The 56,604-nt window shown below is 36.2% G+C and carries 62 protein-coding genes and 1 riboswitch (2 of these 63 only partly in view); of the genes, 53 read left to right on the plus strand and 9 right to left on the minus strand.

The features are described 5' to 3' along the window. On the plus strand, positions 1-140 hold the end of the coding sequence (locus tag K7I92_RS02915) for a type II toxin-antitoxin system RelE/ParE family toxin (RefSeq protein ID WP_203244422.1). Its footprint begins 199 nt before the window's first position; only the last 140 of its 339 coding nucleotides appear in the window; its start codon lies off the left edge, out of view; its stop codon occupies positions 138-140. Positions 141-426: 286 nt separating this feature from the next. On the opposite strand, the gene K7I92_RS02920 is transcribed toward K7I92_RS02915, so the two are convergent. Then, positions 427-1,844 (minus strand): IS3 family transposase gene (locus K7I92_RS02920; RefSeq protein ID WP_220281973.1). Its coding sequence is split into 2 segments (ribosomal slippage): positions 427-1,280 and positions 1,280-1,844, totalling 1,419 coding nucleotides; the frame shifts between segments, so codons are not numbered across the junction. Between the two features lie 105 nt (positions 1,845-1,949). On the opposite strand from K7I92_RS02920, the gene K7I92_RS02925 reads away from it, so the two are divergent. Together K7I92_RS02925 and K7I92_RS02930 are read left to right on the plus strand one after the other, a co-directional pair. Continuing rightward, a complete protein-coding gene (locus K7I92_RS02925) occupies positions 1,950-2,570 on the plus strand; it encodes a recombinase zinc beta ribbon domain-containing protein (protein WP_220281974.1) in 621 nt (206 codons plus the stop codon). Positions 2,571-2,576: 6 nt separating this feature from the next. Next, positions 2,577-4,073, plus strand: a complete 1,497-nt coding sequence (locus K7I92_RS02930) for a recombinase family protein (RefSeq protein ID WP_220281975.1) — start codon at positions 2,577-2,579, stop codon at positions 4,071-4,073. A 277-nt stretch (positions 4,074-4,350) separates the two neighbouring features. On the opposite strand, the gene K7I92_RS02940 is transcribed toward K7I92_RS02930, so the two are convergent. Then, on the minus strand, positions 4,351-4,788 hold the full coding sequence (locus K7I92_RS02940; RefSeq protein WP_163562220.1) for a MerR family transcriptional regulator: 438 nt from the start codon (positions 4,786-4,788) through the stop codon (positions 4,351-4,353). 125 nt (positions 4,789-4,913) lie between these two features. On the opposite strand from K7I92_RS02940, the gene K7I92_RS02945 reads away from it, so the two are divergent. Further along, positions 4,914-5,906 (plus strand): alpha/beta hydrolase, encoded by a 993-nt coding sequence (locus K7I92_RS02945; RefSeq protein WP_220281976.1) that lies wholly within the window; start codon positions 4,914-4,916, stop codon positions 5,904-5,906. Positions 5,907-5,990: 84 nt separating this feature from the next. Next, entirely contained in the window at positions 5,991-6,470 is a 480-nt protein-coding gene (locus K7I92_RS02950; protein WP_220281977.1) for a cyclophilin-like fold protein, read from the plus strand. A 607-nt stretch (positions 6,471-7,077) separates the two neighbouring features. Here the strand turns inward: K7I92_RS02950 and K7I92_RS02955 are convergent. Genes K7I92_RS02955 through K7I92_RS02965 form a run of 3 tightly spaced genes read right to left on the minus strand, consistent with a single transcriptional unit; the run spans position 7,078 to position 9,336 of the window. After that, entirely contained in the window at positions 7,078-7,482 is a 405-nt protein-coding gene (locus tag K7I92_RS02955; RefSeq protein ID WP_203244417.1) for an HIT family protein, read from the minus strand. A gap of 1 nt (position 7,483) precedes the next feature. After that, entirely contained in the window at positions 7,484-8,356 is an 873-nt protein-coding gene (locus K7I92_RS02960) for a hypothetical protein (RefSeq protein WP_203244416.1), read from the minus strand. After that, entirely contained in the window at positions 8,356-9,336 is a 981-nt protein-coding gene (locus K7I92_RS02965; protein ID WP_203244415.1) for a peptidylprolyl isomerase, read from the minus strand. Before K7I92_RS02965 ends, K7I92_RS02960 begins: the two co-directional genes overlap by 1 nt. A gap of 117 nt (positions 9,337-9,453) precedes the next feature. On the opposite strand from K7I92_RS02965, the gene sufC reads away from it, so the two are divergent. The 14 genes from sufC (at position 9,454) to K7I92_RS03035 (ending at position 23,739) form a co-directional block, all read left to right on the plus strand. Next, entirely contained in the window at positions 9,454-10,296 is an 843-nt protein-coding gene (gene sufC, locus K7I92_RS02970) for a Fe-S cluster assembly ATPase SufC (RefSeq protein WP_220281978.1), read from the plus strand. Further along, on the plus strand, positions 10,293-11,093 hold the full coding sequence (locus tag K7I92_RS02975) for a SufD family Fe-S cluster assembly protein (RefSeq protein ID WP_220281979.1): 801 nt from the start codon (positions 10,293-10,295) through the stop codon (positions 11,091-11,093). The genes sufC and K7I92_RS02975 overlap by 4 nt, the downstream gene beginning before the upstream one ends. 32 nt (positions 11,094-11,125) lie before the next feature. Further along, positions 11,126-12,304, plus strand: coding sequence for an aminotransferase class V-fold PLP-dependent enzyme (locus tag K7I92_RS02980; protein WP_220281980.1), 1,179 nt, complete (start codon positions 11,126-11,128; stop codon positions 12,302-12,304). 9 nt (positions 12,305-12,313) lie between these two features. Continuing rightward, the gene (gene sufU, locus K7I92_RS02985) at positions 12,314-12,772 is read left to right on the plus strand and encodes a Fe-S cluster assembly sulfur transfer protein SufU (protein WP_203244411.1); all 459 of its coding nucleotides are present in this window, start codon (positions 12,314-12,316) and stop codon (positions 12,770-12,772) included. After that, positions 12,759-14,168, plus strand: coding sequence for a Fe-S cluster assembly protein SufB (gene sufB / locus K7I92_RS02990; RefSeq protein ID WP_220281981.1), 1,410 nt, complete (start codon positions 12,759-12,761; stop codon positions 14,166-14,168). The genes sufU and sufB overlap by 14 nt, the downstream gene beginning before the upstream one ends. Beyond that, a complete protein-coding gene (locus tag K7I92_RS02995) occupies positions 14,161-14,676 on the plus strand; it encodes a 5-formyltetrahydrofolate cyclo-ligase (protein WP_220281982.1) in 516 nt (171 codons plus the stop codon). Before sufB ends, K7I92_RS02995 begins: the two co-directional genes overlap by 8 nt. 170 nt (positions 14,677-14,846) lie before the next feature. After that, complete coding sequence (gene priA / locus K7I92_RS03000; protein WP_220281983.1) at positions 14,847-17,009, plus strand: primosomal protein N'; 2,163 nt, start codon at positions 14,847-14,849, stop codon at positions 17,007-17,009. Between the two features lie 2 nt (positions 17,010-17,011). Beyond that, entirely contained in the window at positions 17,012-18,253 is a 1,242-nt protein-coding gene (gene rsmB / locus K7I92_RS03005) for a 16S rRNA (cytosine(967)-C(5))-methyltransferase RsmB (RefSeq protein WP_220281984.1), read from the plus strand. Then, positions 18,232-19,278, plus strand: coding sequence for a 23S rRNA (adenine(2503)-C(2))-methyltransferase RlmN (rlmN, locus tag K7I92_RS03010; protein WP_220281986.1), 1,047 nt, complete (start codon positions 18,232-18,234; stop codon positions 19,276-19,278). Before rsmB ends, rlmN begins: the two co-directional genes overlap by 22 nt. Further along, positions 19,275-20,021 carry a Stp1/IreP family PP2C-type Ser/Thr phosphatase gene (locus K7I92_RS03015; protein ID WP_203244405.1) on the plus strand — a complete coding sequence of 249 codons (747 nt, stop codon included), beginning with the start codon at positions 19,275-19,277 and terminating at the stop codon, positions 20,019-20,021. Before rlmN ends, K7I92_RS03015 begins: the two co-directional genes overlap by 4 nt. Continuing rightward, positions 20,018-21,631, plus strand: coding sequence for a protein kinase (locus K7I92_RS03020; protein ID WP_220281988.1), 1,614 nt, complete (start codon positions 20,018-20,020; stop codon positions 21,629-21,631). The genes K7I92_RS03015 and K7I92_RS03020 overlap by 4 nt, the downstream gene beginning before the upstream one ends. Before the next feature lie 7 nt (positions 21,632-21,638). After that, positions 21,639-22,508: a ribosome small subunit-dependent GTPase A gene (rsgA, locus tag K7I92_RS03025; protein ID WP_203244403.1), complete on the plus strand. Its 870-nt coding sequence runs from the start codon at positions 21,639-21,641 to the stop codon at positions 22,506-22,508. Beyond that, positions 22,505-23,134 carry a ribulose-phosphate 3-epimerase gene (rpe, locus tag K7I92_RS03030; protein ID WP_203244402.1) on the plus strand — a complete coding sequence of 210 codons (630 nt, stop codon included), beginning with the start codon at positions 22,505-22,507 and terminating at the stop codon, positions 23,132-23,134. Before rsgA ends, rpe begins: the two co-directional genes overlap by 4 nt. Then, positions 23,131-23,739 (plus strand): thiamine diphosphokinase, encoded by a 609-nt coding sequence (locus K7I92_RS03035; RefSeq protein WP_203244401.1) that lies wholly within the window; start codon positions 23,131-23,133, stop codon positions 23,737-23,739. Before rpe ends, K7I92_RS03035 begins: the two co-directional genes overlap by 4 nt. Positions 23,740-23,779: 40 nt before the next feature. Here the strand turns inward: K7I92_RS03035 and rpmB are convergent, their stop codons facing one another. After that, positions 23,780-23,983, minus strand: a complete 204-nt coding sequence (gene rpmB / locus K7I92_RS03040; protein ID WP_220281990.1) for a 50S ribosomal protein L28 — start codon at positions 23,981-23,983, stop codon at positions 23,780-23,782. Positions 23,984-24,138: 155 nt separating this feature from the next. Between rpmB and K7I92_RS03045 the strand changes: the two genes are divergently transcribed. From K7I92_RS03045 to rpsU, 8 genes are all read left to right on the plus strand, one after another. Continuing rightward, positions 24,139-25,506 (plus strand): MATE family efflux transporter, encoded by a 1,368-nt coding sequence (locus K7I92_RS03045; protein WP_203244399.1) that lies wholly within the window; start codon positions 24,139-24,141, stop codon positions 25,504-25,506. Positions 25,507-25,557: 51 nt separating this feature from the next. Continuing rightward, the gene (locus K7I92_RS03050) at positions 25,558-26,817 is read left to right on the plus strand and encodes a cell division protein FtsA (RefSeq protein ID WP_203244398.1); all 1,260 of its coding nucleotides are present in this window, start codon (positions 25,558-25,560) and stop codon (positions 26,815-26,817) included. A gap of 18 nt (positions 26,818-26,835) precedes the next feature. Further along, a complete protein-coding gene (ftsZ, locus tag K7I92_RS03055) occupies positions 26,836-27,888 on the plus strand; it encodes a cell division protein FtsZ (RefSeq protein WP_203244397.1) in 1,053 nt (350 codons plus the stop codon). 139 nt (positions 27,889-28,027) lie between these two features. After that, a complete protein-coding gene (locus K7I92_RS03060) occupies positions 28,028-29,293 on the plus strand; it encodes an HlyC/CorC family transporter (RefSeq protein ID WP_220281991.1) in 1,266 nt (421 codons plus the stop codon). A 13-nt stretch (positions 29,294-29,306) separates the two neighbouring features. Next, positions 29,307-30,014, plus strand: a complete 708-nt coding sequence (locus K7I92_RS03065) for a 16S rRNA (uracil(1498)-N(3))-methyltransferase (protein ID WP_220281992.1) — start codon at positions 29,307-29,309, stop codon at positions 30,012-30,014. A 2-nt stretch (positions 30,015-30,016) separates the two neighbouring features. Then, positions 30,017-31,495 carry a UDP-N-acetylmuramoyl-L-alanyl-D-glutamate--2,6-diaminopimelate ligase gene (locus K7I92_RS03070; protein ID WP_203244394.1) on the plus strand — a complete coding sequence of 493 codons (1,479 nt, stop codon included), beginning with the start codon at positions 30,017-30,019 and terminating at the stop codon, positions 31,493-31,495. Then, positions 31,473-32,114 (plus strand): deoxyribose-phosphate aldolase, encoded by a 642-nt coding sequence (gene deoC, locus K7I92_RS03075; RefSeq protein ID WP_203244393.1) that lies wholly within the window; start codon positions 31,473-31,475, stop codon positions 32,112-32,114. Before K7I92_RS03070 ends, deoC begins: the two co-directional genes overlap by 23 nt. A 96-nt stretch (positions 32,115-32,210) precedes the next feature. Continuing rightward, positions 32,211-32,393 carry a 30S ribosomal protein S21 gene (rpsU, locus tag K7I92_RS03080; RefSeq protein WP_006627631.1) on the plus strand — a complete coding sequence of 61 codons (183 nt, stop codon included), beginning with the start codon at positions 32,211-32,213 and terminating at the stop codon, positions 32,391-32,393. Between the two features lie 53 nt (positions 32,394-32,446). Here the strand turns inward: rpsU and K7I92_RS03085 are convergent, their stop codons facing one another. Further along, positions 32,447-33,199 (minus strand): MmcQ/YjbR family DNA-binding protein, encoded by a 753-nt coding sequence (locus tag K7I92_RS03085; RefSeq protein WP_203244350.1) that lies wholly within the window; start codon positions 33,197-33,199, stop codon positions 32,447-32,449. Between the two features lie 36 nt (positions 33,200-33,235). Between K7I92_RS03085 and K7I92_RS03090 the strand changes: the two genes are divergently transcribed. The 12 genes from K7I92_RS03090 (at position 33,236) to K7I92_RS03145 (ending at position 45,066) form a co-directional block, all read left to right on the plus strand. Continuing rightward, positions 33,236-34,159, plus strand: a complete 924-nt coding sequence (locus K7I92_RS03090; protein ID WP_220281993.1) for a PhoH family protein — start codon at positions 33,236-33,238, stop codon at positions 34,157-34,159. Positions 34,160-34,386: 227 nt separating this feature from the next. Further along, positions 34,387-34,830, plus strand: a complete 444-nt coding sequence (ybeY, locus tag K7I92_RS03095) for an rRNA maturation RNase YbeY (protein WP_220281994.1) — start codon at positions 34,387-34,389, stop codon at positions 34,828-34,830. Next, a complete protein-coding gene (gene cdd / locus K7I92_RS03100; protein WP_203244346.1) occupies positions 34,827-35,231 on the plus strand; it encodes a cytidine deaminase in 405 nt (134 codons plus the stop codon). Before ybeY ends, cdd begins: the two co-directional genes overlap by 4 nt. Beyond that, a complete protein-coding gene (gene era, locus K7I92_RS03105) occupies positions 35,228-36,121 on the plus strand; it encodes a GTPase Era (RefSeq protein WP_203244345.1) in 894 nt (297 codons plus the stop codon). The genes cdd and era overlap by 4 nt, the downstream gene beginning before the upstream one ends. Next, on the plus strand, positions 36,114-36,848 hold the full coding sequence (gene recO / locus K7I92_RS03110; RefSeq protein ID WP_220281995.1) for a DNA repair protein RecO: 735 nt from the start codon (positions 36,114-36,116) through the stop codon (positions 36,846-36,848). The genes era and recO overlap by 8 nt, the downstream gene beginning before the upstream one ends. A gap of 47 nt (positions 36,849-36,895) precedes the next feature. After that, positions 36,896-38,278: a glycine--tRNA ligase gene (locus K7I92_RS03115; RefSeq protein ID WP_203244343.1), complete on the plus strand. Its 1,383-nt coding sequence runs from the start codon at positions 36,896-36,898 to the stop codon at positions 38,276-38,278. Positions 38,279-38,286: 8 nt separating this feature from the next. Continuing rightward, positions 38,287-40,023: a DNA primase gene (dnaG, locus tag K7I92_RS03120; RefSeq protein WP_220281996.1), complete on the plus strand. Its 1,737-nt coding sequence runs from the start codon at positions 38,287-38,289 to the stop codon at positions 40,021-40,023. Positions 40,024-40,158: 135 nt separating this feature from the next. Beyond that, complete coding sequence (gene rpoD / locus K7I92_RS03125) at positions 40,159-41,391, plus strand: RNA polymerase sigma factor RpoD (protein ID WP_306790248.1); 1,233 nt, start codon at positions 40,159-40,161, stop codon at positions 41,389-41,391. After that, positions 41,388-42,053 (plus strand): class I SAM-dependent methyltransferase, encoded by a 666-nt coding sequence (locus tag K7I92_RS03130; RefSeq protein WP_220281997.1) that lies wholly within the window; start codon positions 41,388-41,390, stop codon positions 42,051-42,053. Before rpoD ends, K7I92_RS03130 begins: the two co-directional genes overlap by 4 nt. 165 nt (positions 42,054-42,218) lie before the next feature. Continuing rightward, positions 42,219-42,713: a hypothetical protein gene (locus K7I92_RS03135; protein ID WP_220281998.1), complete on the plus strand. Its 495-nt coding sequence runs from the start codon at positions 42,219-42,221 to the stop codon at positions 42,711-42,713. Positions 42,714-42,724: 11 nt separating this feature from the next. Continuing rightward, positions 42,725-44,371, plus strand: a complete 1,647-nt coding sequence (locus K7I92_RS03140; RefSeq protein WP_220281999.1) for a polysaccharide biosynthesis C-terminal domain-containing protein — start codon at positions 42,725-42,727, stop codon at positions 44,369-44,371. After that, positions 44,371-45,066: a pseudouridine synthase gene (locus tag K7I92_RS03145; protein ID WP_220282001.1), complete on the plus strand. Its 696-nt coding sequence runs from the start codon at positions 44,371-44,373 to the stop codon at positions 45,064-45,066. Before K7I92_RS03140 ends, K7I92_RS03145 begins: the two co-directional genes overlap by 1 nt. Here the strand turns inward: K7I92_RS03145 and ispH are convergent. Continuing rightward, positions 45,046-45,948 carry a 4-hydroxy-3-methylbut-2-enyl diphosphate reductase gene (gene ispH, locus K7I92_RS03150; protein ID WP_203244337.1) on the minus strand — a complete coding sequence of 301 codons (903 nt, stop codon included), beginning with the start codon at positions 45,946-45,948 and terminating at the stop codon, positions 45,046-45,048. The two genes, K7I92_RS03145 and ispH, sit on opposite strands and share 21 nt — an antisense overlap. A gap of 55 nt (positions 45,949-46,003) precedes the next feature. Between ispH and K7I92_RS03155 the strand changes: the two genes are divergently transcribed. After that, on the plus strand, positions 46,004-47,374 hold the full coding sequence (locus K7I92_RS03155; protein ID WP_220282003.1) for a DEAD/DEAH box helicase: 1,371 nt from the start codon (positions 46,004-46,006) through the stop codon (positions 47,372-47,374). Here K7I92_RS03155 and ispG read toward each other — a convergent pair. Beyond that, entirely contained in the window at positions 47,371-48,447 is a 1,077-nt protein-coding gene (gene ispG, locus K7I92_RS03160) for a flavodoxin-dependent (E)-4-hydroxy-3-methylbut-2-enyl-diphosphate synthase (protein WP_220282005.1), read from the minus strand. The two genes, K7I92_RS03155 and ispG, sit on opposite strands and share 4 nt — an antisense overlap. Positions 48,448-48,545: 98 nt before the next feature. Between ispG and rpmG the strand changes: the two genes are divergently transcribed. From rpmG to der, 13 genes are all read left to right on the plus strand, one after another. Beyond that, on the plus strand, positions 48,546-48,698 hold the full coding sequence (rpmG, locus tag K7I92_RS03165; protein ID WP_203244334.1) for a 50S ribosomal protein L33: 153 nt from the start codon (positions 48,546-48,548) through the stop codon (positions 48,696-48,698). A gap of 26 nt (positions 48,699-48,724) precedes the next feature. Continuing rightward, positions 48,725-49,315 (plus strand): MBL fold metallo-hydrolase, encoded by a 591-nt coding sequence (locus K7I92_RS03170; RefSeq protein WP_220282006.1) that lies wholly within the window; start codon positions 48,725-48,727, stop codon positions 49,313-49,315. A 60-nt stretch (positions 49,316-49,375) separates the two neighbouring features. Next, positions 49,376-50,311 (plus strand): ATPase, T2SS/T4P/T4SS family, encoded by a 936-nt coding sequence (locus tag K7I92_RS03175; RefSeq protein ID WP_207120142.1) that lies wholly within the window; start codon positions 49,376-49,378, stop codon positions 50,309-50,311. 13 nt (positions 50,312-50,324) lie between these two features. Continuing rightward, entirely contained in the window at positions 50,325-51,272 is a 948-nt protein-coding gene (locus K7I92_RS03180) for a hypothetical protein (protein ID WP_220282007.1), read from the plus strand. 13 nt (positions 51,273-51,285) lie between these two features. Further along, entirely contained in the window at positions 51,286-51,588 is a 303-nt protein-coding gene (comGC, locus tag K7I92_RS03185) for a competence type IV pilus major pilin ComGC (protein ID WP_203244330.1), read from the plus strand. Beyond that, on the plus strand, positions 51,566-51,871 hold the full coding sequence (locus K7I92_RS03190) for a prepilin-type N-terminal cleavage/methylation domain-containing protein (RefSeq protein WP_220282008.1): 306 nt from the start codon (positions 51,566-51,568) through the stop codon (positions 51,869-51,871). Before comGC ends, K7I92_RS03190 begins: the two co-directional genes overlap by 23 nt. Before the next feature lie 159 nt (positions 51,872-52,030). Beyond that, complete coding sequence (locus tag K7I92_RS03195; protein WP_220282009.1) at positions 52,031-52,420, plus strand: competence type IV pilus minor pilin ComGF; 390 nt, start codon at positions 52,031-52,033, stop codon at positions 52,418-52,420. After that, positions 52,410-52,730, plus strand: a complete 321-nt coding sequence (locus tag K7I92_RS03200; RefSeq protein WP_203244327.1) for a hypothetical protein — start codon at positions 52,410-52,412, stop codon at positions 52,728-52,730. The genes K7I92_RS03195 and K7I92_RS03200 overlap by 11 nt, the downstream gene beginning before the upstream one ends. Before the next feature lie 36 nt (positions 52,731-52,766). Next, complete coding sequence (gene efp / locus K7I92_RS03205; RefSeq protein WP_220282010.1) at positions 52,767-53,324, plus strand: elongation factor P; 558 nt, start codon at positions 52,767-52,769, stop codon at positions 53,322-53,324. Between the two features lie 58 nt (positions 53,325-53,382). Then, a riboswitch (FMN riboswitch) is annotated at positions 53,383-53,496 on the plus strand. 56 nt (positions 53,497-53,552) lie between these two features. Further along, entirely contained in the window at positions 53,553-54,173 is a 621-nt protein-coding gene (locus tag K7I92_RS03210; RefSeq protein ID WP_220282011.1) for an ECF transporter S component, read from the plus strand. A 57-nt stretch (positions 54,174-54,230) separates the two neighbouring features. After that, positions 54,231-55,067, plus strand: a complete 837-nt coding sequence (locus K7I92_RS03215; RefSeq protein ID WP_220282012.1) for a hypothetical protein — start codon at positions 54,231-54,233, stop codon at positions 55,065-55,067. Beyond that, on the plus strand, positions 55,067-55,711 hold the full coding sequence (gene cmk / locus K7I92_RS03220; protein ID WP_220282014.1) for a (d)CMP kinase: 645 nt from the start codon (positions 55,067-55,069) through the stop codon (positions 55,709-55,711). The genes K7I92_RS03215 and cmk overlap by 1 nt, the downstream gene beginning before the upstream one ends. A 13-nt stretch (positions 55,712-55,724) precedes the next feature. After that, positions 55,725-56,604, plus strand: partial view of a ribosome biogenesis GTPase Der gene (gene der, locus K7I92_RS03225; RefSeq protein WP_220282015.1) — the 5' portion only. It continues 434 nt past the right edge of the window; only the first 880 of its 1,314 coding nucleotides appear in the window; the start codon lies at positions 55,725-55,727; its stop codon lies beyond the right edge, outside the window.

The raw sequence follows: 56,604 nt of genomic DNA on the forward strand, positions 1-56,604 counted from the left end.
ATATTGTACCATGTGATAATTTCTTGATTTTTTATTTAGTTAAAGAAGAAAAAGCGGAAGTTATTATTTCAAGGATTCTATACGGAAAAAGGAATCTGGAAGAAGAACTAAACTCAGATAGTAATCATGATAAAGAATAGACTTGAATTTTTTATAGAAAAATTATTAATTAGGATGAACTAGGCAAGTCTACCGCTGACCAATATGCGGTATAGAAGTGGTTGGGTTGAAAGTTTAGACTTTACTTATAGAGGGTAGAGGAAAGTAGAAAATGTGAAAAATGAAGAGCAGGTAAAAGATAAGTCGAAGTAAAAGTATAGCCTGTATAACTGAATATTAAATTGTTTTAAGACACTTGCTAAATGATGTGACCCCCAAAAGTTAGACTTTTTTAGCGTAGCAGTTTATATGGCCGCTCCGCTATTTTTATGCAGCCAAGAGTCTAAGCCTGTATTGCACCGGACTTAGCCATCCCAGTTTTTCTTTAATTCTTTGTTCATTGTAATACTTTATGTATCGTTCGATTTCTGACTTTAGCTCATCATAGCTATAGTAAATAACACCATAATAGATTTCTTGTTTAAGTAATCCAAAGAAGTTCTCCATAACAGAGTTGTCATGACAGTTTCCTTTTCTGGACATGCTTTGGAAGATTCTTTCTTCCTTGAGACGATGAGAGTATGCTTTCATTTGGTAAGCCCGGCCTTGATCCGAATGGAAAGTTCTTCTATATTTGCAATCGGATGTTATTGCAATAGCCTGTTCCAATGCCTCCATAACATTTTTTGTTGAAGGATGCTTGTCAATTCCATAGCTTATAATTTCACCATTACACATATCCATAAATGGATCCAGGTAAAGCTTATGCATTGTCATACGTCCCTTAGAATCTATTTCATAGTACTTAAACTCCGTAGTATCTGTTGTAATCTTCTGATGAGGGATATGCGTGTTAAATCGTCTCCTTATGCGATTAGGAGCAACCGTTCCAACTTTACCTTTGTACGAACTGTATTTACGACTTTTTCGAGTGAAAGAAGTAACCTGTAAACCAAGCTTCTGCATTATACGTTGTACTTTCTTTTTATTAATGCTATAGCCTTGATTTCTTAATTCTCCAACCACTCGACGATAACCATAATCCTTGTGAGTCTCTCTGATTTCAAGAATCTTCTCTTCGATTTCTTTGTCAGGATTTTCTCTATTAATTCTTTTTTGCCAATACATATATGTTGCCTTAGGCATACCTGTATAAGAGAGAAGGTCTTTTAGTTTGAATTCTCCTCGGAGGCTGCTGATGACGAGTGCCATTCTCTCATTTTTGCCTCGTCCTCTAAACGCAGCCTCCTCAGTTCTTTTAAAAAGGCATTCTCAATTCTTAACTTAAGCAGTTCATCTTCTAATTCTTTGACATGTTCTGCACTTGTATCAACTATTCTTTCTTCCGCTTCCTGAGCTTTAATATCTATCTTAGATTTATCCAATGTTTTCTTTCGACCTTTCTTGCGAGATTTCAAAGCATCAGGACCGGCAGTGCGAAAGCGATTAACCCGGTTAGTAATCATACTTGGATTGCTTATACCTTCTCGAATCGCTAATTCTTGATATGAAATCTCACTTGATAGATATAACTCTACAACAGAAATCTTCTTTTCGAAAGAGTATTTTGTTTGTTTACGAGAACGCCTTAGTCCTTCATTTCCAAATGCAGTATAGTTACGAACCCATTTACGTATATCTTTAGTAGTCGGACCATAGATAGATGAAAGATATTTATATCCTCCTTCACCATTTAAGTATGCATCGACAATTTTTTTCTTAAACTCATAGCTATATTTAGCCATAAAAACACCGACCTCCAATCATTAGATTTTTGGTCTAACTTTTGGGGGTCGGTACAAAATAGTAGGTGTCTTTTTCATGCCCATTTTTAGGAAGGAGGGATACAAGTGGCAAATAGAATAAAGGGAATTACTGTTGAAATTGGTGGAGATACTACCGGTCTTGATAAAGCCTTAAAAGGTGTAAACTCCACAATTAAATCAACGCAGAGTACCTTGAAAGTTAAAAAACCATATAGAAAGATAGATAGAAAGAAATATTTTACTGAAGAGGTTAGAGCAAAAATTTCGGAGCAAAGAAAAAACAAGCATAATTATCATAGAAAAAATCCAGCTACACCTTTTACAGGACTCATTGAATGTGATAGATGTGGTAATTCATTTAATGCCCTAAAATCAACACTAAAGACTGGAGAGAAAATAACATACCTTTCATGCAGATCCAAGAGAAGTGAATGTCCTCATAATTCCATACAAGATGTGACACTCAAAAAACTAGTCTGTGAGGTGCTAAATCTTGAAGAATTTGACGAGGAGGTAATGGATAAAGAAATAGAGCGAATTTACATCGCAGATAATAAGGTCAGATTTAAATTCAAAGATGGACATGAGGAAATCAAGGAATATTTAGAGAAAAAGCGTGGAGTTCCTTGGACTAAGGAAAGACGAGAAAAGCAGATACCACAGATACGTGAATACTGGAAAAATAAGAAACAAGATAAGGAGTGATAAAAAATGGTCGTAAGAAAGGTAACCACAATCCCTGCAACCATTAGTAAATTTAATCAATATCTAATAAGCGAAGTAAAAAGAAGAAAAGTTGCAGGATATGCCAGAGTATCAACCGATAGCGAAGAACAACAAACTTCATACGAAGCACAGCTTGATTATTATACAAACTACATCAAAAGCAGAGATGATTGGGAGTTTGTAGAAGTTTATACAGACGAAGGTATCACTGCAACCAACACGAAAAAGCGTGATGGATTTAAGCGAATGGTACAAGATGCTCTTGATGGAAAGATAGACCTCATTGTCACAAAGTCAGTGAGCCGTTTTGCCAGAAATACGGTCGATAGCTTATCTACTATCAGAAAGCTAAAGGAACATGGGACAGAAGTATTCTTTGAAAAAGAAAATATATGGACTTTTGATAGTAAGGGAGAACTGCTGATTACAATAATGTCCAGCCTTGCCCAAGAAGAATCAAGATCCATTTCAGAAAACTGCACATGGGGACAAAGAAAGAGGTTTGCAGATGGAAAGGTAACCGTACCTTTTGAAAGATTTCTAGGTTATGACAGGGGAGAAAATGGAAACCTAGTTGTTAATCATGAACAAGCCAAAGTTGTAAAAAAGATTTATAGACTTTTCCTTCAAGGTTATTCACCTTTTGGAATTGCAAAAGCACTAACTTCAGAGGGGATATTAACACCCGGCGGAAAGAAGAAATGGTCGGCAAGAACAGTTGCAGCAATACTTAGTAATGAGAAATATAAAGGTGATGCTCTCCTTCAAAAGTCATTTACAGTTGATTTCTTAACCAAGGAAAAGAAAAAGAATGAAGGTGAAATACCTCAATATTATGTAACAGGAAACCATGAGGCTATTATTCCACCAAGTACATTTGATAGAGTACAAAGGCTACTAGAACAAAGAAAAGCCGGTAAAAACAGAATCTCAAGCGTCAGCGTTTACTCGAGCAGGATTAAATGTGGAGACTGCGGATCATGGTATGGTTCAAAGACATGGCATTCAACTGGCAAATACCGTCAGAAGATTTGGCAATGCAATCATAAGTTTGAAGAAAAATGTAGCACTCCTCATTTGACGGAAGAAGAGATTCAAAAGTTATTCTTACAGGCGGTCAACAAGCTGGTTAAGAATAAGAAAGAGATTATTAGCACCCATAAAGAAATGGCAAAGATAATCTTTGATACATCATCACTTGAGAAAGAAAAGATTGAACTTGAAGAAGAATTAAATATAGTTGCTGAGCAGGTGAATGACTGTATTAATGAGAATGCCAATGAAATCAAGCAAACTATCATAGAAAAACAATCCAAGCGTGATGAGGTAGAGGACTTTATAAAGGAACTGGAAAAGCAAGATTTCATGAGAGAGTTTGATAAAAATGTATGGCTTAGTATTGTAGACTATCTTACAGTACATCATGATGGAAAGATTGAATTCACATTCCTTGATGGCAGTCGGATAGAATTAAATAGATAGAAATAGAAACAGGAATTCTATTGATGACCAATCAGGAAATTTTACATCATGGTATGAAAACAAAGTGATGGAAGACCGATTTGAAATCAGTCAAAATGAGAAATTAAAAAAAGATATTAAACGATTAAAAGAAGCTACAAGATAGAGTAAAATTTAGTTCGATAAAATTGAAAACTGAAAATGGCGCAAAATATCTGGTGTAAAACTGGAAAAAGAACATATTGGACACCAATCCGCACCCCAGATTTACCTATCTCGGGTTATCAACCCGGCTGTATTATTTATGTGCCTTGTTATATAGTTTTTGAATATCTTTGGGAAGTTTATCTGGAAGCAGGGCATTAATGCCATCCTCAGTACCATCTTGCAATGCTTTATCATAATACCAACATTTAAACTCGAGCATGGCAAGAGTTTTTTCAAGCTGTTTTATTTCAGAAAGTACAGCTTTTTTACGAGATTCAAATAATTGTTTTCTATCGAAGTAGCTTGATGGGCCTTCCATAACCCACTGAAAGAATCGCTTAATATCTTTTATTTCAAGACCGGATAATTTTAAACATTCAATAACCCGTAAAGCTTCAATTTCAGTATCTCTGAAATATCTGATATTGCCTTTTCGCTCCAGATGAGGGAAGAATCCTTCTTTATCATAGTATCTTAATGTTGAGATTGGGAGATTAAACATCTCTGAAACTTGTCCAATTGTATACATATATTTACCTTCTTTCGATTATAAAAACAATACTTGACCTAAAGTTAACTTTAGGTCTTATAATCATAATATAATACATGAAGATTTTATTTTCAATATGAACTTATATGGAGGTATTTGATAATATGAAAACAGATGAACTTAAGCTAGTTGCGGAATGGGACAAGACATTTCCTAAAAGTGAGAAGGTGGATCACAAGAAGGTCACATTTATAAATCGATATGGCATCACACTTGCTGCAGATATGTATATTCCAAAAGAGCCTAAGAATAAATTTCCTGCGATTGCAGTAAGTGGACCTTTTGGAGCAGTAAAAGAGCAGTGTTCCGGACTGTATGCCCAGACAATGGCAGAGAGGGGGTATCTGACTATTGCATTTGATCCGTCTTTTACAGGTGAAAGTGGTGGAAAACCAAGATATATGGCATCTCCGGATATTAATACAGAGGATTTTATGGCTGCAGTAGATTTTCTTTCAGTTCAGGATAATGTGGATGCAGATAAAATCGGTATTATTGGAATTTGCGGATGGGGTGGTATGGCCATTAACACAGCAGCTCTTGATACCAGAATCAAGGCAACAATTGTTTCGACAATGTATGATATGACAAGAGTGAATGCCAACGGATATTTTGATTCTGAAAACAATGAGGAAGCTCGTTATAATTTAAAGAAAAGGCTAAATTCAATTAGAACAGAAGAATACAAAAAAGGTGGGTACTCAAGGGCTGGTGGATGTATCCCTCTTCCGGTTCCAGAGGATGTGCCATTCTTTGTGAAAGATTATAGCGAATACTATAAAGGCAGAGCCTATCATGCCAGAAGCCTTAATTCAAATGACGGATGGAATGTGATTGGCTGTCAGTCATTTATGAATCAACCGATTCTTAAATACAGTAATGAAATCAGAAGTGCAGTTCTTATTATGCATGGAGATAAGGCACATAGTTATTATTTTGGGAAAGATGCATATGAAGCTATGATTAAGGACAGTAATTACACTGATAATAAAGAGTTTCTTACCATTACAGGTGCTGTTCATACAGATCTTTATGATAATTTAGAAGTGATCCCTTTCGATAAGATACAGAAATTCTTTGAAGAAAATGGAGTATGATAGTGATGTAAAAGAAAGTATTAACTATATCAACAAGTTTAAGAGGTAGAAGCAATGCGAACATTATTTTGTACTATTCTGTCTATGGTGATACTTGTTTCTATGGTGGGATGTGGAAATATAGTAAATGACTGTGGCAATAAAAATCAGACAGATAAAATTACTGGGGAAGCTAAAAGTGACAGTCAAAGTGTAAATAGTAAAGAAAGTCAGAAATATGATATGAAATTATATATTAATGATACGCTTGTTCCTGTTATATGGGAGGATAATGCTTCAACGAGGTCACTAATGGAAGATGTCTCAGAGGGTGATATGGTTATCAGTATGTCCAGGTACGGAGGTAATGAGCAGGTGGGTTCATTGAGAAAGCAGTATAGAAGTAATGATAAACAGATGACCACACACAATGGGGATATAGTCCTTTATAACAGTAATAATCTTGTTGTGTTTTATGGTTCAAATTCATGGGCATATACGAAGCTTGGAAAAATAGATTTACCGGAGCAGGAAGTTACAGACTTATTGTCGAATGAAGATGTAATAATAACGATCAAAAAGTAAGGGGTGGTGATTAGAATGGGAAAAATTATAAAGATAGCAGGTAGAAAGTAGCTTGGAGAATTCGCTCGGTAAATTCTTCAAAAGGCAGAAAGTAGCGTTTACTGATATTTTAAGAATTATGGGAATTAATCTGGTAGAATTGCAAAATTTGATGTGAAAATTTAAAGATTTAATTCAATCTAGTTATAATATACAATTTGATTTTAGTGTAAGGTCGGTACACAATACCGTCTTTTTTAATGCCTACAATAAAAAGTTTCAGAGTATAGAGGAATAGTTTCGGAGTTCAAAGGAAAAGTTTAATTGTATCAAAGACAGTAAGATACTAGATGTGTATTATGCTGGAAACTCAAATTCTATCCCATTGCTAGGAGTGGGCATAACCAGATTCAATAACTGTAATGTTTTGGAACAAGAATTGTTAAAATAGGCTGTAATGACATTTAAAGCAAGAAAAATCAAGTTTAATAATGGGGCTTCAATAAATTTTATTTTGAGTGAAAATATTATAGAAAACTGAAAGAAAGCCTACTTAGTGTTTTTATTAACATTAAGTAGGCTTTCAGTTAAATCAAATTTTGCAATACATCCCTAACTGAACGCTTTATTAGTGGTTGCCATTTTTAATTTGTTCTAAAAGACTAGAATAATTTGGATTGTTTGTTTCTAAGAATGTGGTTTTAAAACCATCTTCTTGAGAATAACGAGGTAATAAATGAATGTGGAAATGAGGAACCGTTTGACCAGCCATCTCTCCAGCATTGCTTAGAACATTAATGCCTTTTGCGTCAAGGTTGTGAACTAATGTTTTTGATAAATCAGATACCACCGCCATAAGCTTTATAGCTTCTTGCTTTGGACAATCTAATAAAGAACTATAATGTTTCTTAGGAATAACAAGGGTATGTCCCTTCGTTGCTTGAGAAATATCTAAGAAAGCTAAAATATCTTCATCCTCATAAACGTTGTAGGTGGGAATTTTACCAGCCACAATATCACAAAATAAACACATATTACTTAGCGTCCTGAACTAATGATTGAGGATAATCAGACTTCATCGCATCATAAATTCCCTTATCATAAACATGGAATTTATACTTCTTAAAGAAATATGTGTTAGAGTCAGAAGTGATTTTATCGTTTCGCCTTAAATATTGAACAACGGAATCCTTTAACTCTTTCGTGTTTTTAGAATGAACACGAACTAAGTTATAACTAGATCCATTAGAGCTTGTAACAGTTGTCCAACCTAATTTTTCATTTTGGGATTGTACTGCATTACGAACTAAAGCATCGATTTGCTTGGAATCTAATGTGAAGATTTGTTTAATGAATTTACCAGAGGCTTTATGAGCATTGGCTACTTTTAATGGATCTTCACCTTTTTTAATTTTCGCTAAAGCTTCTTCAGAATCCTTCTTGGAAGAGAATCTTAAGACCGTCGCTTGTACTGGTTGGTACTTTTTAACAATCGTATCGTAGTTTTCATTGATATATTTTTCGGCTAGTTTTTTGGCTTGTTGCGATGGAATTAAATACTCTTTGACGTATTGTTCTTCACTTAAATTTACTCTTTTCAAATAAGCAAAGAAGTTATCACCATACAATTTTTTATAGTTCGCTAATGTTTCTTGAGCGTTTTTTCTCATTTCATCATTGACAGGGACTTCTTTTTCAGAAATTTTCTTAATGGCCATAGAGTTAACCGTACTGGCACCAGAGGATTTCTTCATGAAATTATAAAGAGACCCTTTTGTGATATTTTCACCGCCAATACTAACTAAAGTATCTTTCGCATCCTTTACTTTCGTAACGGCATCACTACATCCTGCTAGGGCTAAGGCTACCACGAAAGCGATAGCTACCTTTTTCATAGATTTCATCATTATTTAGCCTCACTTTCTTTTACCCCAAGAGAAGCCTTGAGGGTATTTTCCAATTCTTTATTGCCTTTGAAGTCAACGCCTAATTCTTTCGCTTTTTCCCAAATGGCCGGGTTACCTAAAGTGTTGTCATAGCTGTTGACTAATTGTAGGAATGGATTACTTTTCGCATTTAAAGCGCCAAGGGTATTCGCCGTTGTTGCATCGGCTTTAATTTTAAAGAAACCAAAGTTAGAGGAATAAATCCATTGGCTAACTTCACCTTCATTTAAAGCTAAAGCGGCTTCTTTAAAGGAAGAATCTAACTTAGAAGTATTTTTATCAATAATACCTAATTTACCACCGTTTGCGACAGCGGATGTATCTTCTGTGTGTTTGGCGGCAACTTTAGAGAAAGCAGTACCGGCTTTTAATTCTTTATCAACCGCATCCATCTTCGCTTTTTCTTTTTCAGTAGGTGTCTTACTTGCTTTTTTAGCATTTTCAAACTTCACCAAAATGTAAGAGATTTGTCGAATCTTAAGTTCATCAAAATGTTTCTTAGCATAATCTGCCGCAATTTGTGAAATCTTTTGTTGGTTGAGTAAGTATTCTTCTAAATCGGTATAACCGGTTGGTTGTAAATCTGTTCTTAGTTTGGCTTCATAGTTTGTACCAAATTTTTGTTCATAACGAGCAATAATGGTTTTCTTCTGTGCCGCTGAAGTATCCTTCATCGTATTGGTAGTACTTATTGCCATATCGGCGACTTTTTGTTTAAAAAAAGTTGTAAGAGCTGATTTGCCAGATAAACGATAAAGTTCATCGTAAAGATTATTCGCAGTCACATTGTTATTATCAACTGTAAAGACGACATCTTCACCATTTATTTTCTTTCCTTTTAATTTACCTTTGTTGGTGTCGTAGATGTAATAGACAGAAATACCAATAAAAATAATCACGATTAGCATTACGAACCAATTTTTCTTTAAAAATTTGCCCATCGGGACCTCCTTTGCAGTTATGTAAAATTATAAGGTAAAAAAAGTCACTTATCAAATAATCATCTAACAAGGCAAAATAAGGGAAGAATGCTATAATTTTTTTCAACGAGGAGAATTATGAAAAAATTAGAAATTAAGAACCTACATGTTTCAGTTGGTGATAAAGAAATATTAAAAGGAATTAATCTGACAATTGGCGAGAATGAAGTACATGCTCTCATGGGTCCTAATGGAAATGGAAAGTCAACTTTATTGGCTGCGATTATGGGTAATCCTACCTATACGGTTACAGAAGGATCGATTTTCTATGATGATAAAGACGTATTAGCAATGCCGGTTAATAAACGTTCGATTGCCGGCTTATTTTTAGCGATGCAATACCCGCAAGAGGTACCTGGAGTAACGAATTCAGATTTCTTACGAGCGGCGATGAATGCTCGTCGGGATAAACCGGTGTCTTTATTTACCTTTATTAAGACCATGGAAAAAACGATTCAAGACTTACAAATGAAAGAAGATTTGGCTCATCGTTTCTTGAACGAAGGCTTCTCAGGTGGGGAAAAGAAGCGTAATGAAATCGTACAAATGGAAATGTTACGACCAAGTTTATCGATGCTGGATGAAATTGATTCTGGCTTGGATGTAGACGCAATGCATGTGGTGGCTAAGGCAATCAATCAATTGCGTCAAGAAACAAAAATGTCTTTGATTATCGTTTCTCATTATGACCGTTTCTTTACAATGATTGAGCCACAATTTACGCATGTGTTAGTAGATGGCAAGATTGCCCTTCATGGTGATGGTGATTTAGCGCGTCGTATTGATCAAGAGGGCTATGATTGGGTGTATGAAGAATATGGTATTATCCCACCGGAAAATGTAAAACCAAAAGTAAAACCAAGATCCACCCTTGGTAGTTGTGCTGTAAAAGATATGGTGTCTAAGGGAGAAGAAAAATGATTCTCATTCGTTCCAATGCGGAAATCCGTTTAGAAGAAGGCTTAACGGAAATTGTGGTGGATACGGACCGTGATATTGAACTTTCTTTGGAAAATCGTTGCGATATGGCACAAGTCTTAATTCGTATTGAAAACGTCGGTAAGTTTCATTTTAGGACATTTAATGCGGAAAATAGCTCAGCTCGTTATTTGTTGTGGAATGCTTCTAAGTCTGCTTTAGAAACACAAGAACATCATGAAGTACTAGCGAAAGCCGATGCTCGTGTCTTATATGCGGAGTTATCCAAGCAAGAAGTGAAGAGAAAGGTATGGATGGCATTGCGTGAACCGGAAGCGCATGGATTGCTAGCTAGTTCATCTCTGGTGTCCAACCAGTATCATTTAGTTCAAGATGTGGTTAATTTCGCTCCCCATACTTTAGGAGAAATTCAAAATTTTGCGGTTATTTTAAAGGGTGGCGATTTGTATATTGATGCGATTGGTAAAATTGTGAATGGAGCTTCTAAATCCCAATCTCACCAACAATCTCGAGTCATGTGTTTCGAAGAGGAACAAAAGAGTACCATTATTCCTGAATTGATTATTGATGAAGACGATGTACAAGCTTCACACGCAATGACCATCGGTCGTTTGGATGCTGAAACTTTGTTCTATATGCAAACACGTGGTTTAAGTGTGAAACAGGCTACGGCTTTAATTGCCCATGGTTATTTACAACCAATTACCAACTTTTTACAAGACGATGGCTTAGACAAGAAATTAAGCGAGGAATTAGAAAGTGAGCTAAGAAATTTATGATCAATCCTTCCGAAATACGCTCACAATTTCCCATGCTTCAAAATCATCCGGAATTAATTTATTTGGATAATGGAGCGACGACTTATAAACCAAATTCAGTTATTCAAGCGATTCTTTCTTATTACAATGACTTTACATCTAATGTAGAAAGAGGTGACTATGAAACAGCCGTCAAGGCAGATTATGCTTTTGAGGCAGTGCGTCAAAAGATGGCTGACTTAATTCATGCTCAATCGAGTCAAGAAATTGTCTTTACAGCCAATGTAACATCTTCTTTAAATCAAATTGTTTATGGACTTCGTAAACAATTAAAAACAAAAGATGTTGTCTATATTACCGAAGGAGAGCACGCCTCTAATGTGCTTCCTTGGTTTCGTTTACAAGAAGAATTAGGAATTGAAGTGGAATATTTACCTGTTGATGAAGTGGGAAGAGTATTATTAGATAAAGTATCGTTAAAAGAAAACACCAAGGTGATTTCCATTGCGGAAGTAACGAATGTATTAGGGACGATTCAGCCCATCCGAGAATTGAGCCAATTAGCTCATGAGGCCGGCGCCATTATGGTTGTCGATGCAGCCCAAACTATCGCTCATCATAAAGTGGATGTACAGGATTTAAATGTGGATTATCTTTGTTTTTCGAGTCATAAAATGTATGGACCAAATGGAGTTGGCATTTTATATGGTAAGAAGCCGCTTTTAGATGCATTAGAACCAATTGGTCTTGGTGGGGGAATGAATGCTCGTTTTTATCGTGAGGGGCGAGTGGAATTAAAAGAAGCTCCACATAAGTTTGAAGCCGGTACACCAAATATTGAAGGGGTAATCGGCTTAGGAGCGGCGTGTGATTTCTTATTAAACATAGGCTTGGATGAAATTGAAGCGTATGAAAAAGACATAAGAGCTTACTTTTATGAACAAGTGAAGGATTTTGACTTTCTTGAGATTTATAACCGAGAAAATGCGTTTGGACCAATTACGTTTAATGTAAAGGGAATTTTTTCTCAGGATGTGGCTGGTTATTTAGCCCACCATCATATTGCGGTTCGCTCCGGTAATCATTGTGCCAAGCTATTGCACCATATTATTGGTACAGACCAATCGGTACGAGCTTCATTAGCGATTTATAACAATAGAGAAGATATTGACCAATTTGTCAAAATAATTCATGAAATTAGTCTGGAAAAGGCAATTGATATCTTTTTTTAAGGAGGAAGTATGGGAAATTCAGAATATCGGGATCAGCCGAATGTGTTAAGAGAATTGATTTTAGATCATTACCAATACCCGCATCATCATAAATTAGTGCGCGCGGAAACTTATCAATCGGTTCATATGGCCAGTGATAGTTGTATTGATGATATAACAGTCGAAGCTAGGATTGCCGATGGTAAGATTTTAGATATTAATTTTGAAGGAGCGGCTTGTGCTATTTCGACCGCTTCTACTTCGATGATGTCGGATTTATTGATTGGCAAAACAAAAGAAGAAGCCCAAGCTTTGATTACGAATTTTTTACATATGGTACATGAAGAAGAATATAATCCAGATACACTTGAAGAAGCGATAGCGTTAAAAAATGTGTATCGCCAAGCCAACCGAATTAAGTGTGCCACCATTGGTTGGACAGCGATTCAAAAATTATTAGAAAAGGAGGATGAGAATGGTAGAAAATAATGAAGAAGTCTTATCATCCCAAGATAACTATAAATATGGTTTTCATGATGAAGTTACAAGCATCCTTGACACAGGAAAAGGCATCAACGAGGACGTGGTTCGGCAAATTTCAAAAGCGAAGAATGAACCGGAATGGATGTGTGAGAAAAGAGTGCAAGCCTTTCATGTTTTTGAAGAATTAAAATTACCAAAATGGGGACCGGATTTACAGGACATTGATTTTCAGGATTTTACTTATTTTAGAAAGGTTTCAGAGGAAATTAAAAAATCTTGGGATGATGTACCGGAAGAGGTAAAGAACACCTTTGAAAAATTGGGTATACCACAGGCTGAAAGAGATTTCTTAGCAGGTGTCACAACGCAATATGAATCGGAAGCGGTATACCACTCCATGTTAAAAGAGGTGGAAGAAAAGGGCGTTATTTTCTTAGATATTGATTCCGCTTTAAAAGAATATCCTGCTCTTTTTAAAAAATATTTTGCTACGATTGTCTCGGCCGGGGATAATAAGTTAGCAGCTTTGAATTCAGCGGTTTGGTCAGGAGGAAGTTTTATCTACGTGCCTCCAGGAGTGAAGCTTGAAAAGCCTTTACAATCGTATTTCCGTATCAATTCGGAATCGATGGGTCAATTTGAGCGTTCTATTATTATCGTTGATGATGGGGCTGAAATTTCTTATGTGGAAGGCTGTACAGCCCCACAGTATTCCAAGGATTCTTTACATGCGGCGGTAGTAGAAGTGTTTGTTGGTAAAGGAGCTAAATGTCGCTATTCATCGGTGCAAAACTGGTCCGGTAATATTCTTAACTTAGTCACAAAACGAGCTAAGGTGGAAGAAGATGGAGCGATGGAATGGATTGATGGTAATATTGGTTCTCGTATTACCATGAAGTATCCCTCTTGTATTCTAGCAGGAGCTAGAGCAAGCGGTCTTTGTATCTCAATTGCGGTGGGTTCTAAGAATCAAGTTCAAGATTCAGGAGCGAAAATGATTCATGCGGCACCATACACGAAGTCTTCCATTATCTCTAAGTCGGTTTCCAGAAATGGTGGAGTAACGAATTTCCGCGATGAAATTAAAATTTTGCCAAAGGCAAATCATGCGAAATCGCATATTGAATGCGATACTTTACTAGTAGATAATCGTTCTAAGTCAGATACTATTCCAGTGGATATTAATTTAAATAACACTTCAACCATTGAACATGAAGCTAAAGTTTCTAAGATTTCAGAAGATCAATTGTTTTATTTGATGTCACGTGGTTTAAATGAAGAACAAGCCACAGAAATGATTGTAATGGGCTTTTTAGAACCATTCACAAGAGAGCTGCCAATGGAATATGCGGTGGAATTAAATCAGTTATTGAAACTAGATATGAGTGGTTCCATTGGATAAGAAAACAGCTAGACAATTAGGACAAGCTAGAAGAAATCTTCTTAGTGCTAAAGATAGGCAATTATATAGCCAAATTATTCAAGAAAAAGCGTTGACTTTGTTGCAAGGAAAGAAAAAAGTAGCACTCTATATTTCAATGGGAAATGAGGTGGATACGAGTTTTCTTTTAAAACAAAAGGACTTGGATTTATACGTACCTAGAGTGGAAAATGGAACACTTCATTTTTATCCTTATTGTTCAAAGCAACTTGAAAAAAGTGATTTCGGTGTTTTAGAACCAATTCCCGGCAAAGAAGTTTCTATCGCTGATATGGATGTGGTGTTGGTGCCATTGAGTGCTTTTGATTGTCATGGAAATCGTTGTGGTTATGGTAAAGGCTATTATGATTGTGTCTTAAAAGAAGCTAAATTAAAAATAGGTCTAGCTTTTCAAGCACAAGAAGTGGACTTCATTGCTTGTGAAAGCCAAGATATTCCTTTAGATGATGTTTTAACTGAATCCTACTAACCTAGTAGGATTTTTCTTTTTTGATGGGGGAGTTTTAAGCACCAAAACGCTTTTTTGTACACAAATGAAAAGAAGAAATCCAATTGCAGAGATTCAATTCATATTTATAACTCGTCAATGACTTTAGGATTACCGATGAGGTGAGGGCGCTTATTTGTTATAATAGGATTATGTATAAAGTTGAATGTTGGATTGAAAATGCGGTACATTCTTTAGATTTTTTATTTACATATGGTTCAGAAGTACCAATTGAAAGGGGAATACGTTGTTATGTGCCTTTTGGCAATTTCCCAAGACGGATGGCTTTTGTGGATCATAGTGAAGAATATGATGGGACTATCGAGGAATTAAGCCAAGAACTTGGTTATCAAGTCAAAGAAATTGAACAGATTTTAGATGAAGAGCCAGTTTTAAACGAAGAACTTTATGAGTTAGCTTTATGGCTAAAAGAGAGAACTTTATCCACCACCATTGCTTGTTTTCAAGTGATGATGACTAATAAAAAAAGAGTGAAAGGAAAATGGAAATCGGTTGTTTTAGAACAAATTGTTGAAATAGGAGATACATCTCTTTCCTTAACTCCAAAACAAAGTCAATGTGTTGAATACGTTAGAGAACATCCCTCTATTTTGTATACAAACCTTCGGAAACAATATCCATCTATTGTCAAAACATTAATGGATAAAGCTGTTCTTGTGAAAAAAAGTCGTGAACGCTTATCCTTTTTACAAGCTGATAAAGAAGTAGAAGCCTTATATCCTTTGAATGATGAACAAGAAAGAGCCTATCGTTTAATACAAAAAAAAGAGGGTGTCCATCTTTTATATGGTCAAACCGGCTCGGGTAAAACCGAAGTTTACCTTCATTTAGCGAAAGATGTTATCCAAGATGATAAACAAGTTTTAATATTAGTGCCGGAAATTGGTTTGACACCGCAAATGATTCAACGTGTTTCTCGTTTTTTCGGACAACAATTGGGTGTATACCATTCTGGTTTAAATGAACAAGAGCGCTATGAACAATACCAACTTGTAAAACAAGGTGCTTTAAAAGTCATTGTAGGAACTCGTTCAGCTATTTTTTTACCATTTCAAAACTTAGGTTTAATTGTTTTAGATGAGGAACACGATCCTTCCTATAAACAAGATGTCCAACCAAGCTATCATTGTCGTGATGTGGCAATTGAAAGAGCTAAAATCCATCACTGCCCGGTGGTTTTAGGCTCTGCTACGCCTGCTTTAGAAAGCTATGCGAAAGCACTAAAAGCTGTTTATCAACTAGTCCCTTTAAAAAATCGGTTTGGGCAAGAAATGGCTCAAGTAAATCTAGTGGATATGAGCCAAGAAATCCGTAAGGGAAAAGACTATATCTTATCCGATGATTTGAAACAATCTTTAAAAGAAGTTTTCAAGAAAAAAGAACAAGCCATTCTTTTATTAAATAAACGCGGATATAATCGTTTGTTGAGATGCAAATCTTGCCAAGAAGTATTGACCTGTCCACATTGTGATTTAGCTTTATCGTATCATTCAGATAGTCGAAAAATGAAATGCCATAGTTGTGGATTTGAAATGATGATACCAAGAAGATGTCCTCACTGTTACAGTGAAGATGGGTTTAGTGGTTATGGCTTTGGTACACAACGTTTATGCGAGCGCATACAGGAAGAATTTCCAGAAGCGAAATTATTGCGTATGGATTTTGATAGTACACAAAGAAAAAATGCCCATAAAGAAATCTTAGAGACCTTTGGTGAACAAAAAGCCGATATTCTAGTTGGTACCCAAATGATTGCGAAGGGCTTGGATTTTCCAAATGTAACGTTAGTGGGTGTTATAAATGCGGACGACGGTCTACAAAGAAGTGATTATCGAAGTAGTGAATATACTTTTAATTTGTTGATGCAAGCGGCGGGAAGAAGTGGTCGTGGAGCGAAAAAAGGAAAAGTCATTTTCCAAGTGTATAACCCAAACCATTTCGCAATCCAATCTGCTATTCAACAAGACTATGAAAGCTTCTTTAGACAAGAAATGAAATATCGCCATCTAGCGAAATATCCACCTTATACCTCTTTCATCAGCTTTGTTTTTGAAGGAAAAAAAGAAGAAAAAGTACGTAGACTAGTAGAAAAATTCAATTATGAAATCAGTCAAATTTGTTTCAGCTTGGGGATTGCCGCTTTATTAAAGAAACAGGATTTATACCGCTATCGCATTGTTGTTAAAGAAAAATATTTAGATGATTTATTAGAAAAGTTAAAATCGTTTTTAGAACAAACAGATTTAAAGCTACAAGGGATGAAGATTGATGTTAATCCTTTGTATTTGGAGTAGATATGAAAGAAAGAGAAGTGATTGTTCAAATCTTAGAAAAAGTGCTCTATGACCATGCTTATGCCTCTTTGAGTTTAAAAAAGCTAAAAGTGGATGGTAGTATAGGCTTTGTGACAGAAGTGGTGTATGGTACCTTACGCCATTACTTTTTATTACAAGAACAATACAAAGCTTTTGTGAAAAAAGTAAAGAAGAAAATCGATGTTTTATTCGTGATGGCAATTTATCAGCACCATTTCATGAAAGTGCCGGACTATGCGATTGTTAATACCAGTGTAGAGCTTGTTAAGTCACAAGAAAAATCTTTTGTGAATGCCGTGTTGCGTAAAGTTTTTCAAGCTGATTGGATTGAACCAAGAGGTAATGAGCCCAAAGACTTGGCGCTTCGTTATTCCCATCCGGAATGGTTAATTCGCTTATGGTTAGCCCAATATGGTTTAGAAAAAACCTTAGAAATCCTTGAAGAAAATCAAAAACCATCGAAAGTCTATGGTCGTATCAATCCTTTTTTAGCCAAGAAAGAGGATTTTAAAGACTTTACTTTCTATGAGAATGAATGTGTTTCTTATGAAGGTAATATCCTTAGTACCAAAGCTTTTCAATCCCACCAAGTGTTAATCCAAGACCGTCATTCCCAATTGGTTGTACCGGAATTAGATTTGCGAAGTGGACTATCGGTATTAGATGCTTGTGCTTCCCCGGGTACTAAGTCTCAACAAATCGCTACTTATATGGATAATGAAGGCGAGATTATTAGTTGTGATATTTACCCACATCGCCTAGAGCTTATTAATCAATTATCCCAACAAACAGGTACTAAGATTATTCATACCCTAAAACAAGATGCCGGTTGTTTAAGAAGCGATTGGCTGAACCATTTCGATCGTATTTTACTGGATGTGCCATGTTCAGGACTAGGAGACTTAAGTCATAAACCGGAAATACGCTATCACATTAGTCCAAATTCTCTGGATGAAATACAACAATTACAAGCCAAAATATTAGAAATCAATGTACAATATCTTAAAGAAGATGGTATTTTGGTGTATAGCACTTGTACTTTAAATCAAAAGGAAAATCATAAACAAATCCAAAATTTTTTAGATAAACATGAAGAAGTTCAATTAGTGAGTGAAAAAACACTTTTTCCGAAAGAAGGAAGCGATGGTTTTTATTATGCAAAGCTAAGAAGAAAGAAGAAAGATATGGTAAAATCAAAGTTATGCAAACAATATATGATTTAACACTTAGTCAATTAGAGGAATTGGTTTTAGAACTGGGACAAAAGAAATATCGGGCCAAACAATTATTCACCTGGTTGTATCGTAAAAGAGTATTGGATTTTGAAGAAATGAGTGATTTACCAGCTTCATTTATTGCGGAACTTAAGACTCGTTTTATCCTTATGCCAATCAAAAAATTGATGTGTCAGGTCGCAAAAGATGGAACGCGAAAGTATTTATTTGCTTTAGAAGATGGTAGTTGTGTCGAAACGGTTTTAATGCACTTTAATTTTGGTGAAAGTCTTTGTGTGACTTCACAATTGGGTTGTAATATGGGCTGTACTTTTTGTGCATCGGGTCTTCTTAAGAAACAAAGGGATTTAAGCCAAGGAGAAATTCTGGGGCAGTTAATGTACGTTCAAAAAGAATTGGATAAAGAAAATCTTCGGATTAGTAATGTTGTTGTGATGGGAACGGGGGAACCGTTTGATAACTACGATAATGTCTTAGGTTTTTGCGAAACAGCGAATCAGGATATTGGTTTAGGTATTGGTGCTCGTCACATTACGATTTCGACTTGCGGTATTGTGCCGAAAATTCGTAAATTTTCAAAAGGGCATTATCAATACAATTTAGCTATTTCTTTGCATGCACCAAATCAAGCTTTACGTGATCGATTAATGCCCATCAATCATCGTTATCCATTGGCTGAACTTATGGATTCTTTAAGGGAATATAGTGAAAGTAATAATCGTCGCATCACTTTTGAATATATTTTATTACATGGAGTGAATGATTTGGATAAACATGCGATTGAATTAGCGAACTTAGTGCGAGGAATGAATGCTTATGTGAACTTAATTCCTTATAATAAAGTAGATGAAAAAGGTTATGAATCTACCGATGATAAAACAGCCTTGCATTTTTATGATGTCATTATGAAGCATGGTGTCAAAGCAACCCTTCGTCAGAAACATGGGGATGACATTGACGCGGCTTGTGGTCAATTAAGAGCGAAACATGAAAAGGGTAAAATACGGGTATGAAGTACTATGGAATAACAGATAAAGGGTTCGTCCGTAAAAGCAACCAAGATTCCTATGCGATTGCGACCAATGAGAGTAAAGACGTTCTAGCGGTTGTGGCTGATGGTATTGGTGGAAATAGAGGAGGAGATATTGCCTCACGCATTGCGGTATCTATGATGTGTGAAGCTTTTTCGTCGTCTTCAAAATTCAATGACGCTAATCAAATTCATGAATGGTTTCGTACAACCATCGGTCATGCGAATGCCCAAATTTTTCACTATGCACAAAGTAATCTCAATTATCAAGGTATGGGAACAACGCTTTGTGCTCTTTTGGTTTGTGAGTTGGGATGTTGGTTTGTAAATATTGGTGATTCGAGAGCATATGCCTGGTTTGCGGATGGTCGTTTTAAACAAATTACACAAGATCATTCTTATGTGAATGATTTAGTGCGTAAAGGCGAAATGACGGTTGAAGAAGCGAAACATTCTCAGCAGAAGAACATGTTGACGAATGCTTTAGGTGTTTGGCGGGACGTTCGCTTTGATGAGTTTCACGGTTTCTCGGGTGTTCAAGGGGTTCTTCTTTGTTCCGACGGTTTGCATTCCTATGTGGACCAAAAAATCATCCAATCGATCTTATTTTCAAACACTATTCCTGTAGCTAAGAAAGCACGACGTTTAATTGATGCGGCGAACCAAGTGGGTGGCTTTGATAATGTGACAGCGATTATTGTGGATTTACGAGGTGATGATTTATGAACCAAAAGAATGTCATTGCGAATCGTTATGAAGTCATTCAACACATCGGTAAAGGGGGAATGGCAGATGTCTTTTTAGCTGTTGATATGATTTTGAACCGTCAGGTTGCGATTAAAATTTTACACAGTGATTTAAGCAAGGATGCTTTAAGCATTGTTCGTTTTGAAAGAGAGGCTCAAGCGGCCGCCTCTTTGGCTCATAGTAATATTGTTGAAATCTATGATGTAGGGGAATATCGAGGTCATCATTACATTGTGATGGAATACTTAAAAGGACAAAACTTAAAAGAAATTATTCGCCAAAGAGCGCCTTTGTTTCTGGAAGAAGCTGTCGATATTTTAAAGCAATTGGCCTTCGCATTGGCTTGTGCGCATGCGAAAGGAATTATTCATCGTGATATTAAACCACAAAATGTCATTGTAAAAAGTGATGGAACAATTAAAGTATTAGACTTTGGGATTGCGATTGCGAAAGGGAATTTACAATTAACGAGAGCTAATAATGTGATGGGTTCTGTTCATTATTTAGCCCCCGAATTAGCGAAGGGAGATCCGGCTACACCCCAATCCGATATCTATGCTTTAGGGGTTGTTTTCTATGAGATGTTAACAGGGGATGTTCCTTATAAGGCGGAACAAGCCATTCAAATTGCGATGAAGCACTTACGTGAACCGGTGCCATCGCTTCGTAGTCGTAACAATAAAATTCCATTGGCAATTGATAATATCTGCTTAAAAGCCATGGCGAAAGATCGTAAGGATCGTTATGCGAATTGTGAGGAACTATTGGCTGATTTAGGAACTTGTTTATACACAAAGGATTCAGATGTGGAACCTTATGTACCAGAATCATTTCCAAAAAAAGAAAAAGAAAAGAAAAAGAATTCCTTTTTTACAAAAGCTGTTTGTATTGGTCTAGTTGTACTTAGTCTACTTGTTTTAACGGGCTTTATCTATCATCGTTACTTTGTGAAAACAACGATGCCAAATATTGTTGGCTTAGAACTTAATCAAGCCAGACAAAGATTAAAAGAAGCTGGATTAAGTGTTGATGAAACAAAGATAAAACGAGCCCTATCCGGTGATTATGAAGCTGACCAAGTTAGTGGGGCTGATATTGAAAGCGGTCATGAAGTCCGTAAAGGAACAAAAGTAACTTTGGTTGTATCTAGTGGTAAAGGGGTGCTGATTGAAAACTACCTTGGTCAAGATGTGGAGGACGTGCAAAAGAAGCTATCGGTTTATCCAAAACTAAAAATTCGGATGAATGCCAAAAAAAGGAAAGGAACACCAGGAACAATCATTGCTCAATCGGGCTTAAGTGCCGATAGTCTCTTCGATCCAACAAAAGAAACAGAAATTAGCTTGGATTATATAGCGTATTTAACCAAGGTTATTCCGAGGGATATTATTGGTAAAACGGTGGATGAAGCGGCGAAAGAATTGGAGGCAATGGGCTTTAATGTTCGTCGCTCTAATCGCGATACAAGTCAAATGACACAAGAGGAATTGGATAAAATTCAAGTCGGTATTGTGGTCGATACGAATCCAAAAGTAGGAACGAAGTTTGTTCAAAAGAAAAATAATTATGTGACCTTATTCTTTTATTAGGTGAGAAATGAAAGCGAAAATTATTAAAATTGTTTCAAAAAATTATGGTGTATTTTTAGAAGACACAAAAGAAAAAGTCTCAGCTCGTGTAGCAGGGAAGGTACGTCTTCAGTTTTCACCTGTGGTTGGCGATATGGTTGAGGTTATTCAACAAGCTGATTGTTATGTGATTGTATCTATTTTGGCTAGGCGTAATTCTTTAATTCGCCCAGCTATTGCGAATGTGGATCAAGCTTTTATTGTAATGTCGGTGGTGGATCCTAATTTTTCTACAGCCTTAATTGACCGTTTATCCATACTTATTAAAGCGGCGGGCATTGAACCGATTCTTGTAATCACAAAAACAGATTTGGAATATCCAAATTATGTTGAAAAAGAAATTAAGGAATATGAAACAGGAAGAATGTTGGTAATCCGCTGTGAAAAGGGATTTATTAATCCGGCCATTCAACATACTTTAGCAGGAAAAATAACCGTTTTAACGGGTCAAAGTGGAGCTGGCAAATCGACTTTATTAAACACATTGGATCCTAATTTTCAACTTGAAACACAAGAAATTTCCAAAGCTTTAGGTCGAGGAAAACACACCACAAGGCATACGGAGTTACATGAAGTGGCGGGTGGTCTAGTCGCTGATACACCGGGTTTTAGTTCTTTAAGCTTTGCCCATTTAGAAATAAAAAATATTGCTGGTTATATTCCGGACTTTGAGCCTTATGTTCATCAATGTCGCTTTAATGATTGCTTACATGAAAATGAACCCGATTGTGCCATCAAAGAAGCGGTTGCCCAAGGTTGTATTTCTAAAACACGTTATCAATCGTATTTACAAGTATTAACTCTCATGATAGAGGAAACAAGGAGGATGAAACGATGATTATTGCGCCATCTATTTTAGCTATTCAAATGAATGATTTTTCCCAACAAATGGATGAATTAAATCAATCCAGTGCCGAATGGATTCACATGGATATCATGGATGGTCATTTTGTGCCAAACCTAAGTTATGGACCCCATGTGGTGAAAGGCTTGCGTTCTAGCAGTAATAAATTTTTTGATGTGCATTTAATGGTGAGTGATCCTATCTTTTATGCCAAAGCTTTTATTGAAGCTGGTGCGGATGCGATTACTTTTCATGTAGAAGCACTAAAGAAAGAAGAAATAGAACCGTTTATTGATACCTTACATAAACAAGGGGTTAAGGTTGGTATATCCATTAAACCAAAGACCCCCGTTTCCGCTATTGAGGCTTACTTAGATAAAGTGGATATTGTGTTGGTGATGTCGGTAGAGCCGGGCTTTGGTGGTCAATCCTTTATGCCGAGTGCTTTAGATAAAATTGACCAATTATCGAAGCATAATGGTAAATTTGAAATTGAAGTAGATGGAGGAATCAATCCAGAAACAGCTCGTCTTTGTAAAGAAAAAGGGGCAACGGTGTTGGTGGCTGGTTCTTATGTCTTTAAAGGGAATATTGAAGAAAGAGTTCAAAGTCTACGATGAGAAAAGCCATAGTTGTCTTAGGAAGAGTTCAAGAACTGCCGGAATATAAAGAGGTAGATTGGATTGGTGTGGATTATGGGGCTTCTTTTCTAGCGAGTCATCACATTTCAATGGAATTAGCGATTGGTGATTTTGATTCAACGGAAGAGCTAGATACGATACGAAAGTATGCCAAAGAAACCATTGTATTGCCAGTTCTAAAAGAGGATACCGATAGTTCAGCAGCCCTAAAACTCTTACATGAAAAAGGATACACATCGATTGTTCTTTGGGGAGCACTGGGCGGTAGAATGGATCATGAGTTAGTCAATATTGGTCTTTTATATCGTTATCCCGGAGTTGAAATACGGAGTAAACATCAAGTGTTAAAAGTATTACCAGTCGGTAAGTATTGTATTCAAAAAGAATATAAATACCTTTCTTTTTTAACCAATGATAGTTGTGAGCTAAGTGCAGAAGGATTATTATATCCATTAAGAAAATTGTGCTTAACAAAAGAGGATTTATTTGCGACATCCAACCAATTTCTTCAAGATGAGATTAAACTTATTGTCGAAAAAGGTTTGGTGTTGTGTATGCAATGTGAAGATGAAGAGGGTGTCTAAAAGTCCTTTTTTAGGCAAAATAAAAAACCTCGAAAGAGGTTTATTCAGCTTCACTAAATCTTTGTTCTGCCTTTAAGGTCTTAAGGGCACGAGCAGAAATGCGTAGTGTTTGTGGCTTGCCATCCACAATCATATGAACTTTTTGTAAGTTAACATTCCACTTACGGCGTGTAGCACGTAATGAGTGAGAACGTTTGTTTCCATATAAAGCTTTCTTACCGGATATAGTGCAAACTCTAGACATACCATAACCTCCTTACCTGTTTTTGAATGCCTGACAATATTATCAAAAAAAAGAAATCTTTGCAAGCATTCTCTGTTTCATGCTTGGAAAAGCAACGGTACTTTGGCTTATACTAAATAGAAGTTAGAATAGAAGTTAGAAAAAGCGGTAAATCTATGACAAAAAGTATGACGAAGGGAAATCCTTTTCGATTGATATTGGAGTTTAGTATTCCTTTATTGTTGGGAAATTTATTTCAACAAACGTACAACATGGCGGATGCGGCTATTGTTGGTCAAATTTTAGGACCGAATGCTCTGGCTGCGGTTGGAGCGACGAGCTCAGTTCAATTTCTTGTGCTTGGTTTTTGTATAGGTAGTATGGTTGGCTTTGCGATTCCCATTGCTCAAGAGTTTGGGGCAAACCGACTTTCAAGAATGCGTCAATATGAATATCAAGGTATTTTTTGGACGACTATTTTTTCAGTGGTCGTAACTGGTTTAACTATCTTATTATGCCATCCTATCTTGCATACTTTACAAGTCCCAAGTGAAATCTATCAAGATACCTATCAATACATCAATATGATTTTCATTGGTATTCCATTTACACTTCTATACAACTTTTTATCAAGCCTTTTAAGAGCTGTAGGGGATTCTAAAACACCATTTTACTTTTTAACCTTATCAGCCATCTTGAATATTTTCTTAGATATTTTTTGTATTGTGATATTAAAAATGGGGGTCTTTGGGGCCGCTTTTGCGACGGTCGTTTCACAAGCCATCTCAGGTATCTTATGTTTTCTATTGATTCGTAAAAAACTCACTATTTTACATATGAGTGAACAAGAAAGAAGGTTTCACCGGTCGATGTCAAAGAAAGTGTTGGGTATGGGCGTACCAATGGGACTTCAATATTCTATTACGGCGATAGGCTCAATGGTTCTTCAGGCGGCAAACAATGGCTTAGGAACTTTATATGTGTCCGGTTTTACAGCCGGTTTAAAGATTAAACAATTTATGCTGAGTCCTTTTGATGCTTTTGGTACGGCTGTATCCACATATGTTTCGCAAAACTATGGAGCCAAGGAAGAACATCGTATTCATGAAGGAATTCGCAAAGGCGTACAGCTTGCGCTATCTTATTCCATTCTATCGGGTATTATTATGATTTTCTTTGGTAGGAAGTTAAGTTTATTATTTGTAAATGCTAATCGTTATGCAGTTTTAGAAGCTTCGGCTTTGTATTTAAGAAGAATGGGCTACGGTTGGTGGTTACTTGGTTTCTTAAATGTTATCCGAATGAGTATTCAAGGCTTAGGTTATGCGAATCGTGCTATCTTCTGTGGGATAATTGAAATGATTGGTCGTGTGGTTGTGAGTGTGGCTTTTGTAAAAGATTTTGGTTATCATGCCATTACTTGGGCGGACCAAGTAGCGTGGTTAGGAGCGGATTTGTTCTTGTTTCCAGCTCTTATCATCACTTTGAAACAAATTCATCATTTATTGGAAAACGAAAGAATTGCAATTGCGTTGGAAAAGTAGTCTAAAATAGAAAGGCTATGGTAATATAGAAACGGTGAAAGGAGTCTTTCAGTGAATCAGAAACAAATATACGCAAGCCTAGAGTTAGCGAGTCATGAAATCCGTTTAGTGGTTGGAGAATTTTTTAATACTCGGTTTCATATTCTGCAAGTGGTTCGTATTCCTTGCCAAGGAATAAACTATAAAGGCGTTGAAAACCAAGATGCTTTAGTGGCAGGAATTCATAAAGCACTACAACAAGTAAAAGAAAAATTAAAGATGAATATCAGGGGTGTTATTGCGGCAGTTCCTTCGTATCATTTCAAACATTTGAATTCCAAACAAAAGGTGGATATTGAGGGCTTTGATGGAGTGATAACGGTTAAAGATATTCAAAACGCAATCCAAAAGGCGGAAACACTAAAATATGGTGATAAATACGTTCGGGTTCAATGCACAGCCTCGCGTTTTACAGTGAATGGTATTAGCACTAGAAAAGTACCTATTGGTGATCGTTGTTCACAATTAACCGTGGATGTGGATTTGTATTTTGTGGATAAGAAGTTGGCTTATGATATTGCAACAGTTATTCAAAAAGCCGGTTTAAATTTAATGGATTTATTTGTATCAGGCTTTGCGATTGCTAAAGAGGCCGCGTTGATTGAGGCTTCCTTAAATCGTCAAATTATTTCTATTGATTTAGAATATGATTCGACAACTTTAAATCAAATTTATAGAGGCAAGTTACAAAACTCTGTCTTATTCCAAGGTGGCTTAGTGGATATGGTTCAACCGATTATGGATGAATATGGTCTAAGCAAAGAAATGGCAGTCGAATTGCTGAAATATGGTACACAAATTGATAAGGAAGTCTTTTCGAAAAATCCAATTCATATGTGGAAGTTAAAAAATGAAGAGTTGGTTCTTCTAAGTGAAGAAGATTTCATGAAATCTATTTTAAATCGAGTGAACCAGTGGATAGAAACTGTTGTAAATACTTGCTCACCAATATTGAAAACAGGTGAAAGTACTGTTATAGTTAATGGTGAGGGTGGAGAACAAGAGGGTTTTGTGAAACTCTTAAATAAGAGCCTCCAAGTGGAAACTCGTAATTATATTCCTGAATCTTTAGGGGGAAGAGATGCGGCGTTAACGACTTGTTTGGGTTTGTTCTACGCTTATCAAGATAAACTTCCTATTTATGGAGAAATGCAAGATAGTGTGGATGTGGATGAATTCATCCGCCAGATTTCTTTCCGAAAAAATAGTGAAGAGAAGAGAAAGGAAGATACTCTGACAAATCGTCTAAAGAGTATGTTTATGAGTAAATAAGTGTAAAGAGGGGTCGTTATGGCAGAATTAACTTACAATCAGGTTGCGAAGATTAAAGTCTTTGGTGTTGGTGGTGCTGGTGGCAATGCGGTAAATCGCATGGTTCAAGACGGTGTTAAAGGCGTTGAGTTCTACATTGCTAACACAGACTTACAAGCAATGGAAATGTCTCCGGTTGCGAATAAAATTCAATTGGGCAAAGAAGGATTAGGAGCCGGTGGTAATCCGGACAATGGGCGCCGTGCTGCTGATGAAAGCGAAGAAGAAATCCGTCGTGAGATGGAAGGTGCTGATATGGTCTTCATCACCGCCGGTATGGGTGGAGGAACCGGCACGGGTGCTTCGCCGTTGTTTGCTAAAGTTGCTAAAGAATTGGGTTGCTTAACCATTGGTGTTGTGACAACACCATTTAGATTTGAAGGTAAGAAGCGTTCCAATCAAGCCAATCAAGGTATTTCAAACTTACGTGAATACGTGGATTCTTTGATTATTATATCGAATAATAAAGTCTTAGATGTCTTAGGTTCTGTACCATTTGATCAAGCCTTTAGAGAAGCAGATAATATCTTACGTCAAGGTGTTCAAACCATTACGGATTTAATTGCGGTACAAGCTATGGTAAACCTAGACTTTGCGGATATTAAGTCTGTTATGGAAGGTCAAGGTACTGCTTTATTTGGTATTGGTATGGCAGAAGGTGACAATAAGGCTGAAGAAGCGGCTTTACGTGCTATTCAATCACCATTGTTAGAAGCTCAAATTCAAGGTGCTAAGAACGCTATTATCAATGTGACAGGTGGCCCTAGTGTTACTTTACAAGAAGCTAGTCAAGCGGTTGAAACGATTGAAGATGCGGCCGGTACAGAAATTGATACAATCTTTGGGGTTGCTATTAATGATAAGTTAGGAGATGCGATTATCGTTTCAGTTATCGCAACTGGATTTGACTTACCGGGTCATGAAGTAGAAAAGAAAGAAGAATATGCGCCTCAAATTGGTATTGAATCAGCAACAAGTGATTTCGGTATTGATGCAGATGAAGATGAAAGTATTCCCACTTTCTTCCGTTAAGACAAATAGCCGCTAGAAATAGTGGTTTTTTTTATTTTTTGAAACTATGGTATAATCAATACCATCAATGAAAGGATGTGTCTATTTTGGAGGACCTTGAAATACCTATATCAATTCTAACAAGATGGGAGAATATACGATGACTCCCAATTCTGTTTATCTATTTAGTTTAATAGTCTTAATCCTTTTTTCCGGTATTTTTTCAGCCATTGAAACAAGTTTTAGCTCCGCCAATAAAATCCGCTTGCGTTCAATGGTGAACGATGGCAATGAAAATGCCAAGAAAGTTTTAAAAATAATCGATGATTTTGATCGCTTTTTAATGACGGTTTTAATTGGAAATAATATTGTGAATATTGCTTCAGCAACCATTGGGACTTTATTATTTACTCGTTACTTTCAAGATAAAGGACCAACTATTTCGACGCTTGTGATCACCATAGTGGTTTTATTATTTGGTGAAATTACACCAAAATCTATTGCTAAGATGATACCGGAGCGCTCTAGTTGTGCTATGGTTGGCTTTGTCCAAGGAATGATATTCCTTTTTGCACCATTTACTTGGTTATTATCGGGTTGGAAATGGTTAACGAATAAGATGATTCCAATTGAAGAAGAAGACGGTGATATTACGGATGATTTAATTACGATGGTCGATGAAGCTGAAAAAGAAGGTGATCTTCAAGAGCATGAATCTTCTTTAATTTCAGCCGCCATTGAATTTAATGAATTAGAAGTAAAAGATGTTTTAACACCACGTGTGGATATTGTGGCTGTAGATGTGAACGCAGATTTAAAAGAAATCGAAGAAACTTTCCGCATGAATTCTTATAGCCGTTTACCAGTCTACGAAGAAACCATTGATAACATTATTGGCGTTATTCATGAAAAAGACTTTTATGACCTTTTATATCATAAGAAATCTAATTTACATTCCATCATCACAAAAGTGATTAATACCAGTCCAAACACTCATATTTATGAACTGTTACAGCTTTTACAAAGAGAAAAGCTCCATATGGCTGTCGTCTTGGATGAATGGGGCGGCACCGATGGCTTGATTACATTGGAAGATATTGTCGAAGAGTTGGTTGGGGAAATCTGGGATGAGCATGACGTTGTCGAAGAATTCTATACCAAAATTTCGGAAAACGAATATTTAGTTAAAGGCGAAGCGGAAGTGGATGATTTATTTGAACGCTTTGATATTCAAGTGAATGAAGAGGAAGAGGATGACTATAACTCAGTATCTGGTTGGGCAATTGCTCAATTAGAACACATTCCTCAAGTGAATGAATCTTTCCAATTTGAGAATTTATTTGTTCAAATTACGAAAGCAGATAGTCGTAAGGTTAATGAAGTTCGTATCCGTGTGGAAGAAAAACAACAGGAGGAAGAGGAATAATCCTTTTTGTGTCATGTATCAATATTTTTGTCAAACAAAACCGGAAGTAGACCAAATCTACACTTTATCCAAGGAACAAGAACACCATGCCCATCATGTGCTCCGTCTAAACCAAGAGCTTATTCGTCTGGTTTATGAAGGAAAGGCTTACTTTGCGAAAGCAGAAGTGATGAATGGTAAGTTTCAATGTTATGTTGAAAGAGAAGATTCTTGTGTAAATGAGTTAGAACAAAACATTACTTTGTGCATGGCTTTAATCCGAAAAGAGAAGTTTGAATGGATTCTTCAAAAAGCAACGGAATTGGGTGTGAAAAGAATTGTTCCTTTTACAAGCTCACGAACAATAGTGAAGGTTCAAAAAGAAAAAGAAAAAAAGGTACGAGAACGTTATAAACAAATCGTTTTGGCGGCCAGTCAACAATGCAAGCGAAATTGCCTTCCAGAAGTAACAGAAGCTGTTCGACTTCAAGATTTAAAGAATTACCAAAGTGAAGAAAATGTAGTTGCCTATGAAGCTAAAAAGCAAGATCATTCTTTCTTTGATTTAAATTCTAAAAAGGATACGACGATTGTGATTGGTGCTGAAGGTGGCTTTAGTTTAGAAGAAATTCAAGTATTAGAAGAAACGGGATTTCAATCGATTAGTTTAGGAAAGCGTATCTTAAGGGCAGAAACAGCCGCTATTTTTGCGCTATCTGTTCTGGCTATGAAGGAGATATAAAAGTGCTATTAAATCAATTATTTAAACAGGCTCCGGAAATTGAGATTCAGTCTATTAACGATGATTCCCGTAAAAAGAGAGCGAATAGTTTATTCTTTTGTGTTAAGGGAATGCGTTTTGATGGGCATCAATTCGTTCAGGATGCAATTTTAAATGGTGCGATTGCGGTTGTCCATAGTGAAGAATTATCCCATTATGAAGAGGGCATTCTTTATTTTCGTGTAGATGATGTTGTGGATACTTTCAATGCGGTTGCGAATGTGTTTTATGGCGAACCATCCCATCACTTACAAATGTTTGGGGTGACCGGTACAAATGGAAAGAGTACAACGGCTAAAATCATTCAAGAGATTTTAAATCCAATCATACCGACCGGGAATATTGGTAGTATTTCAATTACCTATGGAGCAGTAAAATTACAGCCATTATTGACTACCCCAACGATTATTGATTTGCATTCCATTCTAAAAGAAATGGTGGATGCGGATATGAAGGCGGCGACTTTGGAAGTTACCTCTGTTGGCATTGAACAAAAACGTGTGCAAGGTGTCCACTTTGATTATGCAATTTTTACAAATTTAAATCATGACCACCTAGATTTTCATGGTAGTATGAAAAATTATTTTGAAGCTAAGAAGAAGTTCTTTGATGATTTGGATGATAAGGCTTGCGCCATTATGAATATAGATGATCCTTATGGTTTGAAGATGGTGGAAGATAGTGATGCTCGGGTGGTTACTTATGGTATGAGTGAAGAAGCGATGTACTCTATCCGTCAATATCGTATTAAAAATGATGGCACTAGTTTTCACTTGAGAGTGTATGATCAAGAATACGCTATGGAAACGAATTTGGTTTCTTGCTTTAACTTAATGAATGTAGCAGCTGCGATTGCGGCTTTGCATGAGGCTGGCTTAGATATGGAAGTTATTCAAGAAAGAATTAAATCTTTAAGTCGCATTGAAGGGCGTATGGAAGTCATTGATGAGGGGCAAAACTTTAATATTTTAGTCGATATGGCAAATACAGTAGAAGGCTTATCAAGAGTGTTGGAATACGCTACTTCGATTACCCCAAAGAAATGTCGCATTATTATAGTCAATGGTTCAGCCGGCAAAAAAGATAAGAGCAAGCGAGAAAAAGTTGGTGAATTGATGGATCAGTATTGCGATATGATTATTCTGACAGAAGATGATCCTCGTAATGAAAGTCCAAGAGCCATAGCAGAGGAAATTGCGAAAGGAATTAAAGAGAAGCCCTATTTGATAATTTCTGATCGTTATGATGCGATACGCCAAGCTTTGGAGTTGGCTGATCCGGAAGATACAGTCTTAGTTCTTGGTAAAGGCAATCAAAAGTTTATGGAACGTGATATTGGTCGTTATTCTTATCAAGGAGATGTTATAATTATCAAAGAAGTATTGAAAAAATACGTTTTGATCAAGGAAGGAGAAGATTATGAATTTGAACAAATATATTGATCATACACTATTAAAACCAGACGCAACGAAGGCACAAATTCTTCAATTATGCGAGGAAGCGAAAAAATATAGCTTTATGACTTGCATGGTAAATCCAAGTTGGATTCCAACTGTTAAGGAAGCTTTAAAAGGTTCGGATGTTTTAACAGCTTGTGTCATTGGTTTTCCATTGGGTGCAATGACTTGCGCTACAAAGGTTTTTGAAACAAAGAATGCTCTTGAAATGGGTGCTGATGAAATTGATATGGTTTTAAACATTGGTCAATTAAAGGATGGCAATGATCAATATGTGATTGATGAAATAAAGGCAGTTAAGGAAGCTTGTGGTAATCATTGTTTAAAGGTCATCATTGAAACTTGTTTATTAACAGATGAAGAAAAGACAAGAGCAACTAAGGATGTTATCTTAGGTGGTGCTGATTTCGTTAAGACAAGCACCGGTTTTTCAACTCATGGAGCAACTGTAGAAGATGTGAAGATTTTGAAAGTTGCTGCTGGTGAAGCGATTAAAGTAAAGGCTGCTGGAGGTGTTCGTTCAAAAGCTGATTTACATGCAATGATTGAAGCTGGAGCAGAACGTATCGGAACTTCTTCAGGCGTGAAGTTAATGGAAGAATAATGAGCAGGAAAGCGGTTCGATAGAATCGTTTTTCTATTGTCAATTTATTTATTTTAGGGTATAATCATAAAGCTAAGTTGAAAGGAGGGTTGTTGAATGGCAAGAGTTGTATTAAAAGAAAATGAAAACCTCGATGATGCTTTGCGTCGTTTTAAGCGCCAGGTCTCCCGCAATGGAACCCTCGCAGAAGCTCGTAAGAGAGAATATTACGTCAAGCCGGGTATTAAGCGTAAGCTTAAAATTGAAGCTGCGAAAAAGGCTAGAAAGCGCAACAAGTAACTTCTAAAGAAGTCATTGACTTCTTTTTTTATTGTTGCATTTACTTTTACAATCTACCATAAAGCTCTTAAATCTTGAATGAGTTCTTCCGGTAAATGGCGAGGACCACGAATGGCACCGATACCATATGTCTTCATTACCGATAAAGTAAAATCATGATGACGATAATCACGAATAATTTTAATTTTCATACCTCGTTTAAAAGAAAAGTGTTCATCTTCATACTGATAAGGGATATTTTCTTCACTGACATAGCCTTCATAAATAATTTTTTGACTTGGGGCAGTTTCATAGATAAAGATGGTATCGCCTTGATGAAAATTAGGGTATTGTTGCCAAAGGAGACTATGGTCTTCACTTTGTTCAATTTCTTGATGAATATCATAGTACTTTGGATTGGAGGGAATAATCCAAGTTTGATTGCCAAAAGATTTTTGTTTCTTGGGTTTAAGGCAATTGTCATAACTCATTTCCAGTAAATCTAAAATTTCATCACTAGGAACTGTTCCATCTAAAACAACTGAAATCCAATTCGCTTTTTTCATATGATATGCAGGGAAATAACCGGGATTTCGTCTCAATGTCCCGGCGATAAATTCATCACATTTTAGATTAACAATATCCACCATTTCATCGCTATCCATACCTAATTTTCTTTTTGATATGCGCAGAAATAGCGCAAACCAAGTCTTTTGATTGGGAATACGAAAGACCTGTGCTTCGGGATTTCTTTGAAAAGGATAATCAACTGAAATTTGAAATTTCTTTTCAGCTTTTTTAATTAAGGAATAACGAATACTTTGCATAAGATTATTATACCGTCTTATGGTAAAATTAGTTATATGAGTAAAACAATAGATATCAATGATGTAAGTACCCAAGACTTACAAATTCTTGTTGGACCACAAGATAAATACTTAAAAGAACTGGAAGCGGCTTTCCAAAGTCAAATTCTTTTGCGTGATAATCAATTCATAATAGAAGGAAAAGAAGAAGTGCTTTCTATTTTGAAAGAGTTAGTTCGTTTTGTGAAAAAGAACCATTCTTTATCTTTGAAGGAAGTGCAATTTTTAATTCAAAATAGGCAAGGAAATCAATTGGATTTTGTGGATCAGCTTCAAATTGGGCGTACCTTTTCAGGTAAAAGTATTAAGCCAAAGACACTTGGTCAATACCATTTTGCAAAAGCTATGGAAAACAATACAATTGTGATTGCGATTGGTCCAGCCGGGACGGGTAAGACTTTTCTGGCAGTGGTTAAAGCGGTTACGGCTTTAAAAAATCATGAGGTAGACCGTATTATTCTAACTAGACCAGCAGTGGAAGCAGGTGAAAGCCTGGGCTTTTTGCCGGGAGATTTGAAAGAAAAAGTAGATCCTTATTTAACACCTTTATACGATGCTTTACATACGATGCTAGGATTAGAGCAAACGGAAAAGCTTATGGAAAAAGGAACCATAGAGATAGCCCCGTTGGCGTATATGCGAGGAAGAACTTTGGAGAATGCTTATATTATCTTAGACGAAGCGCAAAACACATCCAATGCACAAATGAAGATGTTCTTAACACGATTGGGGTTTCATTCCAAAATGATTATTGCTGGAGATAGTTCACAGGTAGACTTAAAAGACATCAAGTTATCTGGCTTAGCGGATGTACAAAAGCGCTTGGCACATGTGAATGATATAGCGGTTGTAACGATGGATGGAAGAGATGTCGTTCGTCATCCTCTGGTACAAAAAATTGTTGAAGCTTATGAAAAATAGGCTTCTTTTTAATAGAATAAACATAGAAATTGATTAAGGATACTGATGTGATAAAAAAGACGACAAGGTATCCTTTTTGTATGCAAGGGATTGAAGAATAGATTAGCAACCAGTTGTTAAAGACAAATTATGAATTACGGTGTCTAGTTTCCTTGGTATATATCAAAATAGGCTAATCCTTTTTTATTTACTTAAATAACGATATAATGGAAAAAAGAGGTAGTTAAATGGAAATTACTTTTTATTATCGAACCAATTTTCCAGCCAAACCATATGAAAGCTTATATCGTAAAATTGGTAAAAGGACAGAAGAAGTTTTACAATTAGACAAACACAAAGAAATATCGGTTACTTTTGTTCGATCACGTACCATTCACCAAATCAATCGGGATTATCGGCAAATTGATCGACCAACGGATGTCCTCTCTTTCGCTATCCAAGATGGTGAAGAAAAAGTAGATATGAATGATTTAGGAGATGTTTTTATTAATGTTGACTATGCAGTACGCCAAGCTAAAGAATATGGGCATTCAGAAAAAAGAGAATTTTGTTTCTTATTTGCGCATGGCTTATTACACTGCTTAGGCTATGATCATATGAAGCCAGAAGATGAAAAAGAAATGTTTGTTATTCAAAATCAATTGTTAGAAGGGATTGCGGATCGAAAATGACAAGAGAAGAATTAATTCAAGAAGCCTTTTCCGTGCTTAAGAATTCCTATGCACCTTATTCCAATTATCATGTATCCAGTGCTTTAGAGTGCAAAGATGGACGTGTTTTTCATGGTGTTAATATTGAAAATGCCAGTTTCGGAGCAACGAATTGTGGGGAGCGTTCAGCGGTATTTGCGGCGATTTCCGAGGGCTATCGTAAAGAGGACTTTGTTGCGATAGCGATAGTTTGTGATGGTCCTAGAATGGCGGCACCATGTGGAATTTGTCGACAAGTCTTAAGTGAGTTATTGCAACTGGATACACCAATTTATTTATCGAATGGAAAGGGAGATGAATTGGATACAAATATGCGTCGATTATTGCCTTATCATTTTGATTCAGAGGATGTTCTTCGATGAGAAGTGGTTTTGTTGGAATTGCCGGTCGACCAAACGCTGGTAAAAGCAGCTTGATTAATGCTTTAGTAGCTGAAAAAATAGCGATTGTATCGAAAAAAAGTCAGACTACCCGTTCAGAAATTCGTGGTATTTTAACACGCGAAGATGGACAAATTATTTTTACCGATACCCCTGGTATTCACAAGCCTTTCGATCGTCTGGGTGTACGCATGAATAAAGAGGTTTATTCGGTGATTCAGGACGTGGATATGTTGTATTTAGTGGTGGACGCTAGAGTTCCCTTTGCAAAAGGAGATGCCTTTGTACTAGAACATATTGCGAATTTAAAGAAGCCCGTTTTTTTAATCTTAAATAAAGTGGATTGTTTATCCAAAGAAAAGGTTATGGCTATTTTAGGAGAGTGGAGCAAGCGTTATCCATTTGCAGAGTATTTTCCAATATCCGCTAAGTTTACTTTGAAATTGGATGATCTCATTCAAACTACTTTAAAGTATCTACCGGAGGGAGATTATTTATATCCAAGCGATATTACCAGTGATAATGCTTTGGATTTCCGTTTGGCTGAAATTGTTCGGGAAAAAATTCTTTGCAAAACCGAAGATGAAGTTCCACATGCTTGTGCCGTTTATATTGAAAAGCGTGAGTTTAAAAAGAATACTTGTTACATACAAGCTACGATACTAGTGGATCGTCCTTCCCAAAAACCAATCCTAATTGGCAAAGAGGGCTCTATGTTAAAGAAAATTGGTTCTTTAGCAAGAGAAGACATGGAAATATTATTAGGCAAGAAAGTTTTTTTGGAATTATTTGTTCGGGTGGAAGAAGAATGGCGTTCAAAAGATGCTCGTATTTCACAAATGGGTTATGCGGGGGCGAATCGAGATGAATAATCAAGTACTTGGCTTTGTGTTAAAAGAGGTACCTTATCAAGATAAAGCGGTCATTATTTCCCTTCTTACAGAAGAAGGGAAAATTAGTTTTATTGCTAAGGGAGTGCGTAACACAAAGTCTAAAAATGCAGCGGCTTTGCAAGCTTTTACTAAGGTTGAAGTGCAATACGATTTAAAAGAAGGAAAAGAGTTACAAACTTTAAAAAGGGCGAAAGCCCTCAATTTTTATCGCCATGTGTATAGTGATTTAAGGCTTTCTTCGATGGCAAGTGTCATCGTTGATATTCTTGATTGTTTGACTGTTTTTCAAGAAGATAGCTCACATCTATTTCAATTACTAGAAAATAGTTTTTCTTTATGGGAAAAAGGAGAAAATGCCGATACGGTTTTTGTCCTTACTCTAAGCACATTATTACAAGAATTTGGTTTTGAACCAAATATGGATGCTTGCGTTCATTGCGGAAAACAAGAAGTTGTTTCTTTTAGTGCAAAAGAAGGTGGTTTTCTTTGTGAAAATCATGCCCAAGAGTTAGCTAGTCCAGTTATGAAAATAAGTCAATTAAAAAAGATACGTTTGGCCTTTAAGGCTCGTTTAGAGCACTACGAAGTAGTTAATCATCGAGTTGATTTTAATCATCATGAGATACGTTTGGCTTTTGATTTATTCCGTGAACACGCCGGGTTACATTTAAAGTCCTTTGATTTCTATGAACATTTATTTATGTAAGGGGAATATGGTACAATCAATAGGCATATTAGAAGGAAAGAGGAAGGATGAAAAGAGAGAAAAGTTTTGATTTAATTGTGGCACATGCTAAGGAAACCGGCTTTGTTTTCCAAGGTTCTGAGATTTATGGGGGATTAAGCAATACCTGGGATTTTGGCCCAAATGGTGTGCTATTAAAAGATGCTATTAAACGGGCTTGGCAGAAAAAGTTTATTCAAGAAGACGCAAACAATGTTGAATTACAAGCCGCTATTTTAATGAATCCAAAGGTATGGGAGGCCTCAGGTCATTTGAGTGGATTCTCAGATCCTTTGATGGATTGTAAGAATTGTAAGACAAGACATAGAGCGGACCATTTAATTGAAGATGCAACGCATGGAGAGGTTAGTCCGGAAGGCTGGTCCAAGGAAGAAATGGAAAGCTTTATTAAGGGACATAAGATTGCTTGCCCGGATTGTGGCAGTCATGATTTCACACCAATTCGTCAATTTAATTTAATGTTTAAAACGTTCCAAGGTATTTTAGAAGACTCTAAGAATACAATTTATTTACGACCTGAAACGGCTCAAGGTATGTTTGTTCAATTCAAGAATATTCAAAGAACCTATCGTAAGAAGCTTCCTTTTGGAATTGGTCAAATTGGTAAATCTTTTCGCAATGAAATTACACCTGGTAACTTCATTTTCCGTACCCGTGAGTTTGAACAAATGGAAATGGAATACTTTGTGAAACCGGGTGAGGATGATAAATGGTTTAGTTATTGGCGTAATTTTTGTATGGATTGGATTCTTTCCTTAGGAGCTAATCCGGAACATCTTCGTTTTAGAGATCATGAAAAAGAAGAATTATCTTTCTACTCTAAAGCAACAACGGATATTGAGTATAAATTTCCATGGGGTTGGGGGGAACTATGGGGTATCGCCAACCGTACAAACTACGATTTAGGTCAACATGAAAAAACCTCTAATAAGGATTTAACGTACTTAGATTCAACAACGAATGAAAAGTACTTGCCTTATGTGATTGAACCGGCGGTTGGGGTAGAGCGTTTATTCTTTATGTTCTTTACTGATGCTTATGATGAAGAAGAATTAGAGAATGGTGATACACGTGTTGTTATGCATTTCTCACCGGCGTTAGCACCAGTTAAAGCGGCGATTTTACCATTGCGTGCCAAATTACATGGTGAAAAAGCTGAAGAAATTCGTCATTTATTTTCCAAGTATTTCGCTGTTCAAAGCGATGGCTCCGGTTCGATTGGCAAGCGTTACCGTCGTCAAGATGAGATTGGTACACCATTCTGTATCACAATTGATGATGAAACTTTAGAGAATACTACGGTTACCATTCGTTACCGTGATTCCATGAGCCAAGAAAGAATGAGCATTGAAGAAGCTTTACAAAAGATAAAAAAAGAAATTGAATTTTAAGGAGTTCTATGGCGAGTATTCCGCAAAATGTCATCGATGATATTCGTTCTAAAGCTAATATTGTGGATGTCATTCGACATTATATCCCAGTAATGGAGAAGGGAAATGGCTATGTGGCTGTTTGCCCTTTTCATGATGACCACGATCCATCCTTAAAAATTTCAACGGACAAGCAAATTTATCGTTGCTTTGTCTGTGGGAATGGTGGGACGCTCTTTCAATTTGTACAGGATTTTGAGAAAGTTTCTTTTCCGGAAGCGGTTGAAAAGGTAGGTGAAATCGTTGGTATTCATGTGCAAAGTGCCCCTAAAAAAGAAGTGGTAGAAGATCCACAAACGCAAAAAATTAAAAATGTCTTAAGCGATGCAACAAGTTATTTCTCCTATATTCTAAAAACAAATGATGGTCTAAAAGCAAAAGAATATCTCAAGCTGAGAGGTATTGATGAAGAAACGGCTTTGAAGTTTGGTATTGGTTATAATCCTTATCGAAAGCTTTATTCTTATTTAAAAGCAAAGGGATATAGCGAAGAAGAAATGAGCCAAGCTAACTTAATTCGTTATTATAATGGTCGTTTTGATGATGTATTCCAAGATCGAATTACTTTCGCTATTCATGACCGAAATGGTCAAACCGTTGGTTATACAGCTAGAAGTATGGATTCAAATGTGGATTCGAAATACATTAATACGGACAATACCTTAGTCTTTCATAAGGGAAGTGTGATTTATAATTATCATCGAGCTAAAAATCCAGCCCGAAGAGCCGGCAAGATTTATCTTTGTGAAGGGGTAATGGATGTGATTGCTCTTGGACAAGCCGGTATTGAAAATGCAGTTTGTACTTTAGGAACGGCTTGTACGGTAGAGCAGATGCGTTTATTGGCTTCCATGGCTCCGATTTTAGTGCTTGTTTATGACGGTGATAATGCCGGTCAAAATGCTTCTTATAAGGTGGCTAAATTAGCGCAATCCATCGGATTGGAATGCCGAATTGTCAAGAATATGGACAATTTAGATCCGGATGAAATCTATCGTCAAAAAGGCAAAGAAGTTTTAGAGAAGTTTATAAAACAAGAAGAAAGCTTTATGGAATTTTTCATTGATTATCGATTGAAAAATACGAATTTAGATAATTATTCTGAAAAAAAGAAGGTTGGTCAAGAAATTGCTCTTGAGATTCAAAACTTAAATGATGAGATGGATCGGCATTATTTCCAACATGTTTTAGAAGAAAAACTAGGTTTGAATTTTTCGATATTGGGAAGAAAAGAAGCCAAAAAAACACATACTACGAGAGTGAAAGTTGATGGTGTGGAAGTGGCGGAATATGAAATATTAGCCATGATGCTACAATATCCAAAAGCTATTCAAATCTTTGATGAAGAATTAGGCTTTTTAACGGATACACTGCGAAATAATGTGGCTTTAACACTGGTCAATCGCCTTCATCGTAAACAAGAAATCCAATCCATTGAATTATTAGAAGCTGCCCAAAGTGAAATGGAAAGAAAGTGTTGGTCAAAACTAATCTCGATGAATGTCAAAGAATACCAAGAAGAAAGCTTAAGAGCATTATTTGATCGCGTTAAAATGAAGCGTTTGGAAGAGCAAAGTAGAGAATTGTACGATAGTCTTTCCAATCCAAGCTTAGATGAAACAACGAAAAAACTCTTGTTACAGAAGTATAGTGAAGTAAAACGTGAATTAGGTCGTTTGAAATCAAACGAAGAAAAGAAAAATTAAAGCCATTTACCAGATTGGAATAGATTGTGGTAAAATAGGCAAAAGTGGAAGAAGGACAGACAGTGTATTCAATAGAAACCTGTGTTTAAAAAGAAAAAAGCCCACAAAGTAAAAAGAAAATAGATGGGAGAGAATATGCCAACAAAGAAGAGGACTGAAGCGAAGAAAAAGATTAGTTCCGTGAAAGAAGCGGGGAAAAATATGGATTTAAAAACATTGGATGATTTAAAAGAAGAATACAAAGCTACCTATCGAAAAGAAGGTGAATTATTACAAAAGGATGTTGTTGCATCTTTAGAACATTTGGATTTAAGCGATGATGAAATGGATGATTTGTGGGATTGGTTTAATGAACAAAAGATGGAGGTTACTTCGGAAGAAGAATTAGAAGACTTTGAAGAAGATGAAGACCATGTTTTAGTGAATGATCAGGATGAAGACACAAGCGATGATTTAGATGATGTAGATAAAGAAAAAGATGATAAAGAGACGACGTTAGATCATTATGGCTTGATTCGTTCGGATATGTCGAGTGCATCCGGTGATTCGGTTAAGATGTATTTAAAAGAAATTGGTCGTGTTCCTTTATTGAAAGCTTATGAAGAAGTGGAAATCGCAAAACGAATTGAACAAGGTGATGAAGAAGCTCGTAATATTCTAATTTCTTCTAACTTGCGTTTAGTTGTTTCAATTGCAAAGAAATATGTTGGTCGTGGTATGCAGTTCTTGGATTTGATTCAAGAAGGAAATATGGGACTTGTTAAAGCGGTTGAAAAGTTTGATTATACAAAAGGATTTAAGTTCTCTACTTACGCGACTTGGTGGATTCGTCAGGCTATCACACGTGCTATCGCCGATCAAGCTAGAACAATACGTATTCCTGTTCACATGGTAGAAACCATCAATAAATTAACGCGTGTGGAAAGAAGCTTAGTACAGAAATTAAGCCGTGAGCCAACCCCGGAAGAAATTGCGGAATGCTTGGATGGTATTTCGGCAGACAAAGTGCGTGAAATCAAAAAGATTGCTTTGGATCCGGTCTCTTTGGAAACGCCGATTGGGGAAGAAGATGATTCTCACTTAGGGGATTTCATTGAGGATAAGGATGCTTTAAGTCCGGATCAGTATGCTTCTAATCAATTATTGAAAGATGAAATCAACGATGTTCTTTCCGGTTTGACGGAAAGGGAAGAAAAGGTTCTTCGTTTGCGCTTTGGTTTGTATGATGGTCGTACAAGAACATTAGAAGAAGTTGGTCGTGAATTTAATGTAACACGTGAGCGTATTCGTCAAATTGAAGCAAAGGCTCTTCGCAAGTTAAAACATCCAAATCGTTCAAAGCGTTTAAAGGATTTCTTTGATAAATGATTTCAAAGCGTTTAAAAAAGATAAAACATCATGTTCAAAAGGGCTTGGTCATGGCGGATATTGGCTGTGATCATGCTTTTTTGTCCATTGATTTAATGAGGGACGGAATTGCTAAGAAGGTTTATGCTTGCGATATTGCGAAAGGTCCTTTAGCAATTGCTAAGGATAATATTAAATACTTTGGTTATGAAGATGTTATTCAAACGATTTTAAGTGATGGATTAGCGAAAGTACCGGAAGATACGCAAGGAATTATCATTGCCGGTATGGGCGGTCAAAGGGCTATTCATATTCTTGCAAGTGAATTGGCTAAAGCGAAAGGGTACAAGCAAATTCTTTTACAGGTGAATCGTGGTTATGAAGAACTAAGAAAATGGTTATTTGAGCATGGTTTTTCGATTCAAGAAGAATGGGTGGTGTATGATCGTAAGTTTTATTATCTTTCAATTTTTGTTTACTATACAGGTGAAAGCGAGTATCAAGAAGAGGATGTCTTCATTGGTCCTTATTTGAAAAAGAAGAAAGATTTAATCACAAAAGAATGGTTTGAAAATGAAATAAAAAAAACAGAAAAGATTTTATCTTTAAGCCATGATGAACAATTAAAGAAACGTATTTTTTACTACAAGGAATATATAAAGAAATTTGAAGATGAATTTTAAAAATTCATCTTTTTCAATACAGTGGTATTTAATATAAAGCAATTTGTTAGAATGAGAAATGCGTATGGAGATAAACTGTATTTTCATAATAACGCATAAAATTTATAATGCCTTCTGTTTTAATCCAATCAACTATATTGGTGAATTTAAGGTATAATTTAATATATGCGTAAAAAGATAAGTTGGTTGGTGCTCTTGTTGCTGATAAGTTGCTTACAAGCCTGTCATAAAGATGAAACGAAAAATTTAAAAATGGAATCCTATAAAATTCATTATAATATGGTGGAAAGTTATAGTAATTTCAAAACTAAGTCGTCATACTTTTCTACTTCAAGTGAAATGGTTAAAAGAGAAGATGGTAGTTATGTGTACTATATTTTTATTGATCACGCAAGGGTAGAAATGAATCAAGTGGTGGTGATGGCGGTTGAAAAGGGTGTTCCATACGCTCAGAATAAAAAAATGATGCCAAGTTCCGGTATCTTTGATAAACCAAGTTCCTTAATTCCTAATCAAGTGAATAAAGAAAAGGGCTATGTGAAGGGAATTGTGGTCTCTGGAGAAGCAAAAGAAAAGAAAATCCAAGTGGATATGTTGGTTGAATTTAAAGATTATACCGGTGAAATTCAAAGAGAATTTATCCACTTAGAAATTCAATGAGGGGTTGAAGAATGAGTGAAAAATTAAAAAAAGAAGTTGGTCAATCATTTTTAGCTGGTTCCTTAACATCCACGGCCGGTATTTTCATTGCGAAATTAATTGGTTTGTTTTATATCATTCCATTTAAAGAAATTGTTGGTCAACAGAACATGGTATTCTTTTCAGCTTCCTATGATTATTACGCTTTATTACTACAAATTTCCGGCTCCGGTATTCCCTTTGCGATAGCGGCTTTAGTAGCGAAATATTATGCTAAGGAAGACTACAAGACGGTAATGTTAGTGCGTCGCTTAGGAACCGGAATTTTAATGGCATCTGGTTTTGTGATGGCAATGTTTTTCTTTTTGATGTCAGCTCCTTTAGCTACAAGGGCTTTAGGGGGAGGAAATATTAGTGCTTGGGAACTAAAGACCATGCAAAATGTATTCTCTTTATTAGCCTTAGCTTTATTCATTGTACCGATTTTGTATAGTTACCGTGGGTATTACCAAGGTTTAAAAGAAATGCGTGCCTATGCCGGTTCACAAGTTTTAGAACAGGTAGGGAGAGTTGCTTTTATCTTAGTGGCTTCGATGATTGGTGTTTATGTTTTTAAGATGCATCGCAGCTTTGGTGCTTATGCTTCTGTAATAGGAACCAGTTTAGGAGCTATTTTAGCCATTTTCTATTTTGCCTATTTTGATACCAAACGGAATAAAAGAATTGCTCGTTTGGCTAAAAGGCAAGAAAGAGAAGCGGTTTCCTACAAGATTATTTTAAAAGAGTTTTTAATGTACGCTATTCCATTCTTTGTGACCGCCATTTTAGGGAATTCACAAATTCTGGTGAACACCAATTTATTTGTATCTGTGAATCAAAGCTTAGGGATGAATCATAATACGGCTACGTTAATTTATTCCATTATTCAAACCAATTGTGATAAGTTAACTTCTATTCCACAAGTGGTTGCTAGTGGCTTTAGTGCGGGTATTATTCCTTTTGTGACCGCCGCTTTAGAAAACCAAAATTGGAAGGAAATGCGTAAATATTTAATGGATGCTTTTGACGTTACCTTCTTTTTTGCGATACCTGTCAGCTCGGTTTTATTTTTTCAATCCAGAGCTGTGTATTACATTATGTATGGTGGCGGTGAATTGGTGTATGGTCAAGTGGCTTTAAGACAAGCTGGTATATTAGCTTTTACATCTACCTTAACGCCTTTGATGACTTCTATTTTATTAACATTACGTTTTCGGAAAACCTGTATTGGTTATTTAGGTATAGGCTTTCTGGTTAAGCTCATTTCCTTTTATCCATTAACGGCTTTATTTGGGTATACAGGAGCGATTATTTCAAGCTATGTATCTGGTTTTGCGATTTTCTTCTTAGGCTTTTATAAGATAACTACTTATTCTAAATTACAATGGAAAGTTTTATTAAGACGCTTCCTCAAGATTTTACTCATTTCAATTATTATGAATATCCCTTATTACTTATTGAAGTTAGTTGGTTTTGATTTTGTTCATTATTCAAGAGCGGTAGCACTGATTTTGTTTATTGGGGTTTCTATGATGGCTATGGCAATCTATTTTGCTTTAACAGAATGGTTACGTCTAGTTCAAGTTACTTTCCACCGTTCTTTAAAATTGCTTTTAAATCGTATGATAAGGAGAGCTTAATGCGTTTGGATCGTGTTTTAGCCAATGCAAGTGTGGGTAGTCGTACACAAGTAAAGAATATGGTTAAAAAGGGAAGGGTTTGTGTTAATGGTGAAGTAGTTTTAGCTGCCGGTAGGGCAGTTGATCCTAATCAAGATGTCATCACGATTGATGGCGAAGAATTAGCGTATTCTGAACATTATTATTTTATGTTGCATAAACCAGCAGGGTATATATCCGCCACCGAAGGAAGACATAATCCAACAGTATTGGAACTAGTGCCTGACTATAAAGGTTTATTTCCTTGTGGGAGATTGGATAAAGATACAGAAGGTCTACTTCTAATTATGAATGATGGTCCTTTGGCACATGAATTACTTTCACCTAAGAAACACGTTGAGAAAGAATATTATGTTGAACATCAATCACCTTTAAGTAAAGAAGATATAAAAGCTATTGAAAAGGGGGTTGAATATCGAGATATTTCATACAAAGGAGCTAAGCTACATATCTTAGATGAGAGAAGCTGTACCATCGTTGTTCAAGAAGGAAAATACCATGAGATTAAGAATATCTTTCTCTCTCTTGGCAATAAAGTCATGTATTTAAAACGCATTCGCATGAAGAATTTAATTTTAGATGAAACACTAAAAAAAGGGGAATACCGCCCCCTAAGTAAAGAAGAAATTGAAGATTTAAAGAAGTTGTCGATTTAATTCAACAGGTAATTCAAACTTACCTGTTTTTTCATATTCTTGTAGAAAGGAAACCACTTGATTGGTTAATGCGTTGGGTGTGCTACTACCACTGGTGATGGCAATCCTTTCCTTACCAATGAGTTCACTTTCTTGAATGTCATTGACCGAAGAAATCATTTTTACAAAAGGAATACCAATCTTACGAGCAATAATTGCTAGTTGATTGCTGTTATTAGAACGAACATCTCCCACCACATACAAAGCATCGGCTTCTAAATTTAAAATTGCTTCTTGGCGTAACCTTGTGGCAGGGCATATTTCTCTTACGACTTTTGCATTTGGGTATTGCTTTAAGCAAGCTTCAATTAAGTCTTGTAAATCTAAAAGAGATAGAGTGGTTTGATTGGTGATAATGGGATTATGAATTTCAATATCTTGTAAAGCTTTTAAATCTTCAAGATTGGATACCAAATGAACCCGCTTGGATAAACCGACTGTTCCTTCGGATTCGGGATGGTTCTTCTTACCTAAATAAATGACATCATCTGCATAGTCTTTAATTAATTCATGGGTTTTTAAAACATCCGGACAGGTCGCATCGACAACTTGTAGACCTTTTTCTTTGGCTTTTTGATAAACAGCCGGTGAAACACCATGGGCTGTAAATAGAACAATTCCTTCTTGAATTTTATCTAATAAAGAAAGACGGTCTTGGTTTTTATCTTCAATGGTTTGCATACCACTTTCGGCTAATACATCCACAACGTGTTGGTTATGAACCAACATGCCTAAAATCGTAATTGGAGTATTTGGGTATTTCTCTTTAGTTTTTTGGGCTAAACGAATGGCTCGTATAACACCATGACAATATCCTCTTGGTTGAACAGAAATAATTTTCATGCCTTATTCCTTTCTTATTTTGTTGGCTCCCTTTATACTTATTATAGGTGATTATATGAAAAAGTTTGAAGATTTACACATACAAGAACCATTAAAACAATGGTTGAGGGATAAACATTTTAAAGAAATGACTGCCATTCAAGAGGAAGTCATTCCTTTATCATTGCAAGGGAAAGATATAATTGGTCTATCCGAAACAGGCTCCGGTAAGACACATGCGTTTTTAGTGCCTATTTTTGAAAAAATTGATGTTGCCAGCGATTATGTCCAAGCCGTGATTACAGCGCCTACGCGTGAACTGGCTTATCAAATTTATGCGATGGCAAAAGAAGTGGAAGCTTATTTTCCAAGCATTCGCATTAGTGCTGTTGTGGGTGGTAAGGAGCGGGCAAGAGATAGTAAGAAGTTTCAACTACAACAACCGCATGTTGTGATTGGTACACCGGGTCGGTTGAGGGATTTATTTTTAGAAGATAATTCTTTGCGTTTAGATAAAGCGAAAGTAATGGTTGTGGATGAAGCCGACATGACTCTGGAGTTTGGTTTCTTAGCGGACGTGGATGCGATTGTTTCGCGAATGAATGATGCACAAATGTTGTCATTTTCAGCCACTTTACCAAACCAGTTAAAGCCTTTTATTAGGAAGTATATGCATCATCCAATTACCATTGAAATTGGTAAACATCAATCCAATAATAAGAATATTGAGCATGTGTTAGTGCCTTGTTACCACAGAAGCTATGCCGAAACCATTTTAAAGATTATGCCCGGCTTTAATCCTTACGTCTGTTTAATATTTGCGAATTCGCGGAAAGAAGCGCATGAGATTGCCCAAGAATTGCGTGACCATGGTGTTAAATTAACTGAATTGCATGGTGATTTAAGTTCACGTGAACGTAAACAAGCCATGAAACAAATTACCCAATCACAATATGAATATGTGATTGCGACAGATTTGGCAGCCCGTGGTATGGATATTGGTGAAGTTGGTTTTGTTATTTCTTGTGGCTTTCCTAATGATTTAGAATACTACATTCATCGTGCTGGTCGAACCGGTCGAGCAGGACTATCCGGTACTTGTTACGCATTGTACCATGAGCAAGATGATGAAGCTATTCGTTCTTTAATGAAACAAGGTATTCCATTTAAACACCGCCGTTTCCATCACCATAATTGGCAAGACCTTCGTCCTTATGGTCAACGTCGAGCAAAAAAAGATACGGAAATGCAGAAACAGATTGCTAAAATGATGACCAAGAAAAAGAGGAAGGTTAAACCTGGTTATAAAAAGAAAAGAGAAGCGGAAATTGATAAACTCTATCGTCGTAAAAAGAGAGATTTTATTCGTTCCAAGATTAAAGAAGAAAAGAAGGCTCGTTATAAACAAAGAGCGAAAGAGCTAAGAGATGGCAATAAAAAAGCTTAGTTGGATTGACTAAGCTTTTCTTGTACTAGTTTATTAATTTCTTCAATCAAGGTATCCCGTAGTTCTGCTTGAGGAACTTTCCGAATGACTTCTCCTTTACGGAAGATAAGACCATGCTTGACACCACCAGCAACCCCAATATCTGCCCTAGAGGCTTCTTGGATACCATTAACAGGACAGCCCATAACCGCGACAGTGATATTGGCTTGTAAGTCTTTTAAATAGTCTTCCATCTCTTTCACCAGTGGTAACATATCATATTGAATACGACCACAAGTTGGACAAGCAATTAAATCCGGTACATCTTCTATCAATTTAAAACTCTTTAATAATTGTTTGCCGATATAAAGTTCTTCAATGGGTGGGGCAGAAACAGAAACACGCATTGTATCACCAATTCCCCGGTAAAGAAGAGCTCCCAAGGCGGCCGATGATTTAATGGATGAATCACGGAAACCTCCTGCTTCAGTAAGCCCTAAATGCAAAGGGTAAGGGTATTTTCGGGATGCTTTTTCATAAACCTCAATGGTTAAAGCCACGTTCGAGGACTTAAACGATAAACAAATATCTTCAAAGCCTAAATCTTCTAAAATTTTAATATGTTTATCAGCACTTTCCAGCATAGCCTCCGAACAAGGACCACCATATTTTTCCAATAGTTCTCTTTCAATGGAACCGGAATTTATGCCGATACGAATTGGTACATGTCTTTCTTGACATTTTTTAACCACGGCTTCTACATTTTCTTTAGCACCAATATTACCGGGATTGATGCGAATCGCATCAATCCCTAAATCCAAACAAGTGAGGGCAAGTTTGTGATTAAAATGAATATCAGCCACTAATGGTACAGTTGTTCCAGCTTTGATTTCACCAATTTTCTCAGCATCTTTTTCATTTAAAACAGCTAGACGAACAATCTCACATCCAGCTTCAGCTAATTCATTGATTTGTTTGATACTGGCTTCAACATCATGGGTTGAAACATTTGTCATGGATTGTAAAACACACTTATTTTGACCACCAATTTGGACAGAGCCAACGTAGATTGGTCTTGTTTCAGTTCGTTTCATCTGTGTCCTCCTAGAAAGTATTTTTCCACTATTTCATTTATTTGTCCACTAATAGAAATATATGTTATAATCTTCTAGCGAAGACCAGGAGGTGTATCATGGCAAGAGAAAATGTCATCTTAGTCTGCTCAGAATGTGGTGAAGAAGACTATATCACGACAAGAAATAAGCGCAAGCATCCTGAAAAATTGGAAGTTATGAAATATAGCAAGCGTCTTAGAAAAATGACTCTACATAAGGAGAAGAAATAGTCATTGGACTATTTTTTATTATATCTATGAAAGTTATTTATTTAAACCAAGGAAAGTTTCAAGAAAATACTTATATTTGTTTGGAAGATAAGGAAGTCCTTATTATTGATCCGGGCAATTCTTTTTTATCCATACAAGCTAATTTACAAGGTTATAAAGTTGTAGGAATTTATTTAACGCATGGTCATAGTGATCACACCGTGTCTGTGGATGATCTCATGGACGCCTATCCGGAAGTACCTTTATTCATGCACGAAGGGGATCGTGACTTCATTGATCCAAAACTTTTTATTCCTTATGGGGCGGCTATTTATCATTCTTTTATAGCGATTCAAGAAGGACCACTTGCGATAGGGCATTTCCAAACAGAGGTCATTTATACTCCGGGTCATTCGATGGGGTCTACTTGTTTACGAATCAAAGATTGCTTGTTTTCAGGCGATACATTATTCAAAGGAACCGTTGGTCGAAGTGATTTGTATGGTGGGGATGAACAGGTTCTTATGCAAAGCTTAAAAAAGCTAAAGAAATTAAATCCTTGCTTAAAGGTCTATCCTGGTCATGACCAAGTAACAACACTAGCCTATGAGCTACAAAACAATCCTTTCTTAAGATGAGATTTCTCATCTTTTTTTTGTGGATTTTTCAGTTTAAAGGGAATACAAGTATGCATGGATATGAAAGCAAGATTAAAAGATTGGTTGAAAGAAGCTTTACTTCGTAAAGCCAGTGATATTCATTTTATCAAGCAAGATGGGAAAGCCATTCAAATGGAATTTCGTACCATGCAAGGAATTGAAATGGTTTCAACAAAGCCGGAAGATGAACGTTTATTTCATTATTTGATGTATCTAGCTAACTTGGATGTTTCAAGGGCTTATCTACCACAAAGCGGCTCTTTTGAAATTCAAATTGGCGAACAGAGTTTAAGCTGTCGTTTCGCTCTTATCCAAAGCCACCATCAACAATCCGCTGTTTTAAGAATTCTAAATCACAATCATCACTTTCAAATTGAAGAATTAACCACTTCCAAAAATAACCGGGATTGGATGCGAAGGATGATGGCTATGAAAAGTGGCTTTGTGTTATTCAGTGGTTTAACAGGAAGTGGTAAGACAACAACTATGTATAGCATATTACAACAAATTCAAGGCAAAAAGATATTTAGCTTGGAAGATCCTATTGAAGTCTATCAAGAAAACATGGTTCAGCTTCAGGTTTCTAAGGAACAATTAAGTTATGAAGAAGGAATTAAACAATTATTAAGACATGATCCAGATATTATTCTCATTGGTGAAATTCGCGATAGTGTTGCTGCTAAAATGGCTTATCGTTGTGCATTAACAGGTCATTTGGTGTTTAGCTCTATTCATGCTTCTAGTTCTATACTGGCCATTCGACGGATGGTGGATTTGGGTGTTCCCTTAGGTCGATTAAAAGAAGTGTTGGTTGGTATTTCTTATCAAGAGCTAGTGGAAGAAGATGGTCATAAACAATCAATTTATGAAGTTATGGATGAAAAGGAGTTGAGTTATTATTTTCAAAATCAGAAACATTCCCCTGAATTTGTTCCATTGGAAAAACAGCTTTCTCAAGAGATTTATTTCTTTTGAGGATTGTTTGTACTTGAATCAACTTTTAAAACAAGATATTCCCTTAAAAGATGCCTTGAGTTTGATTGAAGAGAAAAGAAACGAAAAAGCGATTAACAATTTAATAAGGCAATTGGAACAAGGGGAAGCTTTAGAAGTGGCTTTTCATTCTATTTGTCCTAAAAAACTATGGCTTCATTTGGAAGGCTTCTTACCATTCTTATCCTTTTCAAAAGCCTTGGAATTATCCATTCGTTTACTACAAATGGAAAATCAAAAGAAAAAAGTCATGGAAAAGAAATTGTCCTATCCATTTTTATTGCTGTTCTTGGTTAGTGCTGGTAGTTTTGCGTTTTCGTATTTCATTCTACCGACAATGGTAAAGCTGATTGGTAGTGTAGCGGTTGAAAATCAATCTCTAAAACAAGTCGAAAGAAGTTTGCGAATTTCTTGGATAATGATGGGCGTATTGTCCATTGTGGTGCTTAGCTTTGTGTTTTTATTAAAGATGAAGAAAGTACAGATTGTTTTGTATCGACTATTAAGTAAAATCTATCCCAAAAGTTATTTTGTGCAAAAGGGTTCAATAGAATTTGTAGAGTACTATTTGGAATGTTTACGATTGTGTCTATCGAGCCAAGAAAGTTTTCATTTATTAAGTAGTATTCAAGAAAAGCCACTGGTGCATTATATCGCTAGTGAATTTGACCGTTTATTATGTTTCGGCATTTCATTTCAACGGATTTATTCCCATCGTATTGTTGAGCCGAATTTGCAGCGATTTTTTCAACTATCCTATTTCTTTAAAGATACCATTCCTTTATTAGAGCGTTATTTAGCCATCGCAAGAGATAAGCAAAACCAACGTTTAAAACATTTTTCCATTCTTTTACAATGTTTTGCCTATGGTCAAATTGCGTATCTATTGGTTTTGATGTACCAAGTTATTCTTTATCCAATGCAGTTTCTACAAAAATTTTGAAAGGAGAAAAAAGATGAAAAAGAAAGTTCGTGGTTTTACCTTATTAGAAATGGTTATTGTTATTTTGATTATTTCGGTGCTGTTTCTTTTGGTTGTTCCAAATATTCAGAAGACATTGACGATTGTGAATAATAAAGGTTGCCAAGCTTTAGAGAAGATAGGGGATTCTGCCATTCTTCAATATAAATTAGCCCATGATCGTTTACCTAGTTCCATTAGTGAATTGGTTTCAGAAGGACTTTTGAGCGAGAGCCAATTGACTTGCGATGGTTCAAAGCATCTGATTATTCAAAATGGACAAGCCAAAGTTCGTTAGAGCGTTTAGTTTAATGGAATTATTGGTGGTATTGTTGGTATTATCCGTTTTATTTCTATGGACACCAAAACCTCATTTTCAAAGTTCTATGTCTAAACAAGAATGGTCTTTGAATTATTTACTAGCTCAAAGTCAAGCAATGGCAAATAAAAGGAATGGTAACTATGAAGGGATATTTTTCTATCCCAACGGCTATGTTAATCAGGGGCAAAATAGATGGATAGATGTTTTAAAACAAAAGGTGGTGATTCGTATTGCACAAGGTCGACTGCGCTGGGAATAGAAAGGGATTTTTTCTGATGGAAACATTGATTTGTGTGTTTGTTTTTATGATTTTAGTTACTTTGGGCTATCAGACGATTTTGTATCTACAAAATGATAAAAGTCTAGAGCATTACCAAAAATGGACACAAAAGAATTTTAAAAGGGAGAAGTGTTCAGTATGCGAAATCAAAGAGGAAGCCTCATCATCGACGTCTTATTGTCCATATTTATTTTGGTTAGTTTAGTATCTATCATTCCTTCTTTTTTAAAGACACAAAGAAGAGGTGAAACGTATATCCTTTGGCAAGATGAAATCTCTTTAGCCCAATTAAGAAGAGAACTTTTACTTGCAAAAGATATATCCATTGAAAACAATCAATTGCATTATCGCATTGGTAAAGAAGAGAAAGTATTATCTATGGTGAATAAAAAGTTAATTTTACAACCGGGTACGCAAATCTTTTTGGAAAATTTAGAGGATATTTCTTTTGAAGAATCGCAAAAGAAGATTTATTTGTTTTATAGAATAGGACATACCAAAAGAAAAGTGGGGATTTATGTACCATAAAAAGAAAGGTTTTATATCCATTTATTTTTTAGCTTTGTTTCTATTTTATAGTCAGTATCTTATCAACGAGTTAACTCTAAAACAAAAAGAATTTATTATTCAAGAAAACCTTAAAAAAGATTATTCCTTTTATCAAGAAGAAAGAAAAATCCTTCGTGAAGTAGAATGTGATTTGAAAAATGGAAAAATCAAAGAAGAACAAGTGATAAGAAACATTATTTATCCGGAAAGAAGAAGTCTAAAAATTAAGTTAGATTTAGAGAAAAAGGAAGTTGTTGAATATCGCTTTCAAGTTGATAAGTCCTCTTGAATTGGTTAAAATAGCGTAGAAGAGGTGGTAATAGAAATGATAATAGTGAATGATTTGAAGCCGAATATGTCTATTTCGTATGAGAATAATTTGTATACAGTGATTAATGTGGATCATAATAAGACAGCGATGCGCCAAATGATTATTAAAGTAAAGGTTCGTAATATGCGTACGGGTGTTATCCATGAACTTTCCTTTACTGGTGGTGATAAAGTTGAACAAGCTGAAATTGATAAAAGAAATATGCAGTATTTATACGATGATGGCACGAATTTAGTCTTTATGGATAACGATACTTATGAACAGACAGAAATTCCTAAGGAACGCTTAACTTGGGAAATGCAGTTTATGAAAGAAAATGACAATGTGATTGTAACGACGTATGGTAGCGAAATCTTAGGCGTTGCTTTACCGGATAAAGTTACCTTACAAGTCACGGAATGTGAGCAAGCTGTTAAAGGAGATACAGCAACTTCCGCCACAAAGAATGCAGTGGTTGAAACTGGTTTTGGCATTAAAGTACCATTGTTTATTCAAAATGGTGAAATGGTGGTTATCAGCACAGCTGATGGCAAATATTGTGGTCGTGCTTAAAGAATTCGCTAATGAATTCTTTTTTTCTTGCAAGGTTGTTATTTTTTTCTATAATTAGAGTGTAACTCAGGGCAGGGTGAAAGTCCCTACCGGCGGTATACCCCGCGAGCCTATGGCATGATTCGGTGTGATTCCGAAGGCGACAGTAAAGTCTGGATGGAAGAGTCTTTTATTATTTTTCCTGAGGTTACTTATAACCTCTTTTTTATAAGAGGAAAGGAGAAACCTATGTCAGAGAAAGCTCAAATGGTAGGAAAAAAAGTTTCTGCCACAAAGCGTGTTGCGTTAATTGCTATTATGGGAGCCTTAGCATTTGTTTTAATGTCCATTGAATTTCCATTACCTTTTATTGCGCCACCTTACTATAAGTTTGATTTAAGTGAAGTGGCTGTTTTGATTGGTGGTTTTAGCTTAGGATCACTGGCGGCGGTATGTATGGAAGCCTTAAAGATTGTTTTACACCTTCTTTTCAAAGGAACATCCACCGCTTTTGTTGGGGAAATAGCGAATTTCTTAATGGGTCTTGCGTTTGTGCTGCCGGCAACGCTTATTTATAAAAATCATAAGACAAAGAAAAATGCCTGGATTGGTTTATGCATAGGTACATTAACCATGGCGCTTATAGCTGTCTTTGCGAATTATTTCTTATTATTACCAGCCTATGCCTATTTCTTTCATATGAGTATTGACTCGATTGTTAAGGCAGGACATGCGATTATTCCATTAATCCATAATCCATTAGGATTTGTGCTTTTCTCAGTGCTTCCGTTTAATTTATTAAAAGGAAGTATTGTGTCAATTTGTACTTTATTATTGTATAAATCAATAAGTCCATTATTACATCGTTAATTAGAGCCAAAAGGCTCTTTTCTTTATGGTATAATCTTTTTGATTGGAGAGGTAATTATGGCAGAGTTTTCCCGTATAAAAAAATATAAAGATTTAAGAAATAGTTTACAAGAACAGGAATCCTTTCAAGATACTACCATTCAAAGTGAAGAACTATCTCGATTAGCTCGTCGCTTGAATGAAATTGATCAAAGTAATTTTAAAGCTCCTAGTGAAGAAATTAGTGAACCTAAAAAGGCGAGTCATGCGAAGGAAACCATTCGTGTACCACGCCAACCAAGTCTGATTGATCAAGCGGATTTATCACCGCTAGAGGCCTTAACTCATGTAGAATCTTCACCTTTGGACAATGAATATATCAGCCAATATTTAAAAGAAGCGAAACGTTATAATGTGGAACATGGCAACGCGGTTAGTGAAGAAACTTCTTTGGACATTTTAACTTCTTTAAAGAAAGAAGAAAAACCAACACGTCCTTTTCCAAAGAAACAACGTCGCTATGAACCATTGGAAGATAGTAGCACAACGGATATTCCTTTCCAAAAAGTAGAGACAGAAAGTGAATCAACTCAAACTTTAACAAAAGCGGATATTATGAAAGAAGTACAGGATATTATGGCAGGTAAATCTGTTTCAGCTGTGGAAGATTCACAATATTCCATGGAAATTCCTAAACTTAATCGACAAGAAGAACAATCCACTCGTCAACAGCTTCTTAATGAAACAACTTCAATGCGTGCCCAACTTGAAAACTATGGCGATGATGTGGCTTCTTTAAATACAAAGATGAGAAGAACCAATCGTATTTTAAACATTGTATTGGTGATTTTGATTGTGGCTTTAGTGATTATCTTAGCTTTTGTATTTATGAGTATCTTTGGAGGTAAGCATTAATGGAACGTTATAATATTGCAATTGATGGTCCAAGTGCAGCTGGTAAAAGTACGATTTCAAAATGCCTTGCAAAAAAGCTGGATATGACGCATTTGGATACGGGGGCTATGTACCGTTGTTTAGCGTTAAAAGCTATTCGCTTGCATATTTCTCAACAGGATGAAGGAGCTTTATTAGATTGCTTAAAGAAAACTGGAATTCTTTTAAAAGGGGAACAAGTTTTCATGGATGGCGAAGATGTTAGTCAAGCCATTCGCAATCCAGAAGTCTCTTCGGCCGCTTCTAATGTCTCAAAATGGGCAAAAGTACGTCAAGAAATGGTTGCTCGTCAACAAGTCTTGGCTAAAGAAAAAGGATTTATCATGGATGGTCGTGATATTGGTACCGTTGTCTTGCCGGATGCCAAATTAAAAATTTTCTTAGTGGCTAGTGTAGAAGCAAGAGCGCAACGTCGATTCTTGGAGGATAAGTTAAAAAATCCTTCCCTTACGCTAGAGGAAGTTAGGCGGTCCATTGCCGAAAGAGATCGCCAAGATGAAACAAGATCGGCTTCACCATTGGTACAAGCTAAGGATGCTAAACGCATTGATTGTTCAGATATGAGTATTGAAGAGGTCGTGGATAAAGTTTGTTCGTACCTTTAGAAAGGGGTTTAATATGAAAGAAATGGTATTAGCCATTGTTGGTCGACCAAATGTTGGTAAAAGTACTATTTTTAACCGTTTGGTTGGTGAAAGAATGTCTATCGTAGAAGATATACCCGGGGTGACACGCGATCGTTTGTATGGTAGCGCTGAATGGGCGGGAAACTCCTTTCGAGTCATTGATACGGGAGGAATTCAATTAGCCAATCAACCATTCCAGACGGAAATTAGAGCGCAAGTAGATATTGCGATGGAAGAGGCGGATATCATTTTAATGGTTTGTAATGGTGCTGAAGGGCTTAGTGAAGATGACCATTTCATTGCCGGTTTATTACAAAGAGCTAAAAAGCCGGTGGTTCTAGCTATTAATCGAATTGATGATCCAAGTCGAATGATGAATATTTATGAATTTTATGAGCTTGGTTTAGGTGAACCAATGGCTTGTTCAGGAATTCATGGTATTGGTGTTGGAGATATTTTGGATTGTTGTTTTGAGCTGATGCCGGAAAGAGTGGATATTCCAGAAGAAGAGGGTGTTAAGATTGCTGTGATTGGTGAGCCGAACGTAGGTAAATCCTCTTTAGTTAATGCGATATTAAATGAAGAAAGAGCGATTGTATCCGATATTCAGGGTACAACTCGTGATGCCATTGATACAGCATTTGTTCATGATGAAAAACCATATATTATCGTGGATACAGCCGGGATTCGTAAGCGGGGAAAGGTGTATGAATCAGTTGAAAAGTATTCAGTTTTAAGAGCTATGCGAGCCATTGAGCGTTGTGATGTGGTCTTATTTGTGATGGATGGAGAAGCCGGTATTCGTGAACAGGATAAACATGTGGCCGGTTATGCAGTAGAAATGAATAAACCAATTATTATTGTTGTAAACA

This window comes from Bulleidia sp. zg-1013, from assembly GCF_019798045.1.
Lineage (GTDB): Bacteria > Bacillota_I > Bacilli_A > Erysipelotrichales > Erysipelotrichaceae > Bulleidia.

What these genes read in the sequence shown, in the direction of transcription:
- K7I92_RS03140 (WP_220281999.1), top strand. Translation starts at nt 42,725, where the DNA reads ATGAGTGAAAAATTAAAAAAAGAAGTTGGTCAATCATTTTTAGCTGGT.
- K7I92_RS03045 (WP_203244399.1), top strand. Translation starts at nt 24,139, where the DNA reads ATGACAAAAAGTATGACGAAGGGAAATCCTTTTCGATTGATATTGGAG.
- K7I92_RS03155 (WP_220282003.1), top strand. Translation starts at nt 46,004, where the DNA reads ATGAAAAAGTTTGAAGATTTACACATACAAGAACCATTAAAACAATGG.
- K7I92_RS03015 (WP_203244405.1), top strand. Translation starts at nt 19,275, where the DNA reads ATGAAGTACTATGGAATAACAGATAAAGGGTTCGTCCGTAAAAGCAAC.
- deoC (WP_203244393.1), top strand. Translation starts at nt 31,473, where the DNA reads ATGAATTTGAACAAATATATTGATCATACACTATTAAAACCAGACGCA.
- comGC (WP_203244330.1), top strand. Translation starts at nt 51,286, where the DNA reads ATGAAAAAGAAAGTTCGTGGTTTTACCTTATTAGAAATGGTTATTGTT.
- K7I92_RS03200 (WP_203244327.1), top strand. Translation starts at nt 52,410, where the DNA reads ATGTACCATAAAAAGAAAGGTTTTATATCCATTTATTTTTTAGCTTTG.
- rpmB (WP_220281990.1), bottom strand. Translation starts at nt 23,983, where the DNA reads ATGTCTAGAGTTTGCACTATATCCGGTAAGAAAGCTTTATATGGAAAC.
- K7I92_RS03170 (WP_220282006.1), top strand. Translation starts at nt 48,725, where the DNA reads ATGAAAGTTATTTATTTAAACCAAGGAAAGTTTCAAGAAAATACTTAT.
- rlmN (WP_220281986.1), top strand. Translation starts at nt 18,232, where the DNA reads ATGCAAACAATATATGATTTAACACTTAGTCAATTAGAGGAATTGGTT.
- K7I92_RS02965 (WP_203244415.1), bottom strand. Translation starts at nt 9,336, where the DNA reads ATGGGCAAATTTTTAAAGAAAAATTGGTTCGTAATGCTAATCGTGATT.
- K7I92_RS03210 (WP_220282011.1), top strand. Translation starts at nt 53,553, where the DNA reads ATGTCAGAGAAAGCTCAAATGGTAGGAAAAAAAGTTTCTGCCACAAAG.
- K7I92_RS03085 (WP_203244350.1), bottom strand. Translation starts at nt 33,199, where the DNA reads ATGCAAAGTATTCGTTATTCCTTAATTAAAAAAGCTGAAAAGAAATTT.
- ispH (WP_203244337.1), bottom strand. Translation starts at nt 45,948, where the DNA reads ATGAAAATTATTTCTGTTCAACCAAGAGGATATTGTCATGGTGTTATA.
- rpmG (WP_203244334.1), top strand. Translation starts at nt 48,546, where the DNA reads ATGGCAAGAGAAAATGTCATCTTAGTCTGCTCAGAATGTGGTGAAGAA.
- rsmB (WP_220281984.1), top strand. Translation starts at nt 17,012, where the DNA reads ATGAAAGAAAGAGAAGTGATTGTTCAAATCTTAGAAAAAGTGCTCTAT.
- K7I92_RS02945 (WP_220281976.1), top strand. Translation starts at nt 4,914, where the DNA reads ATGAAAACAGATGAACTTAAGCTAGTTGCGGAATGGGACAAGACATTT.
- rpoD (WP_306790248.1), top strand. Translation starts at nt 40,159, where the DNA reads ATGCCAACAAAGAAGAGGACTGAAGCGAAGAAAAAGATTAGTTCCGTG.
- priA (WP_220281983.1), top strand. Translation starts at nt 14,847, where the DNA reads ATGTATAAAGTTGAATGTTGGATTGAAAATGCGGTACATTCTTTAGAT.
- K7I92_RS03130 (WP_220281997.1), top strand. Translation starts at nt 41,388, where the DNA reads ATGATTTCAAAGCGTTTAAAAAAGATAAAACATCATGTTCAAAAGGGC.
- K7I92_RS03090 (WP_220281993.1), top strand. Translation starts at nt 33,236, where the DNA reads ATGAGTAAAACAATAGATATCAATGATGTAAGTACCCAAGACTTACAA.
- K7I92_RS02930 (WP_220281975.1), top strand. Translation starts at nt 2,577, where the DNA reads ATGGTCGTAAGAAAGGTAACCACAATCCCTGCAACCATTAGTAAATTT.
- rsgA (WP_203244403.1), top strand. Translation starts at nt 21,639, where the DNA reads ATGAAAGCGAAAATTATTAAAATTGTTTCAAAAAATTATGGTGTATTT.
- rpsU (WP_006627631.1), top strand. Translation starts at nt 32,211, where the DNA reads ATGGCAAGAGTTGTATTAAAAGAAAATGAAAACCTCGATGATGCTTTG.
- recO (WP_220281995.1), top strand. Translation starts at nt 36,114, where the DNA reads ATGAATAATCAAGTACTTGGCTTTGTGTTAAAAGAGGTACCTTATCAA.
- K7I92_RS02950 (WP_220281977.1), top strand. Translation starts at nt 5,991, where the DNA reads ATGGTGATACTTGTTTCTATGGTGGGATGTGGAAATATAGTAAATGAC.
- K7I92_RS02960 (WP_203244416.1), bottom strand. Translation starts at nt 8,356, where the DNA reads ATGATGAAATCTATGAAAAAGGTAGCTATCGCTTTCGTGGTAGCCTTA.
- K7I92_RS02975 (WP_220281979.1), top strand. Translation starts at nt 10,293, where the DNA reads ATGATTCTCATTCGTTCCAATGCGGAAATCCGTTTAGAAGAAGGCTTA.
- K7I92_RS03060 (WP_220281991.1), top strand. Translation starts at nt 28,028, where the DNA reads ATGACTCCCAATTCTGTTTATCTATTTAGTTTAATAGTCTTAATCCTT.
- ftsZ (WP_203244397.1), top strand. Translation starts at nt 26,836, where the DNA reads ATGGCAGAATTAACTTACAATCAGGTTGCGAAGATTAAAGTCTTTGGT.
- K7I92_RS03215 (WP_220282012.1), top strand. Translation starts at nt 54,231, where the DNA reads ATGGCAGAGTTTTCCCGTATAAAAAAATATAAAGATTTAAGAAATAGT.
- ybeY (WP_220281994.1), top strand. Translation starts at nt 34,387, where the DNA reads ATGGAAATTACTTTTTATTATCGAACCAATTTTCCAGCCAAACCATAT.
- cmk (WP_220282014.1), top strand. Translation starts at nt 55,067, where the DNA reads ATGGAACGTTATAATATTGCAATTGATGGTCCAAGTGCAGCTGGTAAA.
- K7I92_RS03020 (WP_220281988.1), top strand. Translation starts at nt 20,018, where the DNA reads ATGAACCAAAAGAATGTCATTGCGAATCGTTATGAAGTCATTCAACAC.
- K7I92_RS03190 (WP_220282008.1), top strand. Translation starts at nt 51,566, where the DNA reads ATGGACAAGCCAAAGTTCGTTAGAGCGTTTAGTTTAATGGAATTATTG.
- K7I92_RS03145 (WP_220282001.1), top strand. Translation starts at nt 44,371, where the DNA reads ATGCGTTTGGATCGTGTTTTAGCCAATGCAAGTGTGGGTAGTCGTACA.
- K7I92_RS03175 (WP_207120142.1), top strand. Translation starts at nt 49,376, where the DNA reads ATGAAAGCAAGATTAAAAGATTGGTTGAAAGAAGCTTTACTTCGTAAA.
- K7I92_RS03195 (WP_220282009.1), top strand. Translation starts at nt 52,031, where the DNA reads ATGCGAAATCAAAGAGGAAGCCTCATCATCGACGTCTTATTGTCCATA.
- K7I92_RS03065 (WP_220281992.1), top strand. Translation starts at nt 29,307, where the DNA reads ATGTATCAATATTTTTGTCAAACAAAACCGGAAGTAGACCAAATCTAC.
- K7I92_RS02955 (WP_203244417.1), bottom strand. Translation starts at nt 7,482, where the DNA reads ATGTGTTTATTTTGTGATATTGTGGCTGGTAAAATTCCCACCTACAAC.
- K7I92_RS03115 (WP_203244343.1), top strand. Translation starts at nt 36,896, where the DNA reads ATGAAAAGAGAGAAAAGTTTTGATTTAATTGTGGCACATGCTAAGGAA.
- rpe (WP_203244402.1), top strand. Translation starts at nt 22,505, where the DNA reads ATGATTATTGCGCCATCTATTTTAGCTATTCAAATGAATGATTTTTCC.
- K7I92_RS03135 (WP_220281998.1), top strand. Translation starts at nt 42,219, where the DNA reads ATGCGTAAAAAGATAAGTTGGTTGGTGCTCTTGTTGCTGATAAGTTGC.
- sufB (WP_220281981.1), top strand. Translation starts at nt 12,759, where the DNA reads ATGGTAGAAAATAATGAAGAAGTCTTATCATCCCAAGATAACTATAAA.
- dnaG (WP_220281996.1), top strand. Translation starts at nt 38,287, where the DNA reads ATGGCGAGTATTCCGCAAAATGTCATCGATGATATTCGTTCTAAAGCT.
- K7I92_RS02940 (WP_163562220.1), bottom strand. Translation starts at nt 4,788, where the DNA reads ATGTATACAATTGGACAAGTTTCAGAGATGTTTAATCTCCCAATCTCA.
- era (WP_203244345.1), top strand. Translation starts at nt 35,228, where the DNA reads ATGAGAAGTGGTTTTGTTGGAATTGCCGGTCGACCAAACGCTGGTAAA.
- ispG (WP_220282005.1), bottom strand. Translation starts at nt 48,447, where the DNA reads ATGAAACGAACTGAAACAAGACCAATCTACGTTGGCTCTGTCCAAATT.
- efp (WP_220282010.1), top strand. Translation starts at nt 52,767, where the DNA reads ATGATAATAGTGAATGATTTGAAGCCGAATATGTCTATTTCGTATGAG.
- cdd (WP_203244346.1), top strand. Translation starts at nt 34,827, where the DNA reads ATGACAAGAGAAGAATTAATTCAAGAAGCCTTTTCCGTGCTTAAGAAT.
- K7I92_RS02980 (WP_220281980.1), top strand. Translation starts at nt 11,126, where the DNA reads ATGCTTCAAAATCATCCGGAATTAATTTATTTGGATAATGGAGCGACG.
- sufU (WP_203244411.1), top strand. Translation starts at nt 12,314, where the DNA reads ATGGGAAATTCAGAATATCGGGATCAGCCGAATGTGTTAAGAGAATTG.
- sufC (WP_220281978.1), top strand. Translation starts at nt 9,454, where the DNA reads ATGAAAAAATTAGAAATTAAGAACCTACATGTTTCAGTTGGTGATAAA.
- K7I92_RS03035 (WP_203244401.1), top strand. Translation starts at nt 23,131, where the DNA reads ATGAGAAAAGCCATAGTTGTCTTAGGAAGAGTTCAAGAACTGCCGGAA.